Here is a 50480-nt window from a genome sequence, read left to right on the forward strand (position 1 = left end):
TGTGTATAGGTCATAGTGCATTTTCCTTTGGCGAGAAAGATGCCTACTATAGCAACTGACCGCCTTTCTTAGAAATTGCACTTATTAGTCGAATCCAAGGGATTATATGATATACCCCAGTCGTATATATCAGCAGATTCTAATTTTTTATCTTATCAGCTTCAGTCGATTTTTTATTGTCCGTCTCTTGCATTATGTTGTCTCGTTGATATTATCTTATAAGATGAATTCTGTTATGAATCTATCTTATGAGTTTATGCTTTATGATATAGGAACTTAAAAGTAAGGGAAATGGATTATATTGGTAATGCACTAAAAAGAGAGTGTTTAAAAATAAACTCTTTTATTTATTGCGTAACTATATAAAGTTTGATTTTTTCATCAAGAATTGTTCTGCTTTGGAACACTAGGGAATTAATATAAATTAATAATTTCATTGTAGCAGTTAATTTGTATTGCATTGATGTATTTTTGTTTGTTATTTAAACCATTAGTGTTACATGTTTGAACTGTCTGATATATAAATAATAACGCCCGTTTTTCGGGCGTTATTTATTGTTACTCTTAAACCACTTCCGGTGGAAGTGGTTTGTTATTTACTTATTATCCTTTATTACAGTGGCTAATACTTTGCCCATATTCCGTATATTTGGTTGTTCCATAATAGATGTGTGATCACCTTTAATAGGGATAATCGTCAGACGCTCAGGCGGTAAAATTTTACTCCATCCGAGATCCTTTCCTCTTTCACTGATCTCCTCAGTCGCTCTGAATAGAGTGACGTCAGCATCTATTGCCGATGGAATATAATAATAAGCAGCAACAGAGAGATTATGACGTAATTGAACAAAATCACTGACATTTTCTCGTGTAACCTGCGGCGGTAACAAATTATTTTTCTCAGCTAACGCCAACATTTCATCGTAATCACGGTTATCAGCTAATTTTTCAAATTCATTCCTGATATCATCCGGAGTGCCTTCCGGTACCAGTTCCAGCAGAGTCAGGCTTTTTTCAGAAACCATTCCTGCGTGTTGCTCTTCTGCTGAAAAATCAACTAAGTAGTTAGACGTAGTGTCCAGTAATCCGATAAAGTTCACTGTTTCACCAACACCTATTAACTGGCGGGATATTTCATAAGCAATAGTTCCGCCTGATGACCAGCCAGCCAGATAGTAAGGGCCGTGCGGCTGTATCTGACGAATGTATTTGATATATTCCTGAGCAATGTCGTTGAGGGTGAGCTGTATGTCTTCTTCGGCGTAGGTCTCACTGGCAAGAACGCCATAAATTGATAACTCGTCATCATCTATATAGGGTTCAAGATCGTAAACATAATTAACATCACCATTGATTGCGTGAATGAGGAACAGTGAGGTATTGCCATTCCCCTGACGGATAGTCACTACATTCTTCTGTTCCGGAAGTGATGTATCTGACCGGATGAACGTAGCCAGTTCACTGATGGTCGGGTGAACCAGCAGGTCGCGGATACCGATATCTTTATCTAAAACCTGATTCAGACGGGTAATAACCTGCAAGGTTAAGAGGGAGTGACCGCCAAGCTCAAGGAAGTGATCATGGCGTCCAACTTGTTCCAGCCGGAGTACATCCTGCCATATCTCTGCAATTATCTCTTCTGTTTCCCCAATGGGGGCTTCATAGCTGCGGCTGATAACCGAAGATTTATCCGGCGCTGGTAATGCCCGACGATCCAGCTTGCCATTCGGTGTCAGCGGGAATGCCTCCAGAATCACAAAAGCAGCGGGAACCATATAGCTGGCTAAGTGAACGTGCAACGAGTGGCGCAGATTTTCCAGGTCGAGGGTGGTATCCGGTTGTGGCACCAGATAGGCCACCAGACGTTTATCATTCGGCGTATCTTCCCGTACGAGAACAATTGCATCTTTGATACCGGGGTAAGCAAAGAGTCTGGCTTCAATTTCTCCCAGCTCGATACGGAACCCACGTATTTTGACCTGAAAATCATTGCGGCCGAGGTACTCAATCGTACCGTCCGGTAACCAGCGGCCCAAATCACCGGTTTTATACATCCGTGCATCGAGCTGGTGGCTGAATGGGTCAGGGATAAAACGTTCTGCCGTCAGTTCAGGCTGGTTGAGATAACCACGGGCAACGCCTGCACCGCCGATATGAATTTCTCCGCAAACACCGAGCGGAGCAGGCCGTCCCTGTCTATCCAGAATATAGATACGGGTGTTGGTTAATGGGAAACCAATAGGAAGCGTTGCTGCGGTATAAGGGGAATGACCATCCACTTTTAATACCGTTGCGATGACAGTGGCTTCTGTTGGCCCATAGGAGTTAATCCAGCGGCAGGTTTGCGTTTCAGCCAGTGATTTCCAGAGAGTCAGATGGTGAAGCTCTGCTTTTTCACCACCGACGATCACCAGACGCAGGGAAGGGCTGAAGCCACATCGTCCGGCAGCCAGTTCCTGTACCCACTGATGCCAGAAAGCGGTGGGGAGATCGGTGACGGTAATTTGCTGTTCCCGCAGGAAATGACCAAAATTGTTGTCCGGTACGCGAAGGTCAGTCGGTCGCAGGATCAGCGTTGCACCGGTTGCCAGTGTGGCAAAAATATCTGAAACGGTGGTATCGAACGCCACAGAAGTAAATTGCAGTACACGGTCAGCAGGGGTGAGTTCGTTGGTCTGACGCTGAACGTGAACAAAATTCACCACATTACGATGCTCTATCATGACGCCTTTGGGCTGTCCGGTAGAGCCGGAAGTATAGATGATATAGGCCAGATGATGTGGCGTCAGCACCGAATGGTGATGCTCAGGGTTGTGTGTGGGTTGCTGTGCCACAGTCAGTTGATGTTCTTCACTATCCATCAGCCAGACAGGAACTTCTGTTGCCAGACGGTTCTGTAAATGTTTTTGAGTCAGTAATAGCTTCGGTTTACAGTCCGACAGGATATAGGCCAGTCTGTCAGTAGGATAATCGGTATCCAATGGTACATAACCTGCGCCTGCTTTTAGTATCCCGAACAGGCCGATAATCATATCCAGGCTGCGTTCAACACAAATAGCTACCCGATCATCCGGTTGTACGCCTGCGGCAATCAGAGCGTGAGCCAGTTGGTTCGCCCGCTGGTTCAGTTCAGCATAACTGAGCTGTTTTTGAGTGGGTTGTTTTTCACTATCCCGTTTTTCACCGCTTATTCTTTCAAAACTTAGCCCTTCACAACTGATTAGCGCCGTGGCATCCGGTGAGAGAATGGCTTGTTGTTCAAATAACTGGTGGAGCAGAATATCCTGCGGATAAGCGATTTCAGCACCGTTAAACTCCACCAGTAACTGTGAATTTTCTTCCGGCGGCAGGACAGATATAGCCTGAACAGCCAGATCGGGCGTGCTTTGTAATGCAGCCACCAGTTCTCTTAATGCAGTTATCATATAGGCATTAATACGAGCCGGATCAATCTGCTGGCTGCATTGAGCCGTCAGTTCAAAACCGTCATCATAGGCATCAACATCCAGTGACAGGGGATAGTTGCTTAACTCTTCGGTATCAAGTGTCTCTATTCCTTTCCAGACGGGTGACAGATCGTCTTCGTTATCAAGGGAACTGTGACGGAAATTGAGCAGGCTGTTAAACAGTGGCAGAGAAGCCGGAATGCTACTGCAACGCTGTGCCACTGCCAGCGGAGCCTGTTCATGTATCAGCAGTTGACTCAGTTGCTGATAAGTTTCCTGTACCGCTTGTTGAATATTTCGTCCTTGCAGAACGACTCTGACAGGCAGGGTATTGATAAACATCCCCAATATCCGTTCAGCTTTTTCACCGCCTTGTAGTCTTCCCAATAAAACCGTACCGAAAACAACGTCGTCACGCCCGCTACACTGCGCCAGAACCTGTGCCCATGCAACATGGAACAGAACCGCAGCACTGACACCCTGCTGACGGGCACATTGTTGAATCATCAGAACCAAATCATTATCCAGCGTTAGAACATCTTCCGTGATCCCACCATTATTATTCTGAACATCCGATAATCCGAATGGCAGCGTAGGTTCTTCCACATCCCCCAACAACTGTTGGAAGTAAGCCTGATATTGTTCGGGCGGAATGTTTTTAGTCTGGGCAATAAAGTTACGGTAAGGCAAAGGTTGTGGCAGTTGTTCAGGCAGCCCCTGCAACAGGGTATTGACTTCATCGAAGACCAATTCCAGAGATAAGTGATCACAAACCAGATGGTGGTGCAGTAAAGATAACAGCCATTTGTCACTATGCGGGTCTTTGGCGATACTGGCAGCCAATAACGGCGCTTTAGTCACATCCATGCGTATTTTGTCAGGATCAGTGCTATCACGCAGTTGTTGTTCAGCATCGATTTCGGGTGATAATTCCAGCTCTGTGACAGGCATCAGGGCATGGCGATGAACGACCTGTACCGGCTCCGGCAGGTTTTCCCAATATACGGCACTGCGCAGGATATCGTGACGTTCAATAACCAGTTGGACTGTTTGCAAGAATGTATCCAGACGTTCACGACTGTCGAAAGTCATCAGCAGGTTACCCAGATAGGTATCACCGGTTGTTTCCAGCAAATGGTGGAACAGAATGCCTTCCTGCAATGGCCCTAACGGGTAAATATCCTGAATATTGGCAATGCCATCAGGGATATCAGCCACAATCTGGTCAATATTATCCTGTGTCAGTGTGACCAACGGTAACATATCCGGCGTAATCGCACGGCAATCGTCAGGAATGAGATTGGGTGGCACATGATAAGTAATACTGTTGTCTGTTGCGGTTTCAGCCAGACGATCAGCCATTGCTATCAGTGTCGGGGCAGAAAAGACCGCACTGACAGCCAGAGTGAACCCACGCTGACGCAGTTGTTCAATCAGGCTGACCACTAATAGTGAATGCCCGCCCAGTTCGAAGAAGTTATCATGCCGTCCGACCTGTCCCAGTCCCAGCAAATTCTGCCAGATGACCGCTAACAGTTGTTCGTTCTCACCCTGAGGCGCCTGATACTCGCGGCTGACAATTGCGGTGTGATCCGGCTCAGGCAGAGCCTGTCGATCCAGTTTTCCGTTCGGGGTCAGCGGGAAAGCATCCAGCACAACAAAAGCGCTGGGCACCATATACTCCATCAGGCGGGAGTCAAGATCTTCACGCAGATGAACGATATCCAGTGTGATATCCGGTTGTGCGACCAGATAGGCCACCAAACGTTTGTCACCGTTTTCATCTTCACGTGCTATAACAATGGCATCTTTGACTCCGGCACAGGCCGCCAGTTGGGTTTCTATTTCACCTAATTCGATACGGTATCCGCGGATCTTCACCTGAAAGTCATTACGTTCCAGATATTCAATCGTACCGTCAGCCAGCCAGCGGCCTAAATCACCGGTTTTATACATTCTGGCATTCGGCTGCTCACTGAACGTATCTGGAATAAAACGCTCATCAGTCAGATCCGGACGATTGAGATAGCCACGGGCAACGCCAGCTCCTCCGATGTGAATTTCACCTGAAACACCCAGAGGAACAGGTTGTCCGTGGCTGTCCAGAATATAGAGGCGGTTATTGGTAAGCGGATAGCCAATTGGCATGGTTTCTGCCTGATAAGGAATATGGCTGTCCAGTTTCAATACGGTTGCGATAACGGTCGTTTCCGTCGGGCCATAGGAGTTAATCCACTGGCATGAATGAGTTTCCGGCATGGATTGCCAGGTCATAAAATGCCGGAGTTCGGCTTTTTCACCCCCAACAATCACCAGCCGCAGGTACGGGCTGAAACCACAGCGACCTGCTGCCATTTCCTGTACCCATAAGTGCCAGAAAGCGGTGGGTAAATCGGAAACGGTGATCCGTTGCTCCTGCAAAAACCGGGTAAAAGAGGCATCCGGTATACGTATATCCGGTGTGCGCAGGACTAATGTTGCCCCGCTTGCCAGTGTGGCAAAAATGTCTGATACGGTGGTATCAAAGGCGACAGAGGTAAATTGCAGTACGCGATCCGACGGTATCAGTTGATTCGTTTCCCGCTGAACGTGAACAAAATTGACCACATTACGGTGTTCAATCATCACGCCTTTAGGTTGTCCGGTAGAGCCGGAAGTATAAATGATGTAAGCCAGATGATGTGGCTCCAGCCCAAGCTGGTGCGGATCAGGGTTGTGTGTCGGCTGGCCTGCCATAGCATCCAGATGATGATGACTGTCCAGTGCCCAGACAGGCATATCCGCAGATAAATTTGTCTGTAAATGTTGTTGAGTCAACAACAGCTTAGGTTGGCTGTCTGACAGAATATAAGCCAGCCGCGTTTGCGGGTATTCACAATCCAGCGGCACATAGCCCGCGCCGGATTTTAGTATTGCCAGCATGGCAATCACCATGTCCGCACTGCGTTCGACACAAAAAGCCACGCGATCATCCGGCTGTACGCCCGCGGCAATCAGGGTATGGGCCAGTTGATTGGCGCGTTGGTTCAGTTCAGCATAAGTGAACTGTTTTTTACCGCTTGGTTCTTCGCTGCTGATCAGCGCAATGGCATCGGGTGAAAGCGCGGCCTGCTGTTCGAAAAGTTGTTGCAGCAAGATATCCTGCGGGTAGGCGATCTTGGTACCGTTGAACTCTTTGAGTAACAACGAGTACTCAGTTGAGGGCAGAACCGGAATAGACTGAATATTTTGCTCCGGTATTTTCTGTAATGCGCTGACCAGCCCTCTCAGGGCAACATCCATATAGGCATTTATACGGGCCGGATCGATTTGCTGACTGGTCTGAGCAGTCAGTGAGAAACCGTCATCAAAGTCATCTACATCCAGCGACAGGGGATAGTTGCTTAATTCTCCGGTATCAAGTGTCTCTATTCCTTCCCAGATTGGTGAAAACTCCTGTTCATTATCCGGGGAATTGTGACGGAAATTGAGCAGACTGTTAAACAGAGGCAGAGAAGCGGGAATTCCGCTGCAACGCTGAATAACTGCCAGCGGAGCCTGTTCATGTGCCAGTAATTTACTGAGTTGCCTATAAGTTTCCTGTACTACCTGTTGTGCCGTACGTTCCTGTAACATAATGCGTACCGGCAGGGTATTGATAAACATTCCCAGTACTCTTGATGCCTCTTCGCCTCCCTGTAAGCGCCCTAGCAGGACAGTACCGAATATCACATCATCCCGTCCGCTGCATTTTGCCAGCACCTGCGCCCATGCGACATGGAACAGAACGGCAGCACTGACCCCCTGCTGACGGGCGCAATCCCGTATTGTTTTTGCCAGTTCGTTGTCCAGCATGAAGACGGATTCCGCAATCTGGTGACGATTACCTTGTATATCGAGCAGGCCAAAGGGCAGAGTGGGTTCTTCAACATCGCCCAACAGTTGTTGGAAATAAGCCTGATGATTTTCCAGCGGAACGTTTCGGGTCTGGGCAATAAAGTTACGATAAGGCTGAGGGGCAGGTAAGTCTTCGCTCTGACCCAGTAATAGCGCTTCAATTTCACTGAATATGATTTCCAGTGACAGGTGATCACAAACCAGATGGTGGTGTTGCAGAGCCAGCAACCAGCGCGCATTTTGTGGGGAATCGTCTTGTGACTCCTGAACAATGCTAGCGGATAACAACGGGGCTTTTGTGATATCCATACGCGTTGAGTGAGAGTCAGTATGACGGCGTAGTTGTTGTTCGGTGCTGCTTTCTTCCGCTGAGAATATTAGCTCTGTGACAGGAAGCGGAGCATGGCGATAGACGACCTGTACCGGCTCAGGCAGGTTGTGCCACTGGACAGCACTGCGCAGAATATCGTGTCGGTCGATCACTTTCTGCATCGCTGTCAGGAAAGTATTCAGCCGTTTGCGGCTGTCAAAAGTCATGATCACGCTATCGAGATAAATATCGCCTTCAGTTTCCAGTAAATGCTGGAACAGAATGCCCTGCTGTAGTGGCCCAAGCGGGTAGATATCCTGAATATTACTGACACCGCCTGTCACCTGTAAGGCTATCTGATCGATATTATCCTGAGACAGTGTCACCAGTGGCAGCATATCCGGTGTAATTGTCTGGCAGTTATCCGGGATCAGGTTTGGCGGTACAGCCGGGCTGTCTGTATCAGTTCCGGTTTGTCGGGTTAAACAGGCAGCCATAGCAGCCAGTGTCGGTGAAGAGAAAACCGCGCTGACATCAATGCCGAGGTTGTGTCGGCGCAGTTTTTCAATCAGGCTGACAACCAACAGTGAATGCCCGCCCAGCTCGAAGAAGTTGTCTTGTCGTCCGATTTGTTCCAGTCCCAGCAGTTCTTGCCAGACGATTGCCAGTTGTTGTTCCGCTTCACCTTCCGGTGCCTGATACTCACGGCTGATGATTGCCGTATGGTCGGGAGCCGGTAACGCTTTACGATCGACCTTGCCGTTTGGTGTCAGCGGGAAAGCCTCCAGAATGACGTAAGCACCGGGCAGCATATATTCCATTAACTGTGTGCTGAGCTGTTCGCGTAACCGGAGGATCTCCAGCGTTGTCTCCGGCTGTGGTATCAGATAAGCGACCAGACGTTTATTACCACTTTCGTCTTCATGGGCTGTGACGACAACATCTTTGACTCCATCACACTGTGCCAGTTTTGCTTCAATTTCACCTAACTCAATGCGGAATCCGCGTATTTTGACCTGAAAATCGTTACGTTCCAGATATTCAATCGTTCCGTCCGGCAACCAGCGTCCGAGATCACCGGTTTTATACATGCGGGCATCAGCGTGTTGACTGAACGGATCGGTCACGAAACGTTCATCGGTGAGGTCAGGACGATCCAGATAACCACGGGCGACACCTGAACCAGCGATATAAATTTCCCCCGCAACCCCGATAGGAACGGGTTGTCCCTGTGTATCAAGAATATAAATACGGGTATTGGTGAGCGGGTATCCGATGGGTACTGTACCTGCCGGAGAGGCAGCATCGTTGTCCGGTTTCCAGACTGTGGCGATAACCGTGGTTTCAGTCGGGCCATAGGAGTTAATCCAGCGGCAGGACTGGGTTTCAGGCAGAGTCTGCCAGGTATTGAAATGGCGTAGTTCCGCTTTTTCACCGCCGACAATGACCAGTCGTAAAGAGGGGCTGAAACCACAGCGTCCGGCGGCCATTTCCTGCACCCATAAGTGCCAGAACGCTGTCGGCAGGTCGGAAACAGTAATGGCCTGTTCCTGTAAGAACTGGCTGAAGTTTTTATCCGGGATACGCAGATGGGGAGGGCGCAACACTAGCGTTGCTCCGGCGGCCAGAGTGGCAAAAATATCGGATACCGTCGTATCAAAAGCCACGGAAGTAAATTGCAGCACCCGATCAGACGCTGTCAGTTCATTCGTTTCCCGCTGAACATGGACGAAACTGACCACATTGCGGTGCTCAATCATCACGCCTTTTGGTTGTCCGGTAGAGCCGGAAGTATAAATAATGTAGGCCAGATGGTGCGGTTTCAGCCCCAGTTGAGACGGCTCCGGATTGTAGGACAGCTGTTTTACCACATCAGCCAGATAGCGGTCATCATCCATTACCCAGACAGGTACTTCGGTAGTCAGGCGGCTTTGCAAATGTTTCTGAGTCAGTAACAGCTTCGGCTTACAGTCTGACAGAATATAAGCCAGCCGTTCAGTCGGGTATTCCGGATCTAACGGGACATAACCGGCACCGGCTTTCAGAATACCGAATAGCCCGATGATCATATCTGTGCCTCGTTCAACACAGATTGCTACCCGGTCATCCGGTTGTACACCGGCAGTAATCAGCGCATGGGCAAGCTGGTTAGCCTGCTGGTTCAGGTCATGATAGCTAAGTTGTTGCTCTCCGCTGATCAGGGCCGGGCTGGTGGGAGAGTGGGCGACCTGTTGTTCGAAGAGTTGCTGGAGCAGTATTTCCTGCGGATAATCCGCTGTTCTGGCATTGAAATCAGCCAGTAATTGATCACGTTGATTCGGCGTCAGTAGCGGCAGGTCAGCCACACGCTGAGTGTCATCTGCCACCATTTCAGTTAATAGTGTTTGCAGATAACCCGCCATACGTTCCATAGTGGCGTGATCAAACAAATCGCTGGCATATTCCAGTTCGCCGATTAATCCATCATCAGTGTCATGCAGTGACAGCGAGAGATCAAAGTGAGAGCTGTTGTCGGATAAATCCAGTTCACTGATAGTTAATCCCGGCAATTCGAACTGTTGTTGTCCGGGCGTATTATCCAGAGACATCATAACCTGAAAAATCGGGCTATAACTCAGACTGCGTGGTGGTTTCAACGCTTCAACTAATTGTTCAAACGGGAGATCCTGATTTTCAAAAGCGGCGACCGTATCTGTTTTCACCTGTGCCAGTAATTCGCTGACGGTCGGGTTCCCCTGTAACTGAACCCGCAGCGCTAATGTATTGACAAAAAAGCCGATGAGTGGCTCCAGATCGCGATATTTACGATTGGCAACCGGCGTACCGATAACCAAGTCATGTTGCCCGCTGAGGCGGGAAAGCAGCACTGACCAGCCGGTCAGCAGAGTCATAAATAACGTAATGCCGTGGCGTTGAGCAAAGGCTTTCAGTTTTCCGGTTAAATCAGGTGACAACGTCACGGTTGCTTCTCCCCCGGCATAAGTCTGCTTTGACGGTCGGGGTCTGTCTGTGGGGAGTGTCAGCAGCGTTGGCGCATCCTGTAGCGTATTACGCCAGTAATCCAGTTGGTTTTCCAGTTCCTTGCCCTGTAATTCCTGCCGTTGCCAGAGGGTATAATCAGCATACTGGATTTTTAATGGTGGTAACGGATCAGGCTGCCCGTGACAGAAGCTCAGGTAAAGAGTGGAAAACTCCTGCATCATGACGTTAACTGACCATCCATCTGAAACAATATGGTGCTGGGTCAGTAACAGAATATTTTCATCTTCTGCCAGTCTGAATAACTGCCCCCGAATGAGGGGGCCGTTTTCAAAATCGAAAGGATCGCTGGCTTCAGATTTTATGGCGCTCTGAATAGCTGCCTGACGTTCATCATCAGTTAACGGGCTGAGATCCCGTATCGTTAAAGAAAAGCCGAACTCTTTATCATGAATAATCTGGCGGGCTTTTCCTTCTTCTCCTGTGCTGCTCTCTGTCATTGCAATCGTGGTACGCAGGATTTCATGACGGGCGACAATTTTGTCCAGTGCGGCCTGTAATGCAGTTATATTCAACTGGCCCTTCAGGTGAAGGGCAGCAGGAATGTGGTATGCAGTCAGGGCAGCCGGATCTAACTGAGCAAGAAACCACAGGCGCTGTTGCGCCCAGGATAACGGAACCTCCTGTTGTGGATCGCGGGCAGAAATCGGTGCTTTTTCGGTTGCCAGACTCTTTTGCATGCGTTCTTTCAGTTTTTTCTGGAGTACCGCTTGTCTTAGCTGATTCAGTGTCTGTTCATTTTTGCTCATAGTTTCTCTCCCTCTGCTTGTTCTCCATTCAACATGGCAAGCAATTCCTCTTCAGATAGGTTCTCCAGCTCTTTTTGAATATCTTCAATATCCTGCTCAAAAAAGGTTTGCACCTGTTTTGATAAGATAAGTTCAGCCAGTTTGGTTAATGCTGAATGACGGAAAATGTCCGTAATTGAAATTTCCAGATGAAACTCTTCCTGCAATCTGGTTGATAATTGCATGATGGATAAGGAGTTACCTCCCAGCTCAAAGAAATCATCATGACGTCCGACCTGCTCCAGCCCCAGTAAGGTTTGCCAGATAGCCGCCAGTTGTTGCTCCGTTTCACCCTGTGGTGCTTTGTACTCTCGTGTGGCTGTTGCAGAGCGGTCAGGAACAGGCAGTGCTTTACGATCCAGTTTGCCGTTCGGGTTCAGCGGGAAAGCATCCAATATGACAAAAGCACTGGGGATCATATAATCCAGCAGATGATGGCTCAGTTGCTCACGTAACTCAGTGATTTCCAGTTGAGCATCAGGTTGTGGAACAAGGTAAGCCACCAGACGCTTATCACCTGTTCCGTCGTCACTAACCGGGTCTTCACGGACTATCGCAATAGCATCTTTGACGCCTTCACAGGCTGCCAGTTGAGTTTCTATTTCACCCAGTTCAATGCGGAAGCCACGGATCTTGACCTGAAAATCGTTACGTCCGAGGTATTCAATCGAACCGTCCGGCAACCAGCGTCCCAAGTCACCGGTTTTATACATCCGGGTATCGGTCTGATGGCTGAATGGATCGGGAATAAAACGTTCTGCCGTCAGTTCAGGCTGGTTCAGATAACCCCGTGCCACGCCAGCACCTGCGATATGAATTTCACCGGAAACACCGATGGGTACAGGCTCTCCTCGTGTATCAAGAATATAGATACGGCTGTTGGCAAGCGGGTAGCCAATTGGCAGCGTCTCCGCGCTATAGGCAGGATGGCTGTCTACTTTTAACACGGTGGCGATAACGGTGGTTTCCGTTGGGCCGTAAGAGTTCATCCAGCGGCATGAACGGGTTTCCGGCAGTGCCTGCCAGCTCATCAGATGGCGCAGTTCAGCTTTTTCCCCGCCGACAATAACCAGACGCAGATAAGGGCTGAAACCACAGCGTCCGGCGGCCATTTCCTGTACCCACAGATGCCAGAATGCGGTGGGCAAATCAGCCACTGTTATCTGCTGTTGTTGCAGGAATTGAGCAAAATTATTATCAGGAACACGTAGCTCCGAGGGGCGCATAATTAAGGTTGCACCTGCGGCAAGCGTGGCGAAAATATCCGAGACGGTGGTATCGAACGCCACAGAGGTGAACTGAAGTACACGGTCAGCCGCTGTCAGTTCGTTGGTCTGACGTTGAACATAGACAAAATTAACCACGTTATGGTGCTCAATCATCACCCCTTTCGGCTGACCGGTCGAGCCGGAGGTATAGATGATATAAGCCAGATGATTCGGAGTCAGTCCCAGTTGCTGCGGTGCCGGATTATGGATTGGCTGCTGTGCCATACATTCGGTATGACTGTCATCATCCAGCATCCATACCGGCGTATCGGTAGATAAACGGTCATATAAATGCTGCTGGGACAGCAATAACTTCGGAGCGCAATCTGACAGAATGAAGTTCAGTCGTTCGGTCGGGTAATCCGTATCCAGCGGAACATAGCCCGCGCCGGACTTTAAGATACCGAACAAACCAATCACCATATCCAGACCACGCTCGACACAAATGGCGATGCGATCGTCAGGCTGCACACCCGCGGCGATCAGGGCATGAGCCAGTTGGTTGGCTTTCTGATTCAGTTCACGGTAGGTAAGCTGAGACTCTCCATTCATGTTCTCTGCGTGGATCAGCGCGATAGCATCCGGCGTGAGGGCTGCCTGCTGTTCAAACAGTTGCTGGAGTAACATATCCTGCGGGCACTCAACGTTGGCACTATTGAAACTCTCCAATAATTGGATGCGTTCTGCTGGTGGCAGGATACTGAGGGACTGAATATCCTGTTTCGGTATTTCCTGTAATGCCATCACCAGTGTTTTCAACGCTTCATTCATATAAGCATTAATGCGCTCAGGGTTAATCTGGCGGTTGCATTGGGCGGTCAGGGCAAAACCGTCATCAAAATCATCCACATCCAATGACAGCGGGTAATTGCTGCGCTCTTCACTGCTGGCGATCTGAATGCCTTCCCATACGGGGGAATCGGTTTGTTGTTCGCTGCGCTGGCTATGACGGAAATTAAGCAGGCTGCTGAAAAGTGGCTGAGGTGCCTGAATACCACTGCAACGCTGGGCGATGGCTAGCGGCGTCTGTTCATGATCAAGCAATGAGCTGAGTTGCTGGTAAGTTTCCTGCACCACCTGTTGCGCAGTACGCTCCTGCAACATAACCCGTACCGGCAGGGTATTGATGAACATACCAAGAACCTGAGACGTATCTGCACCTTTTAGTGAACGCCCTAATAAGACGGTGCCGAAAACCACATCTTCCCGCCCGCTGCACTGTGCAAGAACCTGCGCCCATGCGACATGGAACAGAACGGCAGCACTGACCCCCTGTTGGCGGGCACAATCACGTATCTGATGCGCTAACTTATCATCCAGTGCCAGTCCGGCCTCTTCTATCTTATGTTGCTCATCGTGATTTCCCTGCACATCAACTAAGTTAAAGGGCAGAGTCGGTTCGTCTACATCCCCCAGAAGCTGGTGGAAATAGTCCTGATGTTTCTCAAGCGGAACAGCCCGAACCTGAGCGATAAAATTACGATAAGGCAGAGAAGGAGGCAGAGACGCTTTTTGCCCGAGCTGCAACATCTGCACTTCATTAAATATCATTTCCAGTGACAGATGATCACAAACCAGATGATGATAAAGCAGTGCCAGATGCCAATGATCGGTATGTGGATCTTTGACAATGTTGGCGGATAATAGTGGTGCGGTAGTGATATCCATCCTTATCAGGCGAGGATCGGTCGCTTCACTTAATTGCTGTAGTGCATCAGTACCGGCTGATAGCGCCAATTCGGTCACGGGCAGAAGCGCATGACGATAAACCACCTGAACCGGCTCCGGCAGGTTGTCCCACTGGAATGCACTGCGCAGAATATCATGGCGGTCAATCACCTGTTGTAATGTCAGCAGGAATGTATCCAGACGTGTCCGGCTGTCGAAAGTCATCAGCAGATTATCCAGATAAATATCACCGGTTGTTTCCAGCAAATGGTGGAACAAAATACCTTCCTGCAACGGGCCTAATGGATAGATATCCTGAATATTCGCTACACCGTCGGGAACGTGGGTAACAATCTGGTCAATATTATTCTGGCTTAACGTGATCAGTGGCAGCATATCCGGTGTGATAGCACCGCAATCGTCAGTAATCAGATTGGGCGGAACGGCATAAGTGACATTGTCACTATCTGTGATTTCCGTTATGCGCGATGCCATTGCCATCAGAGTGGGGGAAGAAAAAACTGCGCTGACTTCCAGTGTAAGGTCACACTGTCGAAGCTCCTCAATTAAAGTGACAATCAGCAGGGAATGCCCGCCTAATTCAAAGAAATTATCATGACGGCCGACCTGTTCCAGCCCCAGTAAGGTTTGCCAGATAGCTGCCAGCCGTTGTTCCGTTTCTCCCTGCGGTTCGGCATATTCACGCTGGACAAGGGCAGAGCTGTCCGGCGCGGGCAGTGCCTTGCGATCCAGCTTGCCGTTCGGGTTGACGGGGAAGGCTTCCAGAATAACGTAAGCGCCGGGCAGCATATACTCCATCAGGCGGTGACTTAATTGTTCACGTAATTGAATAAGATCCAGTGTTGTTACCGCGTGAGGGATCACATAGGCCACCAGACGTTTATCCCCGTTTTCTGTTTCACGGGCGACCACTACCGCATCTTTAACGCCGTCACATTGCGCCAGTTGCGCCTCGATTTCCCCCAGCTCAATGCGGAAACCGCGGATCTTGACCTGAAAATCGTTGCGCTCCAGATAGTCAATCGTGCCGTCCGGCAGCCAGCGGCCGAGATCGCCGGTTTTATACATCCGGGCGTTGGTGTGCGGGCTGAACGGGTCGGCAATAAAGCGTTCCGCCGTCAGGTCAGGACGGTTGAGGTAGCCCCGAGCCACGCTTAATCCGCCGATATGGATCTCGCCGGCGACGCCGATGGGCACCGGTTGCCCCTGTGTATCCAGAATATAGACACGGGTATTGGTGAGCGGGTAGCCGATCGGCACATTGCCCGCCAGCGGTGCGGTCTGGCTATCCGGTTTCCACATGGTGGCATTGACGGTAGTTTCTGTCGGGCCGTAGGAGTTGATCCAGCGGCAGGACTGTGTTTCAGGCAACGCCAGCCAGCTATTGAAATGACGCCGTTCGGCTTTTTCGCCCCCGACCAGCACCAGCCGTAACGTGGGGCTGAAACCGCAGCGTCCGGCGGCCATTTCCTGTACCCACAGGTGCCAGAACGCGGTGGGCAAATCGGACACGGTGATGGCCTGATCCCGCAGGAACTGGCTGAATGCCTGATCCGGAATGCGCAGATGGGGCGGGCGCAGCACCAGCGTGGCACCGGTTGCCAGTGTGGCGAAAATATCGGACACCGTGGTGTCAAAAGAGACCGAAGTGAATTGCAGTACCCGATCCGCCGGTGTCAGGGCATTGGCGTCACACTGGACATGGATAAAGTTCACCACATGGCGGTGTTCCAGCATCACCCCTTTCGGCTGGCCGGTCGAGCCGGAGGTATAGATGATATAAGCCAGATGGTGCGGTAACAGCCCCTGTTGGCTCGGGTCTGGGTTGTAGGAAGGCTGTTGTGCCACGGTGTTCAGATAGCCTGTATCGTCCATTGCCCAGACGGGCACGTCAGTGTGCAGGCGGGGCTGCAAATGTGCCTGGGTCAGTAATAACTGCGGGGCGCAATCGGACAGAATATAGGCCAGCCGCTCAGTCGGGTAATCGGGATCTAACGGCACATAACCGGCCCCGGCTTTCAGAATGCCGAACAGGCCGATGATCATGTCCGGACTGCGGTCAACACAAATCGCCACCCGATCATCCGGTTTGACACCGCTGGCGATCAGGGCATGAGCCAGTTGGTTGGCTTGCTGGTTCAGTTCGCGGTAACTGAGGGACTGCCCGTTACTGACCAGCGCAGTGGCTTCCGGTGTGTCTAACACCTGCTGTTCAAAAAGCTGGTGCAGTAACAGATCCTGCGGGTAAGCCACTTCGGTGGTGCTGAAGGTGGTCAGTATCTGCGTGCGCTGCGCGGGTGTCAGCAGTGGTAACGCCGCCACCGATTGGGTGTCATCGGCGACCATCGCCGCCAGCAGGGTATGCAGGTGCTCCGCCATGCGCTCGATAGTGGCACGCTCAAACAGATCGCTGGCATATTCCAGTTCCCCGACTAAGCCGTTTTCCCCCTCACTGAAAGACAGCGAAATATCAAACTGGGTGGTTTTGCGGTCTGCGGGCCGGTCGCTGAGGGTCAGGTCCGGCAAGCGGAAGGAAGAGCCGGCGGTATTATCCAGCGCCATCATCACCTGAAAGACCGGGCTGTGGCTCAGGCTGCGCGGCGGTTGTAATGCTTCCACCAACTGCTCAAACGGCAGATCCTGATGGGCATAGGCCGCCAGTGCATGGGTTTTGACCCGGGCTAACAGGGTGCCGACGGTCGGGTTGTCATCCAGCCTGATCCGTAACGCCAGCGTGTTGACGAAGAACCCAATCAGCGGCTCCAGTTCCCGGTATTGGCGGTTGGCAATCGGTGTGCCGATCACCACATCCTGTTGCCCGCTGAGACGGGAGAGTAGCACGCCCCAGCCACTCAGCAGGGTCATAAACAATGTCGTGCCATGACGCTGGCTCAGTGCCAGTAACCCGGCATTCAGTTCACGGGAAAGGGTGAAAGTGACCTGATCCCCGCGATAGCTCTGCTCCAGCGGACGGGGATAATCGGTCGGCAACTCCAGTAATACCGGCGCGTCCTGTAGGGTCTGGCACCAGTAATTGACCTGTTGTTTTAATTTCTCCCCCTGTAACCATTGGCGCTGCCACAGGGCATAATCCGCATACTGGATGTGCAACGGAGGTAACGGATCAGGCTGTTGCTGGCAGAAGGCCTCATACAGGGCCGAAAACTCGGTGATCAGCACATTCAGTGACCAGCCGTCAGAAATAATATGGTGCTGGGTCACCAGCAGGATATGGTGTTTATCACTCAGTTTCAGCAAGCGGGCGCGCGCCAGTGGCCCCTGAGTAAAGTCAAACGGCTGGTCGGCTTCGGCCTGTTCCGCGGCGGCAATCGCCTGTTGCTGCTCTGCCGGGGATAACCGGCTGAAGTCCTGTGAAATCAGCGCAAACCCGCCCGCCGGATCACCAATGATCTGGCGGGCTTCGCCGTCAATCACGGCAAGGGTGGTGCGCAGAATTTCATGGCGGGCGACAATCCGGTTCAGTGCGGCCTGTAGTGCCGCCGGATTCAGATGCCCGTGCAGTTCCAGCCCCCCGGCAATGTGGTAGGCCGCCTGTGCGGCGCTGTCCAGTTGCGCCAGAAACCATAAACGCTGTTGCGCCCAGGACAGGGGCAACGGCTGCTGGCGGTCAGCGGGCAGGATCGTCGGCTGAACAGCCGTGGTGGCCTGCCCCAGTGACCGGGCCAAATCGGCCAGTGTGGGATGGGTGAACAGATCCTGCAAGGTCACTTCAAGGTGCAGTTTTTCCCGTAAACGGGCAGCGACCTGTACCGTCAGTAAGGAGTGGCCGCCTAACTCAAAGAAGTTGTCATGACGCCCGATACGTTCCACCCCCAATAAATCCTGCCAGATAGCCGCCAGTGTCTGCTCCGTGTCGCCCTGCGGTGCGGCATACTCACGCTGGACAAGGGCAGAGCTGTCCGGCGCGGGCAGTGCCTTGCGATCCAGCTTGCCGTTCGGGTTGACGGGGAAGGCTTCCAGAATAACGTAAGCGCCGGGCAGCATATACTCCATCAGGCGGTGACTTAATTGTTCACGTAATTGAATAAGATCCAGTGTTGTTGCCGCGTGAGGGATCACATAGGCCACCAGACGTTTATCCCCGTTTTCCGCTTCCCGCGCGACCACTACCGCATCTTTAACGCCGTCACACTGGGCCAGTTGCGCCTCGATTTCCCCCAGCTCAATGCGGAAGCCGCGGATCTTGACCTGAAAATCGTTGCGCTCGAGATAGTCAATCGTGCCGTCCGGCAGCCAGCGGCCGAGATCGCCGGTTTTATACATCCGGGCGTTGGTGTGCGGGCTGAACGGGTCGGCAATAAAGCGTTCCGCCGTCAGGTCAGGACGGTTGAGGTAGCCCCGAGCCACGCTTAATCCGCCGATATGGATCTCGCCGGCGACGCCGATGGGCACCGGTTGCCCCTGTGTATCCAGAATATAGACACGGGTATTGGTGAGCGGGTAGCCGATCGGCACATTGCCCGCCAGCGGTGCGGTCTGGCTATCCGGTTTCCACATGGTGGCATTGACGGTAGTTTCTGTCGGGCCGTAGGAGTTGATCCAGCGGCAGGACTGTGTTTCAGGCAACGCCAGCCAGCTATTGAAATGACGCCGTTCGGCTTTTTCGCCCCCGACCAGCACCAGCCGTAACGTGGGGCTGAAACCGCAGCGTCCGGCGGCCATTTCCTGTACCCACAGGTGCCAGAACGCGGTGGGCAAATCGGACACGGTGATGGCCTGATCCCGCAGGAACTGGCTGAATGCCTGATCCGGAATGCGCAGATGGGGCGGGCGCAGCACCAGCGTGGCACCGGTTGCCAGTGTGGCGAAAATATCGGACACCGTGGTGTCAAAAGAGACCGAAGTGAATTGCAGTACCCGATCCGCCGGTGTCAGGGCATTGGCGTCACACTGGACATGGACAAAGTTCACCACATGGCGGTGTTCCAGCATCACCCCTTTCGGCTGGCCGGTCGAGCCGGAGGTATAGATGATATAAGCCAGATGGTGCGGTAACAGCCCCTGTTGGCTCGGGTCTGGATTGTAGGAAGGCTGTGTTGCCACGGTGTTCAGATAGCCTGTATCGTCCATTGCCCAGACGGGCACGTCAGTGTGCAGGCGGGGCTGCAAATGTGCCTGAGTCAGTAATAACTGCGGGGCACAATCGGACAGAATATAGGCCAGCCGCTCAGTCGGGTAATCGGGATCTAACGGCACATAACCGGCCCCGGCTTTCAGAATGCCGAACAGGCCGAGGATCATGTCCGGACTGCGGTCAACACAAATCGCCACCCGATCATCCGGTTTGACACCGCTGGCGATCAGGGCATGAGCCAGTTGGTTGGCTTGCTGGTTCAGTTCGCGGTAACTGAGGGATTGCCCGTTACTGACCAGCGCAGTGGCTTCCGGTGTGTCTAACACCTGCTGTTCAAAAAGCTGGTGCAGTAACAGATCCTGCGGGTAAGCCACTTCAGTGGTGCTGAACGTGGTTAATATCTGCGTGCGCTGCGCGGGTGTCAGCAGCGGTAACGCCGCCACCGATTGGGTGTCATCGGCGACCATCGCCGCCAGCAGGGTATGCAGGTGTTCCGCCATGCGCTCAATAGTGGCACGCTCAAACAGATCGCTGGCATATTCTAAATCACCGGTTAATCCGTTTTCTGTATCATTCAGTGTGAGAGTCAAATCAAAATAAGCACTTTCTCTGACCAGAGGAAGTTCACTCAATTTTAATCCTGCTAACTCAAAATGCTTTTGTTCTGATTGGTTATCAAGAGTCAGCATGACCTGAAAAATAGGACTGTGGCTCAGACTGCGGGTAGGGCGCAGAGCTTCGACCAGTTGTTCGAAGGGGAGATCCTGATGGGCATAAGCGCCCAATGCCCGCTGCTTCACCTGTGCCAGCAATTCACTGACACTGGGGTTATCACTTAATTGAATACGCAATGCCAGTGTATTCGCAAAGAAACCGATTAATGATTCCAGCTCATGTTGCTGACGGTTAGCAATCGGTGTTCCTATGACCAGATCATCCTGCCCGCTGAAACGGGAAAGTAAGACCGCCCAGCCTGCCATCAGGGTCATAAATAACGTTGTGCCATGACGCTGGCTGAGTTTTTTCAGACCGGCACTCAGTTCCGGTGACAGAGCCAAATCAACACGGTCACCCTTGTAACTTTGTTGTATCGGGCGAGGTTTGTCAGTGGGTAGTTCGAGCAATTCAGGTGCATTTTTTAACTGCTCACGCCAGTAATTAAGCTGTGTTTCCAGTACATCGCCCTGTAACCATTGCTGCTGCCAGAGTACATAATCAGCATACTGGAGAGGTAATTCCGGCAATGGATCAGGCAGTCCCTGACTAAAAGCCTGATAAAGAGCGGACAGTTCCTGAATTAATAATCTGACAGACCAGCCATCCGAAATGATGTGATGTTGTGTTAATAACAGAACATGCTCATCTTCAGCCAAATGTAATAAATGCCCTCGGAGTAATGGCCCACAGGTAAAATCAAAAGGTCTGACTGCTTCATGATGAGCTCGTTCTTCGACGGCGGTCTGCTGTTCTGGCTCTGGTAAATGGCGGATATCCTCTGACGTCAACGCAAATCCACTGTCGGTATGCCCGATAATCTGCCGGGCGGTTCCTTCAGCGGATATAAACGTAGTCCGCAGGCTTTCGTGACGGGCAACAATCCTGTCCAGAGCGGCCTGTAACGCATTCAGGTTAAGCTGACCCTGTAGATGTAACCCCACTGACATATGGTATGCAGTTTGAGCAGAGGGATCTAGCTGAGTCAGAAACCAGAGCCGCTGTTGTGTCCAGGACAATGGTATATCACCATTGCGGGGCTGGGGGCGGATCTCCGCTTTTTTTACGTGCTGACGAGATAGCTTTGCGGTTTTGGCTAACTCAAGTAGTCTTTTCCGTTCAGCTAATGGCAAAGAAATTAATTCATTATTATTCATTGTTGAGTACCATTCTGGAGCCAGATTTATTCCATCGATTCATACAGACCCTGTAGGGATTGAGCATCGAATTGCATTAATTGAGCGTTGATAATGCACTCTTCAAGTTGACTGATAGAGGGATGTGCAAACAATTGTTGAATGGAAAGATCAACCTCAAAGACTTCATTAATTCTTGACTGGAGTTGCAGTACCAGCAGCGAGTGCCCGCCGAGTTCAAAGAAATTATCATGACGACCGACCCGATCTATTTTTAGTATCGTTTGCCAGATCTCTGCCAGCCGTTCTTCGTTTTCCCCTTGCGGAGCGGCATATTCCTGAGAGCTTACTGATGAATAGTCCGGAGCGGGCAGAGCACGGCGATCCAGTTTTCCGCTCAGTGTCAGCGGGAAAGCATCCAGCATGACAAATGCACTGGGGATCATGTAATCAGGCAGATGGCTGCTTAGTTGTGCCCGCAGTTCGGGGATTTTCAGGGTAACGCCTGATTCAGCGATGAGATAGGCAACCAGTCGCGTATCTGCCGCATCATATTCACGGGCGATCACCACAACCTGCTGAACGCCGTGACACTGAGCCAGCCGTGTTTCAATTTCTTCCAGTTCAATGCGGTTTCCCCGTATCTTGACCTGAAAATCATTGCGTCCCAGATACTCAATACTGCCATCGGGTAGCCAGCGTCCTAAATCCCCTGTTTTATACATTCGGGCATCCGGGCGAGTGCTGAACGGGTTCTGAACAAAACGCTCGGCTGTCAGTTCAGGCCGATTCAGGTAGCCACGGGCAACACCAATCCCGCCGATATGGATTTCACCGGTAACACCAACAGGAACAGGCTGTCCATATTGATCCAGAATATACATTTGGGTATTGGCGATGGGATGACCAATCGGCACTAAATCGGTATATCTGTCTGAGCCACAATGCCAGAATGTCACATCAATGGCGGCTTCTGTCGGGCCATATAAGTTATGCAGCTCACAGTGAGGAAAATGAGACAGGCACTGTTGTTGCAGGGAATAGGGTAATGCCTCCCCGCTGCATAACACCTGACGCAGAGAAGGGCAGCGCCCTGCCGGAGTGAGATGAATGAAACTTTGCAGCATTGACGGAACAAAATGGAGAGTGGTAATACCGCGGGATTCAATTTCTTCCAACAGATAGAGCGGATCTTTATGGCCGCCGGGACGCGCCATAACCAGTTGGGCACCGGAAAGTAAAGGCAGAAAAAACTCCCAGACGGAAACATCGAAACTGAAGGGTGTTTTCTGTAACACGAGATCATGTGGATTTAGCTGATATTCGTCTTTCGCCCAGAGCAAACGATTAACTACTCCACGATGCTCATTCATTACCCCTTTAGGTAAACCGGTTGAACCTGAAGTATAGAGAACATAAGCCAGATGACGTGATGTCAGCCCTAACTCAGCGCTGGAAAGATTATCCTCCGGTTGTTCGGCCATCGTTGCCTGAAAATCGGCGTTTTCCCATATCCATAACGGAATAGCGGTAGTGGGTAAGTGAGTCTGAAGCCCGTGATGGCTCAGGATAAATACCGGTTCACTGTCAGTCACAATATGTTGAAGACGGTCGGCAGGATATTCCGGATCAAGCGGAACGTAAGCGGCGCCGGATTTTAATATACCCAGCAGCGTGATCACCATTTCCGGACTGCGTTCCATACAGACACCGATACGATTATCGGCCTGCACTCCGGCTGCAATTAAAGCATGTGCGAGTTGATTGGCCCGGCGGTTTAATTCATCGTAAGTCAGACGGCTTTCACCACAAACCAGCGCCGTTGCTGCCGGTGTATGATTAACCTGTTGCTCAATTAACTGATGAAGAAGAACATTCTGCGGATAGGCAATGTCAGTTGCATTAAAATCATAAAGGATTTGCTGAATCTGACGTTCATTCATTAAGGGTAAATGGTCAATAACCTGCTGGTCATTATCTGCTATGGCTGCCAATAGGGTAAAAAAATTGTCCATCATTTGCCTGATGAACTCGGTATCGAACAGTTTTGTATCGTAATGAAAACCACAATTAATCTGCTGGTCGACTTCGATGAAATTAACCATTAGTGGAACGGGCATCTCCGCATAATAAGGGTATGGGAAAGAGCGTAGTTCTGCGCCTCCCCAGTTCACCGTCGTTGTACCAGTCAGATCCATCCATAATGATGACAGGTTGCTCACATATCTGGGTTGCTGGAAGGTCATGATTGTCTGAAAAACGGGATGAGTATCAGCATTACGCTGTAATTTCATCTGTTCCAGAACTTTCGAAAACGGGTACTTCTGGTGTTCAATCGCCTGACGAATGGTTTTTGCGGTCTGTAAGATTTGCTGCTGTGCCGTCATTTCACCATGAATCTGACTGCGTAAAGCCACCGGATTGACAAATTCACCGACAACTTTACCCCAGAGTGCCCGACCTCGACCCGGCATAATAGAGCCGATAAGAATATCATTCTGACCAGTATAGCGATGTAGCAGGATCTGATAGGTCGCCAGCAAAATAGCAAACAGACTATGATGATATTTTGCCGCCAGCGCATTCAGCTTTGTTGCTAATATGTCGGGGAGCTTGTGGGTAATTGTTATTTTATCTGTTGTAAAAGAGGACTTATTAATCCCTGATTTATTGCTGACGGGTAATTGTAATTCTGTTAAATGGCCATTCAGATTATTGAGCCAGAATTGTTGCGGCTTTTTGGCTTTTTCACTGCTAAGCCACTGTTGTTGCCAGATAACATAATCCTGATAACTGTATTCCGGGGCGGGCGGTAATTCCTGCCCGGTCAGGAGCATGCCGAGTTCTTCCAATAATATCCAATAAGACCAGCCATCGACGACAATATGGTCAAAAGTTAATACCATGACACATTCCTGATCATGGTATTGATACCAAGTAACATGAACACGCAACGGATTTTCGAGATCGAAGGGATACCAGCAATCATTACGGACTCGTTGTTGAAGCGTTTCTTCATCCAGATCCCGGGCATCGTGCTTTTTGATTGTAACGGTCGCACTTTCTGCTATTTGATACCCCAGTTTACCGCCATATTGACCAAAACCAGCCCGTAACATAGGGTGGCGTTTTATCAGGTGATTGAGTGCATCCTCTAATTTTTCAGCAGTTAAACCCTTAACTCTGGCACAAAATGCACTATTATTTTGCCCCCTCTGGGCCGGATTCATTTGATATTGAAACCAACGGCTGCTTTGTGCTTCAGATAAAGCAAATGGTTTCAATGTTTCAGGATGATTCATTTTATAGCTCCCCTTTTATGGGCATATGGAAAAACAAAATTTTCAGAACTGATAAAACAAAAAAAAGTTGCACAGAATTTAAAACCAAGAATATTGGTCAAATAAATTTCAGAGGAATATATTTTCTAATAATGAAATTAATGCGGCGAAAGTATTATGTGATAAAAAAAGTAACAACTGTAATATGAATGGAGTTTTATAGGGGCGTTATAGATTAATTTCATCTTTATATAAGCTGTTTATTGTCTTTATTATTGGGTTTAAGGTAATGGATTATATATTAAATAAAGCTATTTTACAGGGTGATGTTATCCATCTTGCCTATCTAATTTTATTAGATACCCTTTGTCTTTCAGTATTAATGCCATTAATACTTCTATTAAATAGTGTTTCAAAATGATAGGAGTTATCTTCATCCTGTATATCGTGCAGGATAAGGGGTTACCATTTGAAAATGTCTCTCGCTATTATTAAAAACCATGTAAAGATTAATTTAAATAATAATACATGGCTAAAAAAAGAGCCTGTAGTAATGAGGCTCTTAAAATGGGCGAGGATATATTTATTATAAATGCGTTGTCTTTGCTCCAGATCATTTTTAGCTAGGATGATGATTACTGCTTTTTATCTCCTTAATTTGCCCATCTTCCAACTTAATAACACGTTCTGCAATATCAAAATATGCATCATCATGGCTAATTACAATAACAGTCTTGCCACGAGATTTTAGTTCAGGTAGTAACTCGGTATAAAAGATCCTTTTAAATACAGGGTCTTGATCCGCAGCCCATTCATCAAATAGATAAATAGGACGGTCTTCCAGATAAGCGGCGACTAAGGCTAATCGTTTTCTTTGGCCTGCTGAAAGCTCAGTGGTTGAGAATTGGCCGTCAATGACTTTGACTTTGTGACTCATGTTTAAAGCTTCAATATAGTGGGTTGCCTTTTCAGTAATATTTGTTCCCGTATTTAATAGTTGATCGAACAGATGATAATTGGAAAAAACGGCTGAAAAATGCTGGCGATAATGTTCATTATTTGTTTCATCCATTTTTATTCCATTCAGGAAGATAGAGCCGGACTCCTGTTCGAACAGACCGACTAATAGCATGGCAAGTGTTGTTTTTCCACTTCCGTTACCCCCGACAATAAACACTATTTCACCCTGAGAAATAGCCATACTCATCGGCCCCAGTTTAAATTCCCTGTCTTCTTTGTCAGTGGTGTAATGGTGAACAACATCTTTTAACTCAAGTAATAAGGGTTTTTCGGTTACAAATGGATTCGGGGTATTAGCTTGCTGTATATACAGAGACTCTTCTAACTGATTATCTAATCGTTTCATTTTTTGTAATGAGATTTCTGCCTGTCTCAATTCAGGGATTGCACCGATAACTTCAGTGATAGGGCCGGACAAAAATAGAACAATCAAAGTGACGGTCATTAAAGTTGCAGAGTCTTGTGGTAACCAAAGAGGAACCACAAAAATCATCAGACCGATAACGATATAGAAAACTACAGAACCGGCATTCAGAACCCAGGCATAGGAATTATTAGATTTGATACAGATTTCTTTAAATTTTTTTGCAGCAGGAGAAATGACGTTGTCAATAAACGCATTACCTTTCTGACTGTTGAGTTTCAGTTCTTTACTGCCATCAATGAGTTGTTGAAAATTAAGATATATTCTATCTACCTGTTCACGCATTTCTTCCATCAGGCGTATCGGACGTTTTTCTAAAAAATAGAAGAGGTATGCTGTTATCAGACAGACAACGGCCAGAATCATAAATAATTGCCAGGAAATCCAGGCTAAATAACTAAAACAGGCAATAATGAGTGTAATGTTACCAAACACAGTCGGGGCTAACATAAAAGAGTGAATAAACACATCGACGTCTTTAGTCAATACGGCCAGCAGGCCATGTTTACCGAGATGATTCAGTTTCTTAAAAGGTGCCCGTAAGATTTTGTTACTCAGACTTAGGCGCAGGGAGTAAATGGTTGCCTGAGTTAAATGTGATAACAAGATTTCTGATAATGTTTTAGTAATAAAAAAAATAATACAGATGCCAAAAAAGCTCCATATAAATGAAAAAAGATTAATTGAGCCGGTAATTCCCTGGCTAATCATACCGACTACTGAAGCACCAGAAAACCCACTGATTAATGCAAGTAATGTTGATAAAAACAGCAATACCCAGGATTGACGATAGAGATAAGCGATTAGAGTCATAAAAATAAACCATTATAGGAAATTATGGGTAATATAGAAAAATATACACCAGCTAATGAGATTCACAATGGTTATTTTTTTCTGGTTAAAATTCAAGGAAGATTTATAAATGAAAATATGAATAAAGTTAAACCGTGATAAGAATCACAATTCATTGATGATAGATTTTCCTTAATTATTAGAGGAGGTCTTTTTCCTTAATATAAAGATGTTTTTATGATAATGGAAGTGTGTTATTTTTTGTTAGTTAGCGCGTAGTTAAGTAGTAATGCTATGTTAAACATCATTATCTGCGTTTTATGATGTTAATATTGAGAGAATACCCCAGAGGAAACAGGTGGTAATTACTAGCGTCATAATAAAACCAATGGAAGTCTGTTTAATAAAAATTAACACTTGATGGTTTATTTTAATATTGTAACAAAGACAGGGTAATGACTCAGAACATTAATTTTCCATTCTGATTTATGCTCTTGGTAATAGTAATGGGTGGTATTTTAAAAATCACTGATTGTAATCATTACGAGGTTGAATATGAAAGAGTTAGCAGGAAAAGAGTTAGAGCAGGTTTCTGGGGCTGGTTTGAAAATGCCAATACCGGTTAAATTTGACACAATAAGAGATGCCTTAAAAAACGCGATGAAAAACACAGCAGATCATTTTATTGATGATATATTAAACATCATTAATCAAAAGGAAGTGAGATAACGGTCGTCATTCCTGTATTTTCACAACAAGTATAATTTATATAAGAACTAGTCGTTCTATTTTTAGGATGACTGGTTTTTTATTGGGTATCAAAACACACAACCTCTGAAAAAGATGATTACTCATGTGTTTGAGATGGAATAATTCTATTTTTTTTGTACTGTCTTGTTAAGTTCACTGAGTATAGATTTCGTTTATTTTTATATTTAAATTAAATTAGCTAATGTTTTAATGGTTAAATATCACAAAAAAATAGTTAAAAAAATATTTTATTAATATTTATAGGCGAGTAATTATCAGAAATAAATAATAATTTTTAAATGTCTTTAATAATATAATGTTTTTGGTTTTTTATTATTTAATTTTATGAGTAAATCATGGGTTGAACTCATTCATAAAGAGAATGTCGTAATGATCTGTATTATAGTAATAAGGGTTTTGTCTCGTTTAATAAAAGTTAATAAATAGTGTTATATTGTAATGGTGTAGAAAAAATGAATCCATGAGTCAGAGTATTAATTCTCTACTATGGTTTTTTGCCACTAATAGTCTTTTGACAATTGCAATAAATACCCTAATTGATAATGAGGTAATATATGAAAGAATTAAATCAACAAGAAATGGAACTGGTTGCTGGTGCTGGCTGGAAAGAGGGCGTTAAAGTAGGCGTTGATGTTATTGAAAAAGCAGGTGAAATTGTAGTTGATATTCTGGAGGGATTCGGCATTATTTCTCATAAGACTGGCCAAGCTATTAAGGGCGGTTTAAAATATGGTGAGGATGCAGTAGACAAGGTTATTGATGCATTTTGATTTTTAGCTAAAATTTTACTTAAAAAGCCAGCTATTCTACCAAAAGAGTAGCTGGCTTTTTTCTAACTGTTCTATCAGGACGTTTCAGAGATAGAAATAACCCGTTCGGCAGATTGGATCGTTGAGGTTCTGTGTGCAATGATAATTCTGGTAATATTTAATGAAGAGATTGATTCATTAATATATGATTCGTTATTTAAATCCAGATGGCTGGTTGCTTCATCCATAAACAGAATACTTGGGCGGCGGTAAAGTGCTCTTGCGATTAATAACCTTTGTATTTGCCCTCCTGATAATCCATTGCCTAACTCACCAATAAGTGTTTCATATCCCATTGGCATCAATAAAATATCGTCATGAATACTGGCGCGTTTAGCACATTCCTGAATGAAATTTATATCAGGTGAGTGAATGAAGCCGGATATATTTTCTGCGATAGAGCCGGAAAGTAATTTATCATCCTGCAAAACACAGGCAATACATTTCCGGTAGTTGTTTAAACCAATGATATTAATATCAATCCCATTCATCAGAATTGTACCTTTATCCGGTTCTAATAAACCGCTCATGAGTTTCATTAATGTTGTTTTCCCGGCTCCTGACGGACCAACAATTGCGACACTTTCACCTGCATTAACATTAAGACTAAAGCCAGAAATAATAGGTTTTGATAAACTATCATATTGGTAATACAAATCATGGACCGTTAAGCTAACTGGTTTCCCTGAAAAGCCGATGTCCCGATCGGGTACTTCTTTTTCTGTTTCAGTAAGAACAATATCGGCGATTCTTTCATTATGTAAATTTAACATGCGTAATTTAATGGCCATATCGATTAAATTACCTGCTCTGTCAGCAAATTGCCCACGGTATGAGTTAAATGCCACAAACATTCCCAGAGTCATATGATTATCTATAACTAATGATGCGCCTAACCACAAAATGATAATTTGCTCACTCGTGGAAATAAAAACATTAATAATATTAAAAATCGCCCCTATCTTATTGAGTCTGGTATTTGAATTAAGTGTATCAATATTCAGATTTAACCAGGATTTTGCCCGGCTATCACATAATCCCAACGCTTTTAATGTATTAATGCTATAGAGAGTTTCCATAAAATGGGAGTTAGCTCTGGCATCTTTAACTATCTGTTCTTCAGAAAGTTGCCTGTAATATTGATAAGTCAGAAACCTGATAATGATATAAATGACAGTAAATGCTAATACAACCCAAACCAGCCAGTCACCATAAAGTAGCATCATAATAAAAACACTAATCAGCATAATAGTGTCAATAATACTGTTGATAATATTTTGTGTGAAGGTTGTCCGTATAACATTGAGCGAACTAAAACGAGACTGGATATCACCTAATTTACGTTTTTCAAAGTATGCTAAAGGTAATTTCATTAAATGATCGAATACACCGGATTTCCATTGTACATCCACAAATGCTTCCATAGTAATGGATGTCCAGCTACGCAATGTGGATACACTGACTCTGAATAAGATGAAAAAGAGTAAACCACAGCAAATAATCGTCAGAAGACTATGATCCTGAGCAATGATGACATGATCCATTATTAATTGTGTTCCGACCGGCAAGAGAATATTAATTGCTTCTATAACCAGAGATAAGAAAAATATCTTAATTAGTGTAGATTTAATACCCTGAATATTGTTCAGCAGGGAGATGATACGTAATTTGTTCTGTTTTTTTAGGGGCACAAATTCACTGCTTGGCCATACTTCTAATGCAATACCTGTAAAGTGTTTGGATACTTCCGCAGGAGCCATTATACGTTGCCCGAATGCCGGGTCATGAATCGTGATTTTGTTTTTTTTTACATTCACCAGAACAACAAAATGATTCATGTCCCAATGTAAAATACAGGGGGTTTTTAATGCCTGAAGCTCATGAAGATCCAACGCTACAGCTCTGGTTTTGAATTTAAGGGTATTAGCAATGTTGATCAGCGTAGTCAGTGTGACACCGCGAGTGGAAATGCCAAACTGGCTGCGGAGGCTGGATAAATCAATTTGCAGCCCATGATAATGAAATACCATTGCTAAACTGGCTAATCCACATTCTGCTGCTTCAGTCTGCAGAATTTTGGGAACTCTTCTTCTGAATCCTAGATTTAATCTTTCAGTGATAGTTTCAAAAGAGGTTTTATTCATTTTTGGGGCCTGTTAATGTTTTTTTCATGTCATAGAATGGAGAGAACATCCACTGATAAAGGGGTCTTTTTTCAAGGAAAAAGGTTGATTGTGCTTTCATTCCGTTAGAAAGATATAATTTTCTTCCGTTATAACTGAACTGTTCTTTTTTCAGGCTAATTAGAACCTTATAATATGATTCAGCCTTTTCTCCGGGTTTATTTTCTGGTGAGCTTCGGTAGTGAGACATTTCTTGCTGGGAGGCAGGGATATATGAGATGTTGTTAATGTCACCGGAAAATTGACCAAACTTTTCAAATGGAAAAGCGTCATAGCGTATATTAATACCATCACCTTTTTTGATATAAGGTAAGCTACTATTAGGCACCCACAGAATTAAATGATAAGTCGGTTTTACGTCATCCGGGCTGACCTGAACTAAATTATCATTTGTGACAACCATTTGACCCACTGTAAAGCTCAGTGATTCAATACGTCCATCAATAGGGGAGGTGATAAATACAGAGCCACTGACACCCATTTCAGTTAACTTCTGTTTTAAATCATCCCGCTGAATTCTATATTGTGAAATCTGTTTATCAAAATCAGCTTTTTGTAACTGAATATCACTATTCAGGCTAGTGATTTTTAATGAATCGCTGATGTATTGGCTATATAAATTTTGATATATATTTTGTTGCTGATAATAAGAGTAACCGTAGTTATTAAACTGATCTTTTGTAATAAGCCCCCGTTGCTGATAGGTTTTATAATTTTTCATATTGTCTTTTGCAAACTCAACGCCTTGTCGTGCATTTTCTACAATGATCCTGTCCTTTTCATGTGATAGCTCATATTGTTTTTTTTGTTCTTCAAGACTGGCTAAGGTAACGCTTTTATTATGTTCAAGATTTTCTATGATACTATTTATTTGAGTTAGCTGGTTTCTGAGGGAGTTTTGGGCATTGGTGCTGGTTTTACCGGATTCTGTTACTTGACTGATATCAACTTGATAGATTTTTTGACCTTTTTTGACTATATCGCCAACTTTAACAAAGGATTTTAAAATAAATCCTTGCTGGGCAGAAAAGATATTTATTGGATGAGGATTAGTGATGACTTCACCATAAACACTGATGCGTCTTGTGTAATTTCCAAAAGTAATAAAAAGAAATAAAATAGACAGAAAAACTATTGAAGTAATACAAATAACCCATGCCGGAACTTTTGCTATTAATAGTGCCTCTCCGGTCCAGCTGGATTTTTTATTATCTAAGGCTTCTTGCCTAAATAACTTATTCATAGCAGTCATTTATGGTTAATCTTCATATTTTATTTGGCGGAAACGTTCCTGAAAGTAACTGGAAATTGCCATTTATCAGGGAATGTCATTAGATTGATAGATTTAATACGATATTACTGTAATACAGTTAACCTGAATGCTACGTAAACCATTAATGAGGTTTACGAAAGCGCATAACGGGCCGATTTTGGCGGGGAAAGTTTGAGCGTGTACATCTTGGCGGGAAGTATTAATTATGATGAATTAAATTATTAATCCAATTAAGTTCGTCATAATTAATTGGGTACAGGAGACCTTTTTAAGTTAAGGCGACGTTGAATATGTTCACAATATCAACGCCGCCTTTATATTAAGACCCGTCAGATGCGGGTACTACAGGGAAGTCATTTTGTCCTGAAATCTGCCCTGAAAAGCAGGGGAGTTATACGTTAAACAGGAAATTCATAACATCGCCATCTTTAACGATATATTCTTTCCCTTCTGCACGCATTTTACCTGCTTCTTTTGCCCCTTGTTCACCTTTATAGGTGATGAAATCTTCAAATGAGATAGTCTGGGCGCGGATAAAGCCTTTTTCAAAATCAGTATGGATTTTACCAGCAGCCTGTGGTGCGGTCGCGCCTACCGGAATTGTCCATGCACGGACTTCTTTCACACCCGCTGTAAAATAGGTCTGCAGATTCAGCAGTTGGTATCCGGCACGGATAACGCGGTTCAGGCCCGGCTCTTCCAGACCCATTTCGGCCATGAACTCTTCACGATCTTCATCTTCCAGTTCTGCAATGTCAGCTTCAATTGCAGCACAAACAGGAACAACCACAGAGCCTTCCTGTTCGGCAATGGCCCGAACGGTATCAAGATGCGGGTTGTTTTCAAAACCATCTTCATTGACGTTAGCAATGTACATGGTTGGTTTTAAGGTCAGGAAGCTCAGGTAACGAATAGCGGCTTTTTCTTCCGCACTCAGATCTAAAGAACGCAGCATACCAGCCTGTTCAAGATGCGGAAGACATTTTTCCAGTGCAGCTAATTCAGTTTTGGCATCTTTATCGCCGCCTTTGGCTTTTTTCTGTATGCGCTGGATAGCACGCTCACAGGTTTCCAAATCTGACAAGGCCAGTTCGGTATTGATGACGTCAATATCAGCCGCAGGATCAACCTGACCGGAAACGTGAATGATATTGTCATTGTCGAAGCAGCGTACAACGTGACCAATCGCTTCTGTTTCACGGATGTTGGTCAGGAATTGGTTACCCAGCCCTTCGCCTTTTGAAGCGCCTTTTACCAGACCGGCAATATCTACAAACTCCATCGTGGTTGGCAGGATGCGCTGTGGTTTAACGATTTCAGCCAGCTGGTCGAGGCGCGGGTCCGGCATTGGAACAACACCGGTATTTGGCTCGATAGTGCAGAAAGGGAAGTTTGCTGCTTCGATACCTGCTTTGGTCAGCGCATTGAATAATGTAGATTTCCCAACGTTAGGCAGGCCAACGATACCGCATTTGAATCCCATAAATTTATCACCTTTGATTACTTATAAACCAACAGTAAATATGCCCTTTATCTGGCCTGAAAACCAGAAGGGATAGCCTGTTGGTGAGTTATATAAAATTGGCGCCATTATACACGCAATAGCACTACGTGCCATGTACTCCCGTCAGGCACTGGCTTTAAATGCGTGCAGGCGGTTAATGGCTTTGCTCATACCGTCTTTCATCAGAATATCCGTACAGCTTAATGCTTCTGAAATAGCATCATCAATCAGCTTTTGCTCACCGGCTGGAGGCTTGCCGAGAACAAATCCGACGACTTTGTTTTTATCACCCGGATGACCAATGCCAATTCTCAGGCGATGGAAATTAGGATTATTGCCGAATTTGTTCTGGATATCTTTCAATCCGTTATGCCCGCCATTGCTGCCGCCCAGTTTCATTTTTGCCACACCCGGCGGGAGATCAAGCTCATCATGTGCAACCAGTATTTCATCTGGCTGGATGCGGTAAAATCCGGCCAGAGCAAGAACAGATTTACCACTGAGGTTCATGAATGTCGTTGGCACCAGCAGGCGGACATCCTGCCCGTTCATATTAATGCGGGCGGTATAACCGAAAAATTTACTTTCTTCTTTTAAGGATTGGTTATGACGTTGCGCTAATAAATCGACAAACCATGCTCCTGCATTATGCCGGGTCTGTGCATATTCAGCCCCAGGATTTGCCAGACCAACGATTAATTTTATGTTACTCACAGTTCGGTTTCGCTTATTGGCATTAAGGTATTAAAAAAAGAGGCTTAGTTTACCTGCCTCAGGGCTTGAGTACAAAATTGATTATGCTATTAGATATTAGGATGTCAGGTATGAAAAATAAGTTAAAATTTGTACAGCTTGTGATCGCTGGCGCAATAACCTTTTCAATACTATGGCTATAATATAAGAAGGCATCCGCTTTCGTGCTTTTGAGTTCGTTTGTAAACAAATTACGTTCACAAAAAGTATTGGAGGTTGGTTATGGGGCGTAAAAAAGCGTTTATTCTGGGCAATATTTTTATGGGATTAGGTATGGCAGGAATGCTGATTAGTTTAGCCTATGTCTTGTTCAGTCATATTTTCAGTATCAATGAATCTGAATTTTTAGCGGGGGTTGCACTGATTGGGTTATTTATCGGTGCACTAATCTGGCTGGGTGGCGCTAGTATCGGAGGACGGGAGCAAATTACGGATAAGTATTGGTGGTTGAAGAATCATGATGAGCGCTATCGTCGTAAAAAACAGCATAAGCATTCTTAATGCCATTAAAATATTTTATGTTTTGGTATTACACCACTGTCATCACACTCAATATAAAACAGGCATCTCGTTTTGGGTTAGTCAATGGGTTTAATGATTTCAAGTTGCAGCGTTACCTGCTGCAACTTGAAAGGTAATAAACCTTAGAATATGGCATTAATTCCCAGACTGAAATTATAATCAGGTTCCTGAGCGCTGCCCTCATTACGGGTTACGGCAATAAAACTATGTAAGTTATTGACCAGACCCATGTTCATTCCCAGAGTATATTGCCGCCAGTCTTTGCTCCGTTTACCACTTTCCACGACAAAAGAAGTTTTGGTGGAATTAATGGCACTGCGTATTTTAGTGCGGAGATCCCCGAACTGGTGATTAAACTGAATCGCAGCATAGGGATTAAAACGGCCTAACTGTGTATCTACACGCCAGCCCAGAGTACCGACTTTAGATGTGTATTTCTGACCAGAAAAGTGCATGGATGTGCTGTTATTTTCGTGCTCACGGTAACCGTTAATATCACCTTTATCCCAGATAAACTGAACAATCGGGCTGGTGGTAACGACTTCGGTAACAGGAATATTCCAGTTGGCGGTAATGCGGACACCCCATTGTTTACCTTTTGTTGATCCGACTTCTTTGCGGAGAGCTTTACCAAGTTTGATATTGCGGATCAGGCTATCGTAAGTGATATGTGAATAATGGAGGTCCCCACTCAGCCACGCATTATCATAGATATTCCACAATCCGTAAGCGGTGACAATATGCCCCAGCCCTTCATAAGTGTAACTGGACGCGAGGGTTCGTTCGTCATTGTAGTGAGAATAGACAGCACCCAGTAACAGATTATCTGTTAGCTGGTAATCACTACCCAGTGTGAAAACGTGATTGCCACTGTTTGTATAACTGCCAAATACACCGGTTTTCCCCTGCGTATTACCTGCATCGCGGAGCTGCTGCAAGTGGCCATCAAGGGATGAGCGGACACCTTTGACCGGGAGCTGGTTGACACTTGTCAGTGATGCCACAAGGAATGGCGCAGTGTAGATCGAGGTAATATATTCAGCTGCAATGTAGTGAACATAGGGGGTGGGATGAAAACCATCAGAGAATAAGAATTCTTTGTCTTTATTAAAATCTTTATCTTTTGAAGAACATTTATCAGCGCTCACTCCCTGAGGACAGGCATAACCTAATGTATTCTGAATACCGTAAGCGTAAGGGTTTGCCATGACTTCGTGCAGCAGGGCGTTAATATCGGCACGCAGAATATTGCCATGGCTTTGGCTGATTTTATCATCGACCTGCTGGTTATAACTATCAGTGAACTCTGTGGCGGAGTCACGATACTTGTTATAGATATTTTTTAGGATATTTGCAGGTACTCCGGCCTGTTTGGCTAATGCTTCAATAAGTTTATCGATTGCTATCTCACGGGCTTCACCGCTGGGAATGTTATATTTGTTAATTTCCTGACGGATCTTCACCAATATTTTTTTAATTTTATCTGCTGGTACACCCTCAGCTGTTAAACCCTGCGTTATCAATTCTTCCATTAATTTTGGCGTCGTTCCCACGTCAGGAACGGTTGGTGCAATGATTAGTCCGGCACCGGCTTTAACCAGTTTATTGATTTGCTCTGAAGTAGCAGCAGCACTGGTATTAACAATCTGATGTGCTTTATCTGGGTTTTCCTGAATGGCCTGTAAAGCTGCAGTGATATCATTTCCACCGACCCAGTGAATATAGATACCATTTGGATCGGCTTTTCCACCATGCTGTTTAAGGTAGTTATCCAGTTGCTCCTGTGTTGTATAGGGATGATCTGGCAGTGGTAGCGCTGTTGCACCTCCTTCTGCATAGTTAGTTCCATTCTTATTAGAAGGAGTTAAATCTTTACCGGTAATGTAGCGGCTCACATATTCATCATACAGTGCACTGTTTGCACCATCGGTTGTATAACGTCCGTTATTCCCGCTGTCACTCAGGCTGTCACCGAAAACATAGGAATTGTCATAAGCATAGGAAGGTGTGATGAAACTGGTTAAGAGTAGGGTGGTAGTTGATATTCCGAAAAGTGCTTTTTTCATTGGAGTTCTCCAGAGAGTGTAGCCATTGCTTTCCTCTCAGCTCTTATTCCTCAATATTCTTGGATTAAGAGTTGATTACTTATATTCCCTGATAATTTCAATATGATATTACTTGTGGCTACTTATACGAAAAATCAACGTGATGTGGATGTATGTATATATAGAGTGAATAGTGAAAAAATAGGGTGGGAGAATAAAAGTGCAAGGGAGAATTTATTTTCCCTTGCATGTTATGTGATTGTTATTTCAGATATGTTTTTTCATAGCATACAATCAGAAGCGGGCATTGATACCCAGACTGAAATTGTAATTTGGATCTTGTGAACTGCCTTCATTGCGGGTAACAGAAGCGAAACCGTGTATATTGCCGAACAAATTGGCATTTGCACCTATTGTATATTCCCGCCAGTCTTTGTTCTGTTTGCTGCTATCCATAACAAACGATGCTTTGGTTGAGTTAAGGGCACTGCGCATTTTGTACTGGGTATCGCCGAACTGATGATGAAATTGCACGGAAGCATAAGGGTTAACACGACCCAATTGAGTATCTACCCGCCAGCCCAGTGTGCCGATTTTAGAGGTGTAGCTTTGATCACTAAAATGCATGGCGGAACTGTTATCGCCGGATTCACGATAACCTTTCACATCACCTTTATCCCAGCTGAACTGTACAATCGGGCTGGTGGTTACCATATCGATGACAGGAATATCCCAGTTGGCAGTAATACGGGCACCCCATTGTTTACCGGTGGTTGAGCCGATTTCTTTGCGGGTTGCTTTTCCCAGTTGAATGCTACGAATCAGGCTGTCGTAATTGGTTCGGGCGTAGTGAATATCACCGCTCAGCCACGCATTATCAAATACATTCCATAACGCATAACCGGCTGCCACATGCCCATTTCCTTCGTAGGTAAAATCAGAAACAGGGGAGCGATCAAATTTATTATTGGAGTACAGCGCTCCCAGTAAAAAGCCTTCCGCTAATTGGTAATCACCACCTAAGTTAAAGGAATCCTGACGGTTATTGGTATAGCCACCGAAGACACCAAATTTACCCTGTTCATTACCATTGCTGCGCAGTTGTTGCAGGTGACCATCAAGGGAAGCTCGAGTGCCTTTCACCGGAACACGGTTGACCTGATTCAGGGTCATGACTTGTGATGGAGCGATATAGATAGACTCGATATATTGGCTGATTAATTCTTGTGCTAGTGTTGAAGCATGAAAATTATCACTGAATATAAATTGTTTACTGCGATCAAAACTTTCTTGTCCAATGTTACATTTATCAGCACCAATACTGAAACCACAGCCATAACCAAGATTATTATCAAAACCATAACTCAGAGGATTAGCGATAACTTCATGTAACAGGCCGTAGATATCTGCCCGCAGGATATTACCATTACTTTGGTTAATGATATTCTCTACCTGATTGTTATATTCTTCAGTGTATTTTGTCGCAATAGCGCTGGCTTTGGCATACCCTTCTGCCAGTTTTTCTCCCATTTCTTTGGGGCTGATTCCATATTCTGTCGCCATTGTTTGCATTATTTCTTCAGCTATTTGCTTAACTATTTCGTCAGCTTTTTCTTTAGGCAGGTCTTTTATCCGGTTTTTAACTTGGTTTTCAGCCTCTTTTAGGATCATGCTTTCAGCTTCTTTTCTGACTCCATCAAAGACACTTTTAAGAGCCAGCTCACGACCTTCACCACTAGGAATAATCGCCTTGTTAATGTCAGTATGAATTTTATGTAATATTCCTTTTATAGCCGTATCAATTGCATCATTAATGTGCTGTTTGATCTGATCCGGCGCTACTCCTTGTTCCATGAATTCTTTTGTTAATTTCGGTGCTGAGATAGCGGTTAATGCTGGTTTTATTCCTTCCCTTAAAATTTCTTCTAATAATCTGGGGGTTGTTCCCAGATCAGGTACGTTTGGAGCGATAACCAACCCAGCTCCGTTATCGGCTATATATCTGATTTGATTTCCGGCGGCTTCTGCACTTTCTTTAAGAATAAGTTCGGGGTTTCTGTAAATTGAAACTTTAGGGATATTCTGATTTCCGATAGTTTCGGCATTTCTCTTACGAGTGATTTCAGGACTTCGGAAAGGTGAAATTTGAGAGGTTTTCTGTATTTTTAAGGCATTATATAAGGCAAATTTAATATCATTGCCACCTATCCAATGGACATAAATTTTGTTTGGGCTGAACCTGTGGTTATGTTGAGCAAGATAGGCTTCTAATTGTTCTTGTGTAGTCGATTCGTTTGGATTTTTATGTCCTGATCCTTCAGTGAACATTTTTATAGGAATGGCAGTTGCTCCGCCTTTTGGAACATTGATACAGTCACGTTTTGGATTATTTGGGTCATGATCTTTTGACTCTTTACCTGTGAGTTTTTTGGCAACATCATATTTATATGACGAATTCTTCTCCGTTGTGAATTCTTCATCACTTAAACTATCTCCAAAAACACAGAAGTCATTATAAGACAGAGCATTAGCAACGGTGCTGATTGAAAGTGCTAACAGAGCAGGTGCAAATAAAAAAGCCTTTTTCACTGGCATTCTCCATAAACAGTTTTTGTTATTTATCAACACCCCGATTTTTTAATAGCGAAGTCTGAGCAGCGCCTTTTCATAAGGTTTGAGATGCTGACAGGTTAAATGTTTTGTGACTACGATCAAATTGTTAACCTATTGATAACAACTGACAGAGATTAAGTATGTTAAACCGGAAAAAATAATCCATATTGCATTGAATTATTTGTAAGTAATGTGATATCAGACCAGTGAATCTGAAATAGTTACTCAGAACATTTATGTTATTTAAATGTTGGATTATATGTTGTTTGGGGCTTGCGGAAAGGGCTGGAAGAGAATCAGACAAAACGCAAAGCAACGATACTGTTGCCCTGCGTTTTAATTAATCAACTGATTAAAATTAGTCAGCTGATCACAAACTTATTGCCTACAAAATCAGAAACGGGCATTGATACCCAGATTGAAGTTGTAGTTAGCATCTTGTGAGCTGCCTTCATTACGGGTCACGGAAGCAAAACTGGATATGTTACCAAACAGGTTCGCGTTCGCACCGATAGTATATGCGCGCCAGTCTTTGCTCTGTTTTCCACTCTCTACAACAAAGGAGGTTTTGGTGGAATTGATGGAACTACGCAGTTTGTACTGGGTATCACCGAACTGGTGATTAAACTGCACGGAAGCATAAGGGTTAACACGACCCAATTGCGTATCTACACGCCAGCCCAGGGTTGCAATTTTAGAGGTGTAATTCTGATCTCTGAAGTACATGGAAGTGCTTTTATGGCCGGTTTCATGGTAGCTTTTTACATTACCTTTATCCCAGCTGAACTGTACAATCGGGCTGGTGGTCATGATATCGGTGACAGGAATATCCCAGTTGGCAGTAATACGGGCACCCCATTGCTTACCGGTAGTTGAGCCGACTTCTCTGCGGGTTGCTTGCCCCAGTTTAATGCTACGGGTCAAGCTGCTGTAATTAATATCAGCATAGTGAAGATCACCACTTAACCATGCTTTGTCAAATACGTTCCACAAACCATAGGCAGTTGCGACATCTGCATCACTTTCATAGGAGAAGTTAGAAGTCGGGGAGCGTTCAGTATTATCGTTAGAATACAAAGCACCCAGTAACAGGCTTTCTGTCAACTGATAATCACCACCTAAGGTAAAGGTAGTATTGCGGCCGCCGGTAAAACCACCGAAGACACCAATTTTACCCTGATCATTACCACCGCTACGCAATTGTTGCAGGTGACCATCAAGGGAACTACGAGTACCCTTAACCGGCGCACGGTTGACCTGATTCAGGGTCATCACCTGTGATGGGGCAATATAGATGGACTCGATATATTGGCCTATGATTTCGTGTGCAAGTGGGGTTGGGTGGAAGTGATCAGAGAATAAAAACTTTCTGCCCTTATCTTCCTTTATAGTACATATACTCGCAGATACTCCTTGCGGGCATTCATAACCTAATGTGTTGCTAATACCATAAGGAAGTGGATTATCTATCACTTCTTTTAATAGACCATTAACATCGGCACGTAAAATATTGCCCCCGCTTTTGCTGATCTCAGTATCGACTTTTTCGTTGTAGCCATCAGTAAGCCTTGTAGCCCCTTCACTGGCACCATCATAGGCAGTAATAAGTTGCTTATATAATTCGTTGGTTTTAGCGTTAATTTCTGCTTCAACTTCAGCTTTTTCCTCTGGGGTTGTGGCTTTGTCCTTTTTATCTTTAAGTGATTTTTCGGCGGCTTGTTCTGCAACTACTTTCAATGCACCTTTAAGAACCATACGGTTAATTGCGCCAGATGGAGTATCATTTTTATTAATTCCATCATGGACTGCTGTTAAAGTTTCATTAATTTTTTCTTTAATAGGATTTTTTTGCTCATCAGGCAAATCATCAAAAGTGTTGGGGTCAATATGATTAGGTTCTAAAGCTTGGCGAATTATAGCCTGACTAAGTAAAGTTTCTAACATCCTCGGAGTAGTGCCGACGTCAGGTACAGTTGGTGCAATGATCAATCCGGCACCAGCGTTCACCAATTGATTAATCTGCCGTGATGCTTCCATTGCACTTTTTCCAACCATCTCATGTGGTTTAGAAGGATCTTTTGGATTTTTGCTACCTGCGATCAAAGCTGCTGCGAGGTCATTACCACCTACCCAATGGATATAGATACCATTAGAGTCTGCTTTTCCATTTGTACTCTGAAAATATTTATTGAGTTGTTCAGCTGTGGTATTAGACTTTTGGTCTTCGATTGTAGTTGCTATGGCACCACCTTTAGCATAGTTGGTACCATTCTGTTTTTTATCTGAAGAAGGCTCTAAGTTACTGCCAGTCAGTCTTCGGGAAAGATATTCATTATAAAGTTCGCTGATTTCACCGTTCGTTGTAAAACGTTTTACGTTTTTAGTATTCCCAGTATCACTCAAACTATCGCCAAAAACATAAACCTTGTTATACGTCTGAGCATAAGAAACGGTGCTGATTGAAAGTGCTAACAGTGCTGGTGTAAATAAAAATGCCTTTTTCATTAGCATTCTCCTTAAAATTGTTTTTATTTATCAGCGAGATCGTCTTTTTTAACGGCAAAGCCAAAGCGACGCCTCTTCACAATATAGAGGTGCTGATAGGTTGAATTGATATTTTGCTGGTTAGGGTAATAATCTGTTTCATCAGAAAATTTTAACTTTTCCGATAAAAAATAGTTACTAACATAATTGTTGTTTTTTTAAGGTATTTTTATCGTCAGTTTTCAAAACGGCGACAGGTTAGCAGCAACTACACAGGCGCACCAGTATTGTTACGCTTATGAAGGACTGGACGTACCAGATGATTTGTTATGCACTTATGTGACTGTTTTTTTTCTGTTCTGATAGATAGGTGAAGATTTTACTGGAGAGGATAATCATAACTCAGATTAACTTGTTGATATAGGTAATAATTTTATATAGATGAATATTATTCTTCTTAATTAAATCAATTCATGATTATTTTATTTGATTATTATTAAAACAGAAAAACCCGTTGGTACAGATGCACCAACGGGTTTTTTCAGCGATGAATTATTTAATCACTTGTATAAGTTTGTGCTCGAAATCTGCACTAACTTGTACCTTAGTGTTCAAACATTGCAGAGATTGACTCTTCATTGCTGATACGACGGATTGCTTCAGCAAGCATGCCAGACAGTGTCAGAGTACGAACTTTGTTCAACGCCTTGACCTCATCAGACAGAGGAATTGTGTCACAGACAATAAATTCATCTATCACTGAGTTCTTGATGTTTTCTACAGCATTACCAGAGAAAATAGGGTGAGTAGCATAAGCAAACACCCGCTTCGCTCCGCGCTCTTTCAATGCTTCAGCCGCTTTACACAGCGTGCCGCCTGTGTCGATCATGTCATCAACCAGAATACAGTCACGACCGGCAACATCACCAATGATGTGCATAACCTGAGAAACGTTCGCTCGTGGGCGGCGCTTATCAATAATAGCCATGTCAGTATCATTCAGCAGCTTAGCAATAGCGCGGGCGCGAACAACACCACCAATATCTGGAGAAACAACAATCGGGTTTTCCAGACCTTTCTGGAGCATATCTTCCAGAAGGATTGGGCTACCAAATACATTATCAACCGGAACATCAAAGAAGCCTTGGATCTGCTCGGCGTGCAGGTCAACCGTAAGAACACGGTCTACACCAACGCTGGACAAAAAGTCCGCAACGACTTTGGCAGTGATAGGCACACGCGCTGAACGAACGCGACGATCCTGACGGGCATAACCGAAGTAAGGAATTACCGCAGTGATACGTCCGGCAGAAGCACGACGCAGTGCGTCGACCATTACGACCAATTCCATCAGATTATCGTTGGTTGGCGCACAAGTGGACTGGATGATGAATACATCACCACCGCGTACATTTTCGTTGATTTGAACACTGACTTCACCGTCGCTGAAACGACCGACAGCAGCGTCTCCCAGGCTTGTGTACAGGCGGTTGGCAACACGTTGTGCTAGTTCAGGGGTGGCATTACCAGCAAAAAGCTTCATATCGGGCACGAGAAAAACCTCAGGCTTACGTCCAGAAGATAGACATGTTTATCCCAGAGTGGCATTTTCGCAGCGAAATGTATGCAATGGTGAAATATTAACGCCACGCGCAACAAAGCCCTGCATCCACTCTGGGGCTTGATTTAACACCTTACGGGCTGATGCTTCTGATTCGAACTCGCCGAAAACACATGCACCCGTCCCGGTTAGGCGTGACGGGGTGTATTCTAACAGCCATGAAAGAAGCTGTTCAACCTCACGAAAACGTTTTCTTGCGATCAGCTCACAATCATTTTTAAATGGCGCCTGTAATAATGCAGGCAGAGTGCGGATTGGAGAATTTCTTTTTAATTCAGGATCAGTGAATATTTTTGCGGTCGGGATCTCAATTCCGGGGTGAGCAACCAGAAACCATTTCTCTTCAGGCGAGGCTGGCTGGAGTTTTTCACCGATACCTTCGGCAAAAGCGGCGTGACCTTTAACGAATACCGGAACGTCAGCACCGAGAGTAACACCAAGTTGTGCCAGTTCATCATCCGACAGATTTGTCTGCCAATGATAGTTCAGGGCAATCAGCACTGTTGCTGCGTTAGAAGAGCCGCCACCCAGACCTCCGCCCATCGGCAGACGCTTATCAATCTGGATGTCTGCACCCCGGTATTGGGTGAAGATTGACTGTTTCCCTGCATATTCCTGTAATAATCGTGCGGCACGCACGATCAAATTATCGTCATGTGGCACGCCCTTAACTGGGGTCAGCAGGCGGAGCTGATCATCCTGACGGGGAGTAATGGTGATTTCATCACCGTAATCCAGAAACTGAAACAGTGTTTGTAGCTCATGATAGCCATCAGCACGGCGTCCAGTGATATATAAAAATAAATTTAATTTTGCCGGAGAAGGCCAGGTTAAAGTCATTATTGGGTAGTCCAGTTATCCATTTTGAGTTTAATACGGTTTTTACCCTGGGTCAGTTCCAGCCGGTTCGGTAAAGCGGGAGTAATTGAAGTATCGTATCCCTGATAATTTACCTGCCAGATTTCACCATTTTCTTTGTCGCTTACCGACTTAAGCAGATAGTTTTTATCCAACTGAAAATTAAGGGCATTTCCGGGAAGGCCGATAATCCAGCTTTTCAGATTATCCAAAGGAATATTCATATTGGTGAGCTGATAAATCAGTTCTTCCGGATTATCACTAATATATTTTTTCCCTTCATTGTCCGTAATCCGGGTCATATTAGGCTGAACAGATAATTCCAGTTCAGTTGTTCCTAATGGATTCAGCAGAAGCAGCTTGTAGTTATTTGCCGAATATTGTTGCCAGAAAAAACGGGCATACACTTTTTTTTCATTTGCCAGATAAGCGAAAGAGCCACGGGTCTGATAATGAGTCAAATTTTGCAGTTGTGCTTTGCGATTATTCCATTGCGGAGAGTTATCTGACCCTGTTCCGTCGGGTGCCTGCGTGACGGTACAGGCCGTCAGCAGAACTGCGGAGAGGGGGAGTAAACGAAAAAATGACGATATTTTCATAAGGTAGCCCTTGGGGTATAGATTGGGTATAGAGACGTGCGATAGCGAATAATGTGTTATCAAAGTCTATAATCAGGGAGGTAATTTAGCGAAGTTTCAGCAAAATTTCCCGAATAATTATAATTGAACTGTTTGATTGACTTTTATTGAACTGTTGCATCAAGTAGAATGCTCACCCAATGAGAGTCCTTACTAAAGGTGTAGGTTTATGAGAATGATTATTAATATCGTTATGAGCCCATGCCAGATAACTCAACGCAGTTAAAATGACTTTATTAGCACTCGGTATAAATCATAAAACAGCGCCTGTTTCTTTGCGTGAACGGGTAGCATTTTCTCCCGATACGATAGGGCTTGCACTTGATAACCTTCTCCGGCAGCCGCTGGTGAGGGGAGGCGTTGTGTTATCAACCTGTAACCGCACTGAACTGTATCTCAGTGTCGAACAGCAGGATAACCTGAAAGAGCAACTCGTCAATTGGTTATGCGAATATCACCAGCTGAGCCACGATGAACTCAGTACGAGCCTTTACTGGCATCAGGGAAGTGATGCTGTCAGCCATTTAATGCGGGTCGCTAGCGGGTTGGATTCACTGGTGCTAGGCGAACCTCAGATTTTAGGTCAGGTGAAAAAGGCTTTTTCTGAATCACAAAGCTACCAATCTTTATCCGGAGAGCTGGAGCGCCTGTTCCAGAAATCGTTTTCTGTTGCCAAACGGGTCAGAACTGAAACAGAAATCGGAGCGAATGCGGTTTCTGTCGCATTTGCCGCCTGTACGCTTGCCCGTCAGATTTTCGAATCGCTTTCACAGCTAAACATTCTGCTGGTGGGAGCGGGGGAGACCATTGAGCTTGTCGCTCGTCATCTCAAAGAGCATCGGGTTAACCGTCTTATGATTGCTAATCGTACGAAAGAACGTGCATATGCGTTGGCGAACGAGGTTCATGCTGAGGTGATATCCCTGCCTGAAATTGATACCCGTCTGGCAGAAGCAGATATAGTCATTAGTTCTACTGCCAGTCCTTTGCCGATTATTGGTAAAGGTATGGTTGAACGGGCACTGAAATTACGCCGTAATCAACCCATGCTACTGATTGATATTGCTGTTCCCCGTGATATTGAGCCGGATGTTGAGAAATTGAGTGACGTTTATCTGTACAGCGTTGATGATTTACAGGCCATTATTCAGCAAAATCTTGCTCAACGTAAGGCTGCTGCGGTGGTTGCTGAAGGAATTGTACAACAAGAGAGCACTCATTTTATGGATTGGTTGCGTTCGCAGGGCGCAGTTAATACAATTCGCGAATATCGGGAACAGGCAGAAAAAATCAGGGCTGAGATGACGGCAAAAGCAATAATGTCTATACAGCAGGGTGCTGATGCAGAACAGGTCATCAATCAGTTAACTCACCAATTGACGAATCGTCTGATCCATACACCAACTAAATCACTCCAAAAGGCTGCCAGTGACGGCGATTTAGAACGCCTGAATCTCCTGCGGGACGGCCTTGGGCTGGATCATAACTAACCCTATTCTAATAAGGTCTGATATTACGAATGAAGCCTTCTATTGTCGCTAAACTGGAAGCATTGCAAGAACGCCATGAAGAAGTACTGGCTCACCTCGGTGATGCCGAAGTGATCGCTGATCAAGATCGTTTTCGTGCATTATCAAAAGAATATGCTCAACTTACTGATGTAACTAACTGTTTTAAATCCTGGAAAATAATTCAGGATGATTTACAAACAGCCGAGATGATGCTTGATGATCCTGAAATGAGGGAAATGGCGCAGGAAGAACTCAAAGAGGCAAAAATTCGTAATGAAGAGTTGGAACAGCAACTACAGTTATTGCTGTTGCCAAAAGATCCGGATGATGAGCGCAACTGTTTTCTGGAAGTCCGTGCGGGAACCGGTGGGGATGAAGCGGCAATATTTGCGGGAGACCTGTTCCGGATGTATAGCCGTTATGCTGAATCACGTCGTTGGAAAGTAGAGATCATGAGTACCAACGAAGGGGAACATGGCGGTTATAAAGAAGTCATCGCGAAAGTTTCTGGTGAGCAGGTTTACGGGCATTTGAAATTTGAGTCAGGTGGTCATCGTGTTCAGCGTGTGCCGGAAACAGAATCTCAGGGGCGTATTCATACTTCTGCCTGTACAGTCGCGGTGTTACCGGAAATTCCTGAAGCGGAACTGCCGGAAATCAGCCCGGGTGATCTGAAAATTGATACTTTCCGTTCCTCTGGAGCCGGTGGTCAGCACGTTAATACCACGGATTCCGCCATCCGAATTACCCATATTCCGACGGGAATTGTCGTGGAATGTCAGGATGAACGCTCACAACATAAAAATAAAGCGAAAGCATTATCTGTGCTGGGTGCCCGTATCCGTGCTGCCGAAATGCAGAAGCGTCAGGAAGCTGAAGCCTCTGAACGTCGCAATCTTCTGGGTTCCGGTGATCGTTCAGACCGCAACAGAACTTACAATTTCCCGCAAGGGCGAGTGACTGATCACCGTATCAACCTGACGTTATATCGTCTTGATGAGGTCATGGAAGGTAAACTGGATATGCTAATCCAGCCAATCATTACTGAATATCAGGCTGACCAGTTATCTGCATTGTCAGAGCAGGATTAATGAATTATCAACATTGGCTGCAATACGCAGCGGCTCAGTTATCTGATAATTTGCCTGCTGGCAGCAGCCCCAAACGCGAGGCGGAGATCCTGTTGGGACATGTGACAGGCCGCTCCCGTACCTACCTGATAGCGTTCAGCGAAACGCTCATTTCAGGGGAAGAATCCCTTCAGCTTGACGATTTACTGGCTCGCCGCCTGAAAGGTGAGCCAATCGCTTATATTGTGGGTGAGAAAGAGTTTTGGTCACTGCCGCTGGCAGTATCACCTGCAACCCTGATCCCACGGCCTGACACCGAATGTCTGGTGGAAAAAGCGCTGGAATTGTTGCCTGAAACACCGGCACAGATCCTCGATCTTGGCACGGGAACGGGGGCAATCGCTCTGGCATTGGCTGCTGAAAGGCGTGATTGCCATGTCACAGGAGTCGATATTAATCCTGAAGCAGTTGCACTGGCACAATACAATTTTGAAAAGGTTAGTGCAGGAAAAGTCAGTGAAGAACAGGCTATTCACAATGTGAATTTTTTACAAAGTGAGTGGTTTTCTACAGTGGGTGACAGACAATTTGATATGATTGTCAGTAATCCCCCGTATATAGATGAGAATGACCCTCATCTGCAAGAAGGGGATGTCAGGTTTGAACCGGTCACTGCATTGATTGCCGCACAAAATGGTTTGGCGGATTTACAGGTAATCGTGGAGCAGGCCCGCCATTTTCTATTACCGAATGGATGGCTGTTATTGGAGCATGGCTGGAAACAGGGAGCAGTTGTCAGAAACCTGTTTTTAGAGAAGGGTTATCATCAGATAGCGACTTTTCAGGATTATGGTGGTAATGAACGTATCACGGTAGGTCGATGGAATAAAAATGAAACCCATAACTAATTATGAATTCAATGATGCTCCCCTGATTGATGGTATTATTCTGGTGTCAAAGGCTATTCGCCCTGATTTCCCTCAGGCCGTCGTGTCAGAGCAGTTAACTGCGTTAGTTGAAGAGGCGCATCAGGTGCTTTTTTCAATCAATGACCATAAAGAAAAATTGCAATCATTGTTGGCACTTTTTTATCAGGAATGGAAGTTTGGCGGGGCAAATGGGGTGTACTGTCTATCGGATACTTTGTGGCTGGATAAAGTACTTCATTCTCGTCAGGGCGCACCGGTTGCACTGGGTGCACTATTTGTGCATATTGCTCAGGAATTGGCTATTCCTGTATTGCCGGTGATATTTCCGACTCAGTTAATATTGCGTATCGATTTACCGGATCAGCCTGCCTGGTTTATTAACCCCATGAATGGGGAGACGCTTAATGAACATGTCCTTGATGTCTGGCTGAAAGGCAACATTGGGCCGACTATACGGCTGGAAAAGAAAGATTTACAGGAAGCCGATAACAGCAGTTTAGTGCGTAAGATCACTGATACGATCAAAGTTTCTCTGATGGAAGAGAAAAAGATGGAACTGGCATTGAGAGCCAGTGAAGTTGTGCTGATGTTTGACCCTGAAGACCCCTATGAAATCCGTGATCGCGGGCTTATTTACGCCCAGCTTGACTGTGATCATATTGCGGTTTCCGATTTGAGTTACTTTGTGGAACATTGTCCTGAAGACCCCATCTCAGAGATGATAAAAATGCAGATTAACTCTATAGACAGAGAGCGGCGAACAATCGTGCTGCATTAACCATACTGCACATTTTGAGATTTTATTAAAAATTTTTACCCTTAATAATTTATTTGTCCTTAACATTTGTCCTTAACAACAGAAGGTATAAGCATGCAACAGAAAGTGGTTAATATTGGTGATATCAGGGTCGCAAATGATCTGCCATTTGTGCTGTTTGGTGGCATGAATGTTCTTGAATCACGGGATTTGGCCATGAAGATTTGTGAACACTATGTCACGGTGACACAGAAACTGGGCATTCCTTATGTTTTTAAAGCCTCTTTTGATAAGGCTAACCGTTCTTCCATCCGCTCTTATCGTGGCCCGGGTCTTGAAGAAGGAATGAAGATTTTTCAGGAACTGAAGCAGACTTTCGGCGTAAAAATTATCACTGATGTGCATGAACCGGCACAAGCTCAACCTGTTGCTGAAGTGGTTGATGTTATCCAACTTCCGGCTTTCCTTGCCCGTCAGACCGATCTGGTAGAGGCGATGGCGAAAACAGGTGCAGTGATTAATGTTAAAAAACCACAATTTGTCAGCCCGGGGCAAATGGGCAATATCGTGGAAAAATTCAAAGAAGGCGGCAATGATCAGGTGATCCTGTGTGACCGTGGCAGCAACTTCGGCTATGACAATCTGGTTGTTGATATGCTGGGCTTCGGCGTAATGAAACAGGCAACTAACGGTTCACCGGTCATTTTCGATGTTACCCATGCATTGCAGTGTCGTGATCCATTCGGAGCTGCTTCTGGTGGTCGTCGCGGGCAGGTTGCTGAGCTGGCGCGTGCAGGAATGGCAGTAGGTATTGCTGGTTTGTTCCTTGAAGCTCATCCAGACCCGGAAAACGCAAAATGTGATGGCCCGTCTGCACTGCCACTGGCAAAACTGGAAGCATTCCTGATGCAGATGAAAGCCATTGATGATGTTGTTAAAGGCTTTCCGGAATTGGATACCAGTAAATAATCATTGAGTTGATTTTAAGACTTTGCTGAAAAAGCGGTTACAGGTGATGAATACTGTAACCGCTTTTTTATTAGCAATTTCGCCGTAAACCCTCGCCCGATGAGGGCGGGGATATAAGGCGTAAGACGCGATAGCGGCTTAATCTGGGGTCGCCTGACTCTCCACATAAGCCTTTAACGTTTCAATTGTTGCACCGCCAGCAGTGCAAGCGAAGTATGAACGTGACCACAAGGCGGCGCTTTTACTCTGTCTTGTAAGGTGTGTGTTTTGTCGTCGCAACATACGAGATGAA

The 50480-nt window shown here is 45.6% G+C and carries 23 protein-coding genes; 8 read left to right on the forward strand and 15 right to left on the reverse strand.

Annotation, left to right across the window (positions count from 1 at the left end):
- Nucleotides 1-596 precede the first annotated feature (596 nt).
- From Xinn_RS11575 to Xinn_RS11590, 4 genes are all read right to left on the reverse strand, one after another.
- Nucleotides 597-11420 carry a non-ribosomal peptide synthetase gene (locus Xinn_RS11575; protein WP_086952977.1) on the reverse strand — a complete coding sequence of 3608 codons (10824 nt, stop codon included), beginning with the start codon at nucleotides 11418-11420 and terminating at the stop codon, nucleotides 597-599.
- Nucleotides 11417-21382, reverse strand: a complete 9966-nt coding sequence (locus Xinn_RS11580) for a non-ribosomal peptide synthetase (RefSeq protein ID WP_099137655.1) — start codon at nucleotides 21380-21382, stop codon at nucleotides 11417-11419. Before Xinn_RS11580 ends, Xinn_RS11575 begins: the two co-directional genes overlap by 4 nt.
- Before the next feature lie 26 nt (nucleotides 21383-21408).
- The gene (locus Xinn_RS11585) at nucleotides 21409-24663 is read right to left on the reverse strand and encodes a non-ribosomal peptide synthetase (protein WP_086952978.1); all 3255 of its coding nucleotides are present in this window, start codon (nucleotides 24661-24663) and stop codon (nucleotides 21409-21411) included.
- Nucleotides 24664-25261: 598 nt separating this feature from the next.
- Nucleotides 25262-26899 carry a cyclic peptide export ABC transporter gene (locus Xinn_RS11590; protein WP_099137656.1) on the reverse strand — a complete coding sequence of 546 codons (1638 nt, stop codon included), beginning with the start codon at nucleotides 26897-26899 and terminating at the stop codon, nucleotides 25262-25264.
- A 534-nt stretch (nucleotides 26900-27433) separates the two neighbouring features.
- Between Xinn_RS11590 and Xinn_RS22000 the strand changes: the two genes are divergently transcribed.
- Together Xinn_RS22000 and Xinn_RS11595 are read left to right on the forward strand one after the other, a co-directional pair.
- On the forward strand, nucleotides 27434-27607 hold the full coding sequence (locus Xinn_RS22000; protein WP_169923570.1) for a hypothetical protein: 174 nt from the start codon (nucleotides 27434-27436) through the stop codon (nucleotides 27605-27607).
- Between the two features lie 596 nt (nucleotides 27608-28203).
- The gene (locus Xinn_RS11595; RefSeq protein ID WP_086952980.1) at nucleotides 28204-28419 is read left to right on the forward strand and encodes a hypothetical protein; all 216 of its coding nucleotides are present in this window, start codon (nucleotides 28204-28206) and stop codon (nucleotides 28417-28419) included.
- A 74-nt stretch (nucleotides 28420-28493) separates the two neighbouring features.
- On the opposite strand, the gene Xinn_RS11600 is transcribed toward Xinn_RS11595, so the two are convergent.
- The 4 genes from Xinn_RS11600 to pth form a co-directional block, all read right to left on the reverse strand.
- Nucleotides 28494-30602 carry a peptidase domain-containing ABC transporter gene (locus Xinn_RS11600; RefSeq protein ID WP_086952981.1) on the reverse strand — a complete coding sequence of 703 codons (2109 nt, stop codon included), beginning with the start codon at nucleotides 30600-30602 and terminating at the stop codon, nucleotides 28494-28496.
- A complete protein-coding gene (locus Xinn_RS11605; protein WP_244590187.1) occupies nucleotides 30595-31893 on the reverse strand; it encodes an HlyD family secretion protein in 1299 nt (432 codons plus the stop codon). The genes Xinn_RS11600 and Xinn_RS11605 overlap by 8 nt, the downstream gene beginning before the upstream one ends.
- A 412-nt stretch (nucleotides 31894-32305) precedes the next feature.
- A complete protein-coding gene (gene ychF, locus Xinn_RS11610) occupies nucleotides 32306-33397 on the reverse strand; it encodes a redox-regulated ATPase YchF (protein ID WP_086952982.1) in 1092 nt (363 codons plus the stop codon).
- Nucleotides 33398-33541: 144 nt separating this feature from the next.
- Complete coding sequence (gene pth, locus Xinn_RS11615; protein ID WP_086952983.1) at nucleotides 33542-34132, reverse strand: aminoacyl-tRNA hydrolase; 591 nt, start codon at nucleotides 34130-34132, stop codon at nucleotides 33542-33544.
- Nucleotides 34133-34393: 261 nt separating this feature from the next.
- Between pth and ychH the strand changes: the two genes are divergently transcribed.
- Nucleotides 34394-34672, forward strand: a complete 279-nt coding sequence (ychH, locus tag Xinn_RS11620; protein ID WP_086952984.1) for a stress-induced protein YchH — start codon at nucleotides 34394-34396, stop codon at nucleotides 34670-34672.
- A 143-nt stretch (nucleotides 34673-34815) separates the two neighbouring features.
- Here the strand turns inward: ychH and Xinn_RS11625 are convergent, their stop codons facing one another.
- The 6 genes from Xinn_RS11625 to lolB form a co-directional block, all read right to left on the reverse strand.
- A complete protein-coding gene (locus tag Xinn_RS11625; protein ID WP_086952985.1) occupies nucleotides 34816-36759 on the reverse strand; it encodes an autotransporter outer membrane beta-barrel domain-containing protein in 1944 nt (647 codons plus the stop codon).
- 273 nt (nucleotides 36760-37032) lie between these two features.
- Nucleotides 37033-39327, reverse strand: a complete 2295-nt coding sequence (locus Xinn_RS11630) for an autotransporter domain-containing protein (protein ID WP_222419560.1) — start codon at nucleotides 39325-39327, stop codon at nucleotides 37033-37035.
- A gap of 417 nt (nucleotides 39328-39744) precedes the next feature.
- The gene (locus Xinn_RS11635; RefSeq protein ID WP_086952986.1) at nucleotides 39745-41856 is read right to left on the reverse strand and encodes an autotransporter domain-containing protein; all 2112 of its coding nucleotides are present in this window, start codon (nucleotides 41854-41856) and stop codon (nucleotides 39745-39747) included.
- 583 nt (nucleotides 41857-42439) lie between these two features.
- Complete coding sequence (gene prs / locus Xinn_RS11640; RefSeq protein ID WP_141554498.1) at nucleotides 42440-43387, reverse strand: ribose-phosphate diphosphokinase; 948 nt, start codon at nucleotides 43385-43387, stop codon at nucleotides 42440-42442.
- 39 nt (nucleotides 43388-43426) lie between these two features.
- Nucleotides 43427-44296 carry a 4-(cytidine 5'-diphospho)-2-C-methyl-D-erythritol kinase gene (ispE, locus tag Xinn_RS11645; protein ID WP_086952987.1) on the reverse strand — a complete coding sequence of 290 codons (870 nt, stop codon included), beginning with the start codon at nucleotides 44294-44296 and terminating at the stop codon, nucleotides 43427-43429.
- Entirely contained in the window at nucleotides 44296-44913 is a 618-nt protein-coding gene (lolB, locus tag Xinn_RS11650; RefSeq protein WP_086952988.1) for a lipoprotein insertase outer membrane protein LolB, read from the reverse strand. Before lolB ends, ispE begins: the two co-directional genes overlap by 1 nt.
- A 266-nt stretch (nucleotides 44914-45179) precedes the next feature.
- Between lolB and hemA the strand changes: the two genes are divergently transcribed.
- The 5 genes from hemA to kdsA all read left to right on the forward strand — a co-directional run bounded on the left by hemA (nucleotide 45180) and on the right by kdsA (nucleotide 50188).
- On the forward strand, nucleotides 45180-46442 hold the full coding sequence (gene hemA / locus Xinn_RS11655; protein WP_086952989.1) for a glutamyl-tRNA reductase: 1263 nt from the start codon (nucleotides 45180-45182) through the stop codon (nucleotides 46440-46442).
- Between the two features lie 29 nt (nucleotides 46443-46471).
- Complete coding sequence (gene prfA, locus Xinn_RS11660) at nucleotides 46472-47554, forward strand: peptide chain release factor 1 (protein ID WP_086952990.1); 1083 nt, start codon at nucleotides 46472-46474, stop codon at nucleotides 47552-47554.
- On the forward strand, nucleotides 47554-48441 hold the full coding sequence (gene prmC, locus Xinn_RS11665; protein ID WP_099137657.1) for a peptide chain release factor N(5)-glutamine methyltransferase: 888 nt from the start codon (nucleotides 47554-47556) through the stop codon (nucleotides 48439-48441). Before prfA ends, prmC begins: the two co-directional genes overlap by 1 nt.
- Entirely contained in the window at nucleotides 48425-49240 is an 816-nt protein-coding gene (gene sirB1, locus Xinn_RS11670) for an invasion regulator SirB1 (RefSeq protein WP_086952992.1), read from the forward strand. The genes prmC and sirB1 overlap by 17 nt, the downstream gene beginning before the upstream one ends.
- A 93-nt stretch (nucleotides 49241-49333) precedes the next feature.
- Nucleotides 49334-50188, forward strand: coding sequence for a 3-deoxy-8-phosphooctulonate synthase (kdsA, locus tag Xinn_RS11675; RefSeq protein ID WP_086952993.1), 855 nt, complete (start codon nucleotides 49334-49336; stop codon nucleotides 50186-50188).
- Between the two features lie 138 nt (nucleotides 50189-50326).
- On the opposite strand, the gene Xinn_RS11680 is transcribed toward kdsA, so the two are convergent.
- Nucleotides 50327-50480, reverse strand: a 154-nt coding sequence (locus Xinn_RS11680; RefSeq protein WP_211286012.1) for a transposase, incomplete at its 5' end; no start/stop codon positions are given.

The sequence above is a fragment of the Xenorhabdus innexi genome, assembly GCF_002632485.1.
Taxonomy (GTDB): Bacteria; Pseudomonadota; Gammaproteobacteria; order Enterobacterales; family Enterobacteriaceae; genus Xenorhabdus; species Xenorhabdus innexi.

Bases quoted from the DNA above. Each gene is read 5' to 3' on its own strand.
- ispE (WP_086952987.1), bottom strand. From the start codon at position 44,296: ATGACTTTAACCTGGCCTTCTCCGGCAAAATTAAATTTATTTTTATAT.
- ychF (WP_086952982.1), bottom strand. From the start codon at position 33,397: ATGGGATTCAAATGCGGTATCGTTGGCCTGCCTAACGTTGGGAAATCT.
- kdsA (WP_086952993.1), top strand. From the start codon at position 49,334: ATGCAACAGAAAGTGGTTAATATTGGTGATATCAGGGTCGCAAATGAT.
- hemA (WP_086952989.1), top strand. From the start codon at position 45,180: ATGACTTTATTAGCACTCGGTATAAATCATAAAACAGCGCCTGTTTCT.
- lolB (WP_086952988.1), bottom strand. From the start codon at position 44,913: ATGAAAATATCGTCATTTTTTCGTTTACTCCCCCTCTCCGCAGTTCTG.
- Xinn_RS11625 (WP_086952985.1), bottom strand. From the start codon at position 36,759: ATGAAAAAAGCACTTTTCGGAATATCAACTACCACCCTACTCTTAACC.
- Xinn_RS11605 (WP_244590187.1), bottom strand. From the start codon at position 31,893: ATGACTGCTATGAATAAGTTATTTAGGCAAGAAGCCTTAGATAATAAA.
- sirB1 (WP_086952992.1), top strand. From the start codon at position 48,425: ATGAAACCCATAACTAATTATGAATTCAATGATGCTCCCCTGATTGAT.
- Xinn_RS11595 (WP_086952980.1), top strand. From the start codon at position 28,204: ATGAAAGAATTAAATCAACAAGAAATGGAACTGGTTGCTGGTGCTGGC.
- Xinn_RS11575 (WP_086952977.1), bottom strand. From the start codon at position 11,420: ATGAGCAAAAATGAACAGACACTGAATCAGCTAAGACAAGCGGTACTC.
- Xinn_RS11635 (WP_086952986.1), bottom strand. From the start codon at position 41,856: ATGAAAAAGGCATTTTTATTTACACCAGCACTGTTAGCACTTTCAATC.
- Xinn_RS22000 (WP_169923570.1), top strand. From the start codon at position 27,434: ATGAAAGAGTTAGCAGGAAAAGAGTTAGAGCAGGTTTCTGGGGCTGGT.
- prmC (WP_099137657.1), top strand. From the start codon at position 47,554: ATGAATTATCAACATTGGCTGCAATACGCAGCGGCTCAGTTATCTGAT.
- Xinn_RS11580 (WP_099137655.1), bottom strand. From the start codon at position 21,382: ATGAATAATAATGAATTAATTTCTTTGCCATTAGCTGAACGGAAAAGA.
- Xinn_RS11585 (WP_086952978.1), bottom strand. From the start codon at position 24,663: ATGAATCATCCTGAAACATTGAAACCATTTGCTTTATCTGAAGCACAA.
- prfA (WP_086952990.1), top strand. From the start codon at position 46,472: ATGAAGCCTTCTATTGTCGCTAAACTGGAAGCATTGCAAGAACGCCAT.
- ychH (WP_086952984.1), top strand. From the start codon at position 34,394: ATGGGGCGTAAAAAAGCGTTTATTCTGGGCAATATTTTTATGGGATTA.
- Xinn_RS11600 (WP_086952981.1), bottom strand. From the start codon at position 30,602: ATGAATAAAACCTCTTTTGAAACTATCACTGAAAGATTAAATCTAGGA.
- Xinn_RS11590 (WP_099137656.1), bottom strand. From the start codon at position 26,899: ATGACTCTAATCGCTTATCTCTATCGTCAATCCTGGGTATTGCTGTTT.